Source organism: Paenibacillus hunanensis (assembly GCF_014645615.1).
In the GTDB taxonomy this organism is placed as follows: Bacteria; Bacillota; Bacilli; order Paenibacillales; family Paenibacillaceae; genus Saccharibacillus; species Saccharibacillus hunanensis.
On sequence record NZ_BMMB01000001.1, the window covers coordinates 576714 to 634384 of the forward strand.

The 57671-nt window shown below is 47.3% G+C and carries 41 protein-coding genes, 2 tRNA genes and 1 pseudogene (2 of these 44 cut by a window edge); 34 read left to right on the top strand and 10 right to left on the bottom strand.

What is annotated here, in order from left to right; genetic code table 11:
* Window positions 1–371 carry the 3' portion of a LysE family translocator gene (locus tag IEX62_RS02445; protein WP_188773804.1) on the top strand. Its footprint begins 265 nt before the window's first position, so only the last 371 of its 636 coding nucleotides appear in the window; its start codon lies off the left edge, out of view; its stop codon occupies window positions 369–371.
* A gap of 169 nt (window positions 372–540) precedes the next feature.
* On the opposite strand, the gene IEX62_RS02450 is transcribed toward IEX62_RS02445, so the two are convergent.
* Window positions 541–1506: an alpha/beta fold hydrolase gene (locus IEX62_RS02450; protein WP_188773805.1), complete on the bottom strand. Its 966-nt coding sequence runs from the start codon at window positions 1504–1506 to the stop codon at window positions 541–543.
* Between the two features lie 333 nt (window positions 1507–1839).
* Here IEX62_RS02450 and IEX62_RS02455 point away from each other — a divergent pair, with 333 nt between their 5' ends.
* The gene (locus IEX62_RS02455) at window positions 1840–3009 is read left to right on the top strand and encodes an ATP-grasp domain-containing protein (protein WP_188773806.1); all 1170 of its coding nucleotides are present in this window, start codon (window positions 1840–1842) and stop codon (window positions 3007–3009) included.
* 181 nt (window positions 3010–3190) lie between these two features.
* Window positions 3191–3943: an esterase family protein gene (locus IEX62_RS02460; protein WP_188773807.1), complete on the top strand. Its 753-nt coding sequence runs from the start codon at window positions 3191–3193 to the stop codon at window positions 3941–3943.
* 223 nt (window positions 3944–4166) lie between these two features.
* Here the strand turns inward: IEX62_RS02460 and IEX62_RS02465 are convergent, their stop codons facing one another.
* The 4 genes from IEX62_RS02465 to mnmL form a co-directional block, all read right to left on the bottom strand.
* Window positions 4167–5135, bottom strand: coding sequence for a type I phosphomannose isomerase catalytic subunit (locus IEX62_RS02465; RefSeq protein ID WP_188773808.1), 969 nt, complete (start codon window positions 5133–5135; stop codon window positions 4167–4169).
* Between the two features lie 109 nt (window positions 5136–5244).
* Window positions 5245–5634 carry a VOC family protein gene (locus tag IEX62_RS02470; protein WP_188773809.1) on the bottom strand — a complete coding sequence of 130 codons (390 nt, stop codon included), beginning with the start codon at window positions 5632–5634 and terminating at the stop codon, window positions 5245–5247.
* Between the two features lie 140 nt (window positions 5635–5774).
* The gene (gene mnmM / locus IEX62_RS02475; protein ID WP_188773810.1) at window positions 5775–6380 is read right to left on the bottom strand and encodes a tRNA 5-(aminomethyl)-2-thiouridylate-methyltransferase MnmM; all 606 of its coding nucleotides are present in this window, start codon (window positions 6378–6380) and stop codon (window positions 5775–5777) included.
* Between the two features lies 1 nt (window position 6381).
* Window positions 6382–7332 (bottom strand): tRNA modification radical SAM protein MnmL/YtqA, encoded by a 951-nt coding sequence (gene mnmL, locus IEX62_RS02480; protein WP_188773811.1) that lies wholly within the window; start codon window positions 7330–7332, stop codon window positions 6382–6384.
* A gap of 451 nt (window positions 7333–7783) precedes the next feature.
* Here mnmL and trmB point away from each other — a divergent pair, with 451 nt between their 5' ends.
* Window positions 7784–8491, top strand: a complete 708-nt coding sequence (gene trmB / locus IEX62_RS02485; RefSeq protein ID WP_188773812.1) for a tRNA (guanosine(46)-N7)-methyltransferase TrmB — start codon at window positions 7784–7786, stop codon at window positions 8489–8491.
* 70 nt (window positions 8492–8561) lie between these two features.
* On the opposite strand, the gene IEX62_RS02490 is transcribed toward trmB, so the two are convergent.
* Both IEX62_RS02490 and IEX62_RS02495 read right to left on the bottom strand, forming a co-directional pair.
* Window positions 8562–9692, bottom strand: coding sequence for an MGDG synthase family glycosyltransferase (locus tag IEX62_RS02490; RefSeq protein ID WP_407673691.1), 1131 nt, complete (start codon window positions 9690–9692; stop codon window positions 8562–8564).
* Window positions 9693–9806: 114 nt separating this feature from the next.
* Window positions 9807–10334 carry a phosphatase PAP2 family protein gene (locus IEX62_RS02495; protein WP_188773814.1) on the bottom strand — a complete coding sequence of 176 codons (528 nt, stop codon included), beginning with the start codon at window positions 10332–10334 and terminating at the stop codon, window positions 9807–9809.
* A 907-nt stretch (window positions 10335–11241) separates the two neighbouring features.
* On the opposite strand from IEX62_RS02495, the gene IEX62_RS02500 reads away from it, so the two are divergent.
* From IEX62_RS02500 to IEX62_RS02570, 15 genes are all read left to right on the top strand, one after another.
* On the top strand, window positions 11242–12489 hold the full coding sequence (locus IEX62_RS02500) for a glycosyltransferase family 2 protein (RefSeq protein WP_188774038.1): 1248 nt from the start codon (window positions 11242–11244) through the stop codon (window positions 12487–12489).
* 522 nt (window positions 12490–13011) lie between these two features.
* Window positions 13012–13509 carry a translation initiation factor IF-3 gene (gene infC / locus IEX62_RS02505; protein WP_188773815.1) on the top strand — a complete coding sequence of 166 codons (498 nt, stop codon included), beginning with the start codon at window positions 13012–13014 and terminating at the stop codon, window positions 13507–13509.
* 13 nt (window positions 13510–13522) lie between these two features.
* Window positions 13523–13723 (top strand): 50S ribosomal protein L35, encoded by a 201-nt coding sequence (gene rpmI / locus IEX62_RS02510; protein ID WP_188773816.1) that lies wholly within the window; start codon window positions 13523–13525, stop codon window positions 13721–13723.
* 26 nt (window positions 13724–13749) lie between these two features.
* Complete coding sequence (gene rplT / locus IEX62_RS02515; RefSeq protein WP_188773817.1) at window positions 13750–14109, top strand: 50S ribosomal protein L20; 360 nt, start codon at window positions 13750–13752, stop codon at window positions 14107–14109.
* A 147-nt stretch (window positions 14110–14256) separates the two neighbouring features.
* A complete protein-coding gene (locus IEX62_RS02520) occupies window positions 14257–14727 on the top strand; it encodes a cupredoxin domain-containing protein (protein ID WP_188773818.1) in 471 nt (156 codons plus the stop codon).
* Between the two features lie 422 nt (window positions 14728–15149).
* The gene (locus IEX62_RS02525) at window positions 15150–16190 is read left to right on the top strand and encodes a BMP family lipoprotein (protein ID WP_188773819.1); all 1041 of its coding nucleotides are present in this window, start codon (window positions 15150–15152) and stop codon (window positions 16188–16190) included.
* Between the two features lie 295 nt (window positions 16191–16485).
* Entirely contained in the window at window positions 16486–18024 is a 1539-nt protein-coding gene (locus IEX62_RS02530; RefSeq protein WP_188773820.1) for an ABC transporter ATP-binding protein, read from the top strand.
* On the top strand, window positions 18017–19096 hold the full coding sequence (locus IEX62_RS02535; RefSeq protein ID WP_188773821.1) for an ABC transporter permease: 1080 nt from the start codon (window positions 18017–18019) through the stop codon (window positions 19094–19096). The genes IEX62_RS02530 and IEX62_RS02535 overlap by 8 nt, the downstream gene beginning before the upstream one ends.
* Entirely contained in the window at window positions 19096–20058 is a 963-nt protein-coding gene (locus IEX62_RS02540) for an ABC transporter permease (RefSeq protein ID WP_188773822.1), read from the top strand. The genes IEX62_RS02535 and IEX62_RS02540 overlap by 1 nt, the downstream gene beginning before the upstream one ends.
* A 1379-nt stretch (window positions 20059–21437) precedes the next feature.
* Window positions 21438–23186, top strand: a complete 1749-nt coding sequence (gene ilvB / locus IEX62_RS02545) for a biosynthetic-type acetolactate synthase large subunit (RefSeq protein ID WP_188773823.1) — start codon at window positions 21438–21440, stop codon at window positions 23184–23186.
* The gene (gene ilvN, locus IEX62_RS02550) at window positions 23183–23677 is read left to right on the top strand and encodes an acetolactate synthase small subunit (protein WP_188773824.1); all 495 of its coding nucleotides are present in this window, start codon (window positions 23183–23185) and stop codon (window positions 23675–23677) included. The genes ilvB and ilvN overlap by 4 nt, the downstream gene beginning before the upstream one ends.
* Window positions 23678–24033: 356 nt before the next feature.
* The gene (gene ilvC, locus IEX62_RS02555) at window positions 24034–25026 is read left to right on the top strand and encodes a ketol-acid reductoisomerase (RefSeq protein WP_188773825.1); all 993 of its coding nucleotides are present in this window, start codon (window positions 24034–24036) and stop codon (window positions 25024–25026) included.
* Between the two features lie 342 nt (window positions 25027–25368).
* A complete protein-coding gene (locus IEX62_RS02560) occupies window positions 25369–26910 on the top strand; it encodes a 2-isopropylmalate synthase (protein WP_188773826.1) in 1542 nt (513 codons plus the stop codon).
* A 524-nt stretch (window positions 26911–27434) separates the two neighbouring features.
* The gene (locus IEX62_RS02565) at window positions 27435–28517 is read left to right on the top strand and encodes a hypothetical protein (RefSeq protein ID WP_188773827.1); all 1083 of its coding nucleotides are present in this window, start codon (window positions 27435–27437) and stop codon (window positions 28515–28517) included.
* A 383-nt stretch (window positions 28518–28900) separates the two neighbouring features.
* Window positions 28901–29257: an Imm51 family immunity protein gene (locus IEX62_RS02570; protein WP_229685563.1), complete on the top strand. Its 357-nt coding sequence runs from the start codon at window positions 28901–28903 to the stop codon at window positions 29255–29257.
* A 425-nt stretch (window positions 29258–29682) separates the two neighbouring features.
* Here the strand turns inward: IEX62_RS02570 and IEX62_RS02575 are convergent, their stop codons facing one another.
* A complete protein-coding gene (locus tag IEX62_RS02575) occupies window positions 29683–30672 on the bottom strand; it encodes an aldo/keto reductase (RefSeq protein ID WP_188773828.1) in 990 nt (329 codons plus the stop codon).
* Window positions 30673–31346: 674 nt separating this feature from the next.
* On the opposite strand from IEX62_RS02575, the gene leuB reads away from it, so the two are divergent.
* From leuB to zapA, 13 genes are all read left to right on the top strand, one after another.
* Window positions 31347–32429 (top strand): 3-isopropylmalate dehydrogenase, encoded by a 1083-nt coding sequence (gene leuB / locus IEX62_RS02580; RefSeq protein ID WP_188773829.1) that lies wholly within the window; start codon window positions 31347–31349, stop codon window positions 32427–32429.
* Window positions 32430–32602: 173 nt separating this feature from the next.
* Entirely contained in the window at window positions 32603–33007 is a 405-nt protein-coding gene (locus IEX62_RS02585) for a hypothetical protein (RefSeq protein WP_188773830.1), read from the top strand.
* A gap of 159 nt (window positions 33008–33166) precedes the next feature.
* The gene (locus tag IEX62_RS02590; RefSeq protein ID WP_188773831.1) at window positions 33167–34312 is read left to right on the top strand and encodes an AAA family ATPase; all 1146 of its coding nucleotides are present in this window, start codon (window positions 33167–33169) and stop codon (window positions 34310–34312) included.
* Between the two features lies 1 nt (window position 34313).
* Window positions 34314–35483, top strand: a complete 1170-nt coding sequence (locus tag IEX62_RS02595; protein ID WP_188773832.1) for a DUF58 domain-containing protein — start codon at window positions 34314–34316, stop codon at window positions 35481–35483.
* 339 nt (window positions 35484–35822) lie between these two features.
* Window positions 35823–37190, top strand: a complete 1368-nt coding sequence (locus tag IEX62_RS02600; protein WP_188773833.1) for a DUF4129 domain-containing protein — start codon at window positions 35823–35825, stop codon at window positions 37188–37190.
* A gap of 170 nt (window positions 37191–37360) precedes the next feature.
* Window positions 37361–38332, top strand: coding sequence for an aldolase catalytic domain-containing protein (locus IEX62_RS02605; RefSeq protein WP_188773834.1), 972 nt, complete (start codon window positions 37361–37363; stop codon window positions 38330–38332).
* A gap of 189 nt (window positions 38333–38521) precedes the next feature.
* Window positions 38522–38595, top strand: a tRNA-Pro gene (locus IEX62_RS02610).
* A gap of 10 nt (window positions 38596–38605) precedes the next feature.
* Window positions 38606–38676: transfer RNA gene (locus IEX62_RS02615), tRNA-Gly, on the top strand.
* A 435-nt stretch (window positions 38677–39111) separates the two neighbouring features.
* On the top strand, window positions 39112–40836 hold the full coding sequence (locus IEX62_RS02620) for a hybrid sensor histidine kinase/response regulator (RefSeq protein WP_188773835.1): 1725 nt from the start codon (window positions 39112–39114) through the stop codon (window positions 40834–40836).
* A gap of 591 nt (window positions 40837–41427) precedes the next feature.
* Window positions 41428–43533, top strand: coding sequence for an ABC-F family ATP-binding cassette domain-containing protein (locus tag IEX62_RS02625; protein WP_188773836.1), 2106 nt, complete (start codon window positions 41428–41430; stop codon window positions 43531–43533).
* A gap of 648 nt (window positions 43534–44181) precedes the next feature.
* Window positions 44182–45213 (top strand): phenylalanine--tRNA ligase subunit alpha, encoded by a 1032-nt coding sequence (gene pheS, locus IEX62_RS02630; RefSeq protein WP_308422624.1) that lies wholly within the window; start codon window positions 44182–44184, stop codon window positions 45211–45213.
* A 69-nt stretch (window positions 45214–45282) separates the two neighbouring features.
* Window positions 45283–47724 carry a phenylalanine--tRNA ligase subunit beta gene (gene pheT / locus IEX62_RS02635; RefSeq protein WP_188773837.1) on the top strand — a complete coding sequence of 814 codons (2442 nt, stop codon included), beginning with the start codon at window positions 45283–45285 and terminating at the stop codon, window positions 47722–47724.
* Between the two features lie 595 nt (window positions 47725–48319).
* On the top strand, window positions 48320–52090 hold the full coding sequence (gene zapA, locus IEX62_RS02640; RefSeq protein ID WP_188773838.1) for a cell division protein ZapA: 3771 nt from the start codon (window positions 48320–48322) through the stop codon (window positions 52088–52090).
* Between the two features lie 423 nt (window positions 52091–52513).
* Here zapA and IEX62_RS02645 read toward each other — a convergent pair whose 3' ends face one another.
* Entirely contained in the window at window positions 52514–53914 is a 1401-nt protein-coding gene (locus IEX62_RS02645; RefSeq protein ID WP_188773839.1) for an MFS transporter, read from the bottom strand.
* 247 nt (window positions 53915–54161) lie between these two features.
* On the opposite strand from IEX62_RS02645, the pseudogene IEX62_RS02650 reads away from it, so the two are divergent.
* Window positions 54162–54455 (top strand): annotated as a pseudogene (locus tag IEX62_RS02650) (ArsR/SmtB family transcription factor); the annotation flags it as partial.
* Window positions 54456–54843: 388 nt separating this feature from the next.
* On the opposite strand, the gene IEX62_RS02655 reads toward IEX62_RS02650, so the two are convergent.
* Window positions 54844–55266 carry a cupredoxin domain-containing protein gene (locus IEX62_RS02655; protein ID WP_229685564.1) on the bottom strand — a complete coding sequence of 141 codons (423 nt, stop codon included), beginning with the start codon at window positions 55264–55266 and terminating at the stop codon, window positions 54844–54846.
* Window positions 55267–55771: 505 nt separating this feature from the next.
* Between IEX62_RS02655 and IEX62_RS02660 the strand changes: the two genes are divergently transcribed.
* Window positions 55772–57671, top strand: partial view of an endonuclease MutS2 gene (locus tag IEX62_RS02660; protein WP_188773841.1) — the 5' portion only. Its footprint extends 470 nt past the window's final position; only the first 1900 of its 2370 coding nucleotides appear in the window; the start codon lies at window positions 55772–55774; its stop codon lies off the right edge, out of view.

Below are 57671 nucleotides of genomic sequence, written 5' to 3' on the forward strand. Positions count from 1 at the left end.
TTCGTTCGCTGATGACCCGGCACGAAGCGGGAACAGGGCTTCAGCAGACTTCTGGCCAGTCATTGCGCAAGGTATTTTTTCAAGGAATGCTAACGAATGTACTGAATCCGAAGGTAGCGCTATTCTTCCTTGCCTTTATTCCACAATTTGTTGATCCGACGCAAAGTATGGGCGCGTTGCCATTCTTGCTGCTTGGATTCACCTTTAGTGTGACCGGTCTATGCTGGTGTCTGTTGCTCGTCTTCTTCTCTAGCAAGCTGGCGCATCGACTTCAATCGAGCAGAGTTTCTCGTTATATGAACCGTATTACAGGCAGTGTCTTCGTACTGCTAGGGCTGAATCTGCTACGTACTACACGCACCATGCCGTAATAGCCGGATATAGGATAAGATGTAGCAGCATTAATATCCACAGGCAGAAGAATCGTTTGGAATTGAATGTTATGATCTGTCGATCGTTCTTGATAGGAACGGAAAAGCGCTGTATATAAAAAGAAAAGCCCTGTATGCATCCATTATGGAGCGTACAGGGCTTTTGGGTTTAGCGAGCATACGTAGCAGCTGATGCTACAGCGCAGTGGCGTTCCAGCCAGTGCAGCAGATCAGCTGTAACCTCGTCACGGTTAATATCGTTCAACGTTTCATGTCGTGCACCTGGATATAGCTTCAATTCAACATCCGAAATGTCCAGCTTACGATACTGCTCATACAATCGCTGCACACCTTTGCCATATAAGCCTACCGGATCGCGATCACCGCTGAACAGATAGATTGGCTTCTGCTTCGGAATCCGCTGCATATACTCTGGGCGATGAATTTCCATGAGCAAGCGGAAGAAATGCACATAAAAGCGTACGCTCACCGGCTTCGCGCAGTAAGGATCATTCACATATTGAGCGACCTCCCCCGGATCGCGGGAAAGCCAGTCGAATCGAGTAGCACGCGGACGTGGCAAGCCGCGATTGTACGGGCCAAATACAAGCGCATGCAGTAACGGGCTGCGATACAGCGGTCCACGTAGCCGATGCTCCAGCTCCGCAATACGTGCGCCAGTCGACAATAATCCGCGAGGGCCATTTGAACCCGATAAAATAAAACCATCATACTCCTCAGGATGACGGTACATTAGCTGTTGTACGACAAACGAGCCCATACTGTGCCCGAGCAAAAATAAAGGCAACCCCGGATGCTCCTGCCGAATCAATTGAGATAGCTGGGATAGATTCTGTCCCATCCAGTAAAAGCCATCCTCACCCGGATCGCCTAGCTCCTGTAAAGATGCTGCTGTCTGCCCGTGCCCACGATGATCATTCGCATATACTGCATAGCCCTGTTCAGTAAGTGCAGCCGCAAGACGGGCGTACCGTGCTGCGGTTTCCGACATGCCATGCGACAATTGTATAACCCCACGCAGTCCGGGCTTGCTCTGCATATGATCAGGTAGCCACTCATATACATGAACCGCAACGCCCTGAGGGTCTATCATTCGAAATGTACGTTGTTGCATGAATCGATCGTCCTTTCTATCGGTATCCTATGTGTACGTATATGGAGAATGCATATGACAATATTCCGATACTTCTCTATCCATTAGCTTACTATAAAATACCAGTTTTGAGCGTAATAAAATGCCAACATTATAGGGTTATTAACCCAAATTCAGCGATAGATTTACAGTATTCTTCCATTTTTAAAGGGAGATTTATTTCATAGCTACAGGTTTATGCTACGGTTTGAATAGCGAAGTATGCTGGATGATGTCGTTATTTATAATTCAAATTGACGAACGTTCCATAGACTGCTAAATTAGTTTTAATCTTGTGATGGAGGCGGTATGGTCATGAAATTTGTCTTTTTCTCTCCACATTTTCCTAGTAGTAGTAGTGAGTTTGCCATTCGGCTACATCAAGAGGGCGCGACTGTGCTTGGCATTGGTGATGCAGAGTACACCAGTCTGGAGCCTCGTTTGCAGGCGGCGCTGACGGAATATTACCGTATTGACAGCATGGAACAGCAGGATGATATTTTACGTGCGGTTGGATTTTTTACCCATAAGTATGGCAAGATGGATCGCTTTGAATCGATGAATGAATACTGGCTGGAAAGCGATGCTCAGATGCGAACGGATTTTAACATCGAGGGCACAAAAGCCGATTTTGTAGATAATCTCAAGCAAAAATCAAAAATGAAAGACTTTTTTCAGAAGAGCGGCGTAGATACCGTTCGTTTTCTCAAAAATCCAGATCAGGAAAGTGCAGCTGCATTTATCCAGCAAAATGGCTTTCCAGTGGTCGTGAAGCCTGATCTTGGCTCAGGTGCAAGCATGACGTACAAGCTGAGCGATCAGGAGGAGCTGGACTACTTTTTACATACACGTCCTGAGGATACCGAATTTATTATGGAGGAATTCGTCGATGGTATTATTTTGACCTATGACGGATTGATTGATCGTGATGGAATCATTCGTTTTCAGGCGAGCCACCGCTTTGAGCAGAGCATTATGAAGGTGGTTAGTGATGATGATCATTTGCGTTATTTTTGCTTGAAGGATGTTGATCCTGAGGTGGAGCAGGCAGGACGCAGTATTTTGCAGGCATTTGATATTAAGGAGCGGTTCTTCCATATTGAGCTGTTCAAGTCCAATAAGGATGGCAGATTGATCGCGCTGGAAGTTAATATGCGTCCACCAGGAGCATGGATGACGGATGCGATTAATTATGCGTACGATGTGGATGTCTACTCGCTGTGGGCGCAGATGGTTGTGCACGGTGGCAAAGGCGAACCACCAGCCGGGCATTACTACACTGGCTATGCAAGCCGCAAGGATTGGAAAACATATGCGCATACGCATGAGGATATCGTACAGCAATTTGGAGAAGGCATTGTACGCTACGGAGAGATTGAGGTGATCTTCAGTCGTGCCAGTGGCAATCGTGCCTATCAGTTCCGAGCAGATACATTAGAGCGTGTACGCGAGATGGCTGATTACATTCAGGCGGAGCGTTATTGAGTAGAGCGTTACGCAATAAAGGTATTGAATAGAGCACTAAGCTTATGCAGTAAATGAAGCATGCTATACAAATGGAGTGGCGATCCGTAGATCAGGCGAGATGCTCGCTACGATTGAATGTCTACGTGGTTAGGTCAACAGGGGTCACCTATAGACAAGCAGAAGGGCGGAAGGCGCGAATATGGTAAGTGTACAATACCGCAAAGAATACAGTCCGGCACTTGGCCGTGACATGGAATACAAAATTTACGGGGATCGTGGCAAGCCTATGCTCGTCTTTCCCACATCGCTGGGGCGATTTTACCAGTATGAGGATTCAGGTATGATCGACGAGCTAGCCGATTGGATTCATGCTGGTAAATTGCAAGTCTGGACATGCGATAGCATCGATGAGGAAACCTTCTTCTCCTCACACTGGAACATCGAGAACCGGATCAATCGACATGAGCAATATAATGCGTATATCGTCCATGAGCTGATTCCAAGCATTTTGTATGAGAGTCAGCACAACAATGGCGGTCATGAGCAAAAAATTCTAATCAGCGGCTGCTCCATGGGCGCTTATTATAGCAGCAATTTCTTCTTCCGCCACCCACACTATTTTGATACCTTACTTGCACTAAGTGGCGTCTATTCCGTGCAACACTTTTTCGGCGATTATCGCGATGGCGCCGTATATTATAACTCACCGCTCGATTATCTTCCGAACTTGCACGACGAATTGATAGTCGAGCAATACCGACGTAGCCGAATCGTCATTTGCTGCGGACAGGGCGCATGGGAGGACGAAATGCGCTACGAAACCGGACGCTTGCAGCAAGTACTACAGGAAAAGCACATCCCAGCTCAAATCGAATTCTGGGGTCACGATGTCGACCACGAATGGCACTGGTGGCGCAAGCAGATTCGCTATTATATGAGCGGACTGCTGTAAATGTAAAAGCAACATGATTACAACTTGCCATTCATAAAATAAGTGAAAGAATAGCCTGCATGATGTGCTTAGCACATCATGCAGGCTATTTTTAAGCTGTCGTACGAACGACAATTATTTATCTGCTGCACCTCTGAAGGGCGAAGAATCTGCGAATATACACTAATCATATGATGCATCCAACATCCAGTAGTGTACATATCCAGATCATTCATCCAACTAACTAAGGCAAATACGAACGAATCACCGTACAATTCCCATCCAGCGTATAGCCCCCAAGATTAGCAGGCAGCAAGAAGCACTGACCACCTTTAAGCGGCGTGCTATCTCCATCCCACGAGAGAGTGCCTTCCCCATCTGCAACGACCAGAATCGTAAAGCTGTCCGGTGTGGTAGACAATTTCCATGCCTGCTGAACAATGCCCTTTTCCACAACAAAATAAGGCGAACGAGCCAGCTCCAGCCATTCACCAGCTGCCAGTCCGTCAGTCTTCATCGTTGTTGCGCCAGCGCCTTCATAGGCGATCACATTCAGCGAATCCTCGATATGCAGCTCACGCGGCTTACCATCCAGTCCCAGACGATCATAATCATACAGACGATAGGTCGTATCGGAGTTTTGCTGAATTTCGGCGACCAGTACACCTGCACAGAGAGCATGTACCGTTCCTGCTGGAATATAGAATGTATCACCAGCTTGTACAGGCACTTCTTGCAGCTCGTCCATAATGCGGTTCTCATGAATGGCTGCCGCCAGCGTTTCGCGTGTCACGCCTTCCTTCAGACCATAGATGATCTTCGCACCGGGCTTCGCGTCCAGCACGTACCACATTTCTGTTTTACCAAGCTCGCCCTGAGGCAGACCGGAATAGGAATCCGTCGGATGTACCTGTACCGACAGATCATCATTGCAATCCAGTAGCTTGATCAACAGAGGGAAGCGTCCATTGGTCTCGGATACCCCTTTTGTGCCGAACCAGTCACGTCCGAATTTCTCACGTAGCTGATCCAGCCCCATGCCGTCCAGCTCACCACCGATTACAGCGGTCGTCCCATTCGGGTGGTCAGCGATCATCCAGCCTTCGCCGATGACACCTTCTGGAATGTCCCAGCCGAATTGCTCCAATGCACGTCCACCCCAGACGCGCTCTTTAAATTCAGGTTGAAATTGTAGAGGGTATGGCTTTGTCATGATATTCTCTCCTCACATACATATACGTATTGGTGTACCGCAGTATGTATAGCGGTCCTATCCATCAGAAGCTTATGCTCTGATCTTATGGTGAATGCCTGCATCCATCTTAGCGTGTCGATTGGAAGAATTCCAGGCGCTCTCCGTCTGGCCCATCGAAAAAGAAATAACGGCTTCCATTGGGCAGCGTCGTAATCTCTGCATCCAGACCATTTGGTTCTAAACCACGAATACGCGCAAATTCTTCCTCTACATCATCGACGGAAAACGCCACATGATGCACTCGACCTTCCTGTGGAAGCTGATCGGAATAGCCTTGAACGAGCTCAATCTCTGTGTCCGAATGTCCCGGAAAAGCAAGGAAGGCAAGGCGAATCTGGGCATCAATATGACCAATGGTCTCCAGATGCTGCAAACCGACAACCTGCTCATAAAATGCGATCGATTGTTCAATCGATGAAACCATAATACCGACATGCTCGATTTTGCGTACTGCCATAATGGTTGCACTCCTTTTACGATAATAAATGCCAATCATGCTACAGCCAGGCGTGCAGCATTTAAATTATAAGCGCAGTTCCAGCAAATTGCATCCGTGCCGAAGTCCCTAACTAAGTCGCTACCTGCCAGCGTATTCCATTAAGTCTGAGCCGAAATTTGTCCTTTTTTGCGTTCGATCGCGATCAAATATGGAGCATCCGCACGTTGCAGCTGCCGATAGATGATACACTGTGCCTGCCATACAGGCAGAGCAGCAGCCCACTGCTGGACAAGTTCTGCTTCCTCAGCGCCGCCAGGATGCCCTGGATATAGCACAATCGTTAAAATACCACGGGGAGATAGTAGCTCCAGCGCGATGTCCAGTGCAGGCAAGGTAGAATGGGGTGTAGTAATAATTGAATGGTCACCTGTAGGCAAATAGCCTAGATTGAACATAATCGCTTGTAGCTGACCGTGCAGCTTCGTAGGAATATGTTCCTTCATACGATCATGGCTAGCTAACACGGGTGTTACTGTAGCAAGCGACTCATCCCCATGTCGACTCAAGCGCTCCATCGTATGATCGAGTGCTGCCTGCTGGATATCGAAGCTATAAATATGCCCTTTAGGCCCTGCGGCACGGGCAAGCATCAGTGTATCTGCTCCTGTGCCTGCCGTCGCATCAATAGCCGAAGCGCCTGATACAGATTCCAGACGCTCCGCCGCAAGCTTATGGGCAAAGCTTAATACGGACATAAATCCCATCTTACTTGCCCCTCCAGTATTTGCCCTGCCAGCTATCCCGGCGCGTCAGCTCCGCATCAATCCCGGTTAACACTTCCCATTTATTCAAGCTCCACATCGGTCCAATCAGTAGATGACGCGGCGCATCACCAGTGAGTCGGTGGACGATCATTTCCGGTGGTAGCATCTCCAGCGTATCGGCGATCAGACCGATATATTCATCCTGCTCTAAGAAACGTAGCAGACCCGCTTCATATTGCTTCACCATCGGCGTTTTACGCATCAGATGCAGCAGGTGAATCTTAATGCCCTGTACATCCATGTTAGCAACCGCACGCCCGGTTTCCAGCATCATCTCATGCGTTTCCTGCGGCAAACCGTAAATAATATGCGTACATACTCGAATACCGCGTGCACGCAGCTTGGCAACTGCTTCTTCGTAGCACTGCGTATCATGTGCGCGATTGATGAGCGTCGAGGTGGATTCGTGAATCGTTTGCAGTCCCATTTCCACCCATAGATAGGTGCGCTCGTTTAGTTCAGCCAGATAATCCACCACATCATCAGGCAGACAATCCGGGCGAGTTGCGATCGATAGACCGACTACGCCGGGCTGCTTCAAGATCAGCTCATAGCACTCACGCAGCTCCTCAACCGGAGCGTACGTATTCGTATAGGCTTGAAAATAACCGATATACTGCGCCTGTGGCCATTTACGGTGCTGCCGATCACGAATCGTCTCAAATTGCGTAACCAGATCATCCCGTCGCCAGCCAGCGAAATCGCCTGATCCGCGTGCACTGCAAAATGTACAGCCGCCAGTGGCAATTTTGCCATCACGGTTCGGACAGGTGAAGCCAGCATCCAGCATAACCTTGAATACCTTGCCACCAAATTGCTCTTTCATCTCTGTATTCCAGGTGTGAAACCGTTTATCACTCCATAATAGGGGCTGTTGATGTATCGCTTCCATAAGAACTCCTTTGAGTTAAAAATTTGAGTGTTTAAGTAAATGATCACTATCGTTGCATATAGAGGATTGTAACAAAAATGCACAACCATTGAAAATGATATCCATCGCTGATTCAATAGGTTACTGGCGGGGTACATATATAGTGCTGACTAAAAACGGCGGCTTCATGGTTTATGTATAAGATTCTAATTTGCATTTATACGCAAAAATCGATAGACTATGATTGCCTAAATATCGTTGGACCCCAATTCCAAATATAGAAAAAAGGATTTTCCGCATTCATTTTCGGGTGCTGAGGGTCCTTTTTTCCTTTTTAGTCTTTACATTTCACGGTTTCTTCGTCAAAATAATTCCGTACGAGACAAGCGATAGAGCATATTACCGGGTGAGCCTGCAACCGGAAGGGAATAACACCGGAAGCACGAACTTATTTGAAAATCGGAGGAAGAAGATGCGTTTAAGAGGAAGAAAAGGGATTCGCGAGGATCTGGAGCAGCAGCAGGATCTGGTCGTATTGAGTCCTGAAATGTATAAAGGTAAATGGCGTGAGCGTTTTAACAATGATTATCCGATCCATGTGGAATTCGGAATGGGGAAAGGACGCTTCGTTAGTCAGATGAGCGTACGTAACCCGAAAGTAAACTATATTGGCTTTGACATGTATGATGAGCTGGTTCGCCGTTCGGCGGAGAAGACGCGCATTGCATGGGAAGAAGCAGGTATGGGAACACCAACAAGCATTCAAATGGCACTGGCGAATATCGAGAATATCGAAGATATTTTTGAGCCAGGCGAGATTGAGCGTGTATATTTGAATTTTAGTGATCCATGGCCGAAAAAGAAGCATGGACGTCGTCGTTTGACACATCCACGTTTTCTTGAAAAATATTGCCGTTTGCTGAATGATCGCGGTCAGATTCATTTCAAAACGGACTCAGAGACGCTGTTCGAATTCTCGTTGAACTCATTTGCAGATTATGGCTTGCAAATGACGAATCTGAGCCTGAATCTGCATCGTGATGGCATCAATGAAGATCATGTGATGACCGAGTACGAAGCGAAGTTTATGGGTAAGGGGATGCGCATTCATCGCTGCGAGGTCATCGTAGGTAAGGACGCGCTCGCCGAATATAACAAGGTTCGACTGGATCAGTACTAAGCTCATTCGCATACAGAGTCCATAGCTCTGCAAAGTAAATAACAATAAACAAAGCAAGGTCTTAACCGATTCAGGTTAAGACCTTGCTTTGTTCTACCATATCCATAATGCTACGAGCGCATTCGGTTGGATTATAACGGTCGATTTGTTCTAGCTTGAGCTGGCGCTGCGTCACAACCGCCTCATAATCATGAATTAGCAGATTCATCCACTGATGCACGATACCGGGTGATGTGATCGGCTCACCCCAGCCTTGCTCGGTAAAATATTGCGAATTATGTTCTTCCTGACCAGGTAGCGGATTGTAAAATAACATCGGTATCGCTTTGGCGAGACCTTCCGTACAGGTCATGCCCCCTGGCTTGGTCACAAGCAGATCGGCAACCTCCATCAGCTTGTCGATTTCTTTTGTGTAGCGAATCAAATGAATATGTTCATGATTGAAACGCCTATCCTGTCTTGCACGCTCATATGCTTTTTCATTACTGCCAAAGCAGAACAGAAACTGTACATCATCCGCATAGCCGGTTAACTGGCTGCTGATCGATTCATCTGCCATGCCCCAGCCGCCACCCATCACAAGCACGGTAGGCATATCCTTGAGTCCAAAGCGGCTACGAATCTCCGCTTTACTCGGGTGTTCCCAGAAGTTAGGGTGAACAGGAATGCCAGTCACATGAATGCGCGAGCTATCAATCCCGCGAAGCTGTAATTTGGAGCGAACACCATTCGTCGAGACGAGATAGCGGTTCACTTCTGGAATGACCCATGTTCCATGTGCATCGTAATCCGTAATGACCATACATAGAGGAACACGTAATCCAAGGCGCTTTAATCGGGCGATAACGGCACCTGGAATCGGATGCGTACATACAATCACATCCGGTCGGAGTTGACGAATAACGTTATGTGTATGGGTATAAAAGATACGATGAAGCGCCAGTGTCGCCAGACGATTGATCGACTTCTTATACTGGCTTTTGTACATCATCTGTATCAATTTGGGCTGCGATATAACCGTTTTTTTATAAGCGGTGATAATGAGCGGCGCTACTTTGGGATTAAGGAAACTGCCAAGCTCCAGCACACGTGTCTGGATATTTGGCGAGATTTTACGTAAGCTGCTCGATAGCGCATACGCAGCCTGTGTATGACCTGAACCAAAACCTTCCGACAGAAGCAGCACTCTGTATTTTGTCACGTTCATTTCACCTTTTCTGAAAGGTATTCTCTACATTATTGATCATAGCAAGTCATGTCGTCTAGTGTCTGTAATATACCTGTAACATATTACTGTAATGTTACAATAACCCCTTTAAGGCCATAATGCAAATGTACCGAATGCAACACCTGAACCGATCAGCATACCAACCAGAACATCAGAAGGATAATGCAGTCCAAGATACATTCTGGATATAGCTACCAGTAATGCGATAGGTAGCAGCCATGGAATGGTCGCGGTGTTCGCTAACATAAACGGAACCGTAACCGAGAAGATCGCTGTCGTATGACCTGATGGAAATGAATGGTCAGTCAGCGGATTGCGAAAAGTAATCGTTTCTGGAATCGCCAGATATGGACGTATACGTGGATACAGCTTTTTCGCGATAGCGACAGGGATGTGGCTAATTGCGAGCGCAATCGCTGCTTGTAGACCCGCCAGACTCCATGGCTGTGGTGCCAGTAGCCAGATCGCCAGTGTTGCAATAATCGTGAAGGTGGCTCCGCCCAAATTCGTTAGGTAGTAGAAGAAGAAGTTCAGAAATGAATTATGAAGCCGGGTGTTGAACCATCTAAAAATATATTGCTCCATAGTTTGTAAGCGGATAAGAAACTGACGCATGAGAGACCCCCGTATATATTGCCGTATTTGGCTTAAATTAATCATATTTTTATTCTTTAACCATTTCAAGCATTATAACGTTAAGTAGCGGTTAAATTACCTCTATCCTTCTGTTAAGCAGATTCATTTTGAAATGGAATGAGCGATATACCGCTTTCTTATTCTAAACTTACCCTTTAACCGGAACAGTCATTCATCTTTATGCAGAAGTGCTCTTCTAGTCTGTGTCACGTTCATTGTAAAAAGCAGCAGTCTGAATAGATTACCGCATAAGGGAGGTGTGGAGCAACGAAGGTAGCCAAATAGCAAATGCCTGCTTCATGTTCACCAATTAGATTGATTCAACCGAAATTAAAACGTTTATAGGAATGGCAGACAAGCTAAGCGGAAATGACAGCCGCTAGTTACCCGTCTTCATTTTCCTTCCTACACACACATAACATACAGTTGATTCCCAAATACACAACAATCGAACCAAAAAAATGATGTAAATATGAGACTAAAGATTTAGAAACCGAGCAAAACAGCGATAAATGGCGAGAAACAGATATTCAATTATATTCTGCAACATTCCTGTAATATATTACGTCTATATTACAGAGTTTTCACGAAAGAATGAAAAATACCGCTTTGACAAAAGATTCAAAAGTGTGCAAAATCTTAATGTCCGCATCAATATGTATGATCATTTCAGGAATTTGCAAAATTTGCGGAAGGAACATTCATCCTTCATAATGAAACACGCACACGCTGTAACACAACTGAAATATGAAAATGAAACGGCAGTCTAATTAAGCATACTGCTATCTGACACATTGACTCAAGTGAAAAAAGAATGCTTTATCGTTATTCATTTGTTTTTAAGAGGGTTTACCACTGAAGGGGGTCACACAAACTCATGGGCAATATATTGGACACCATTTTTATTGTATTGCAGATTATACTCGCATTCGTTGCGGTATATCAGTTCGGTTTTTCATTATTCGGTATTTTAAAACGCAAGCGCAGGCCTGACCATGCACCGCAAAAGTCATTTGCGATTCTGGTCGCTGCTCACAACGAGGAGCAGGTTATCGGCGCCTTGATGGAAAACTTGAAGCAAATGGATTATCCGAGAGAGCTATACGACGTATTCGTTATCTGCGATAACTGTACAGATAGCACAGCTGATATCGTTAGAAGTCATGGCATGAACGCATGCGTACGTACCAACCCGAACCAACGTGGTAAAGGTTATGCGATTGAATGGATGCTGCGCGAGCTGTGGAGCATGGAGCGTCAATACGATGGGATCGTAATGTTCGACGCAGACAATCTGGCTGCACCGAACTTCCTGCAAGAAATGAATAACGACATGTGTGAAGGCGCACGCGTTATTCAAGGTTACATTGATACGAAGAATCCTGAGGATTCCTGGATCACTGCGGCATACGGCGTATCGTACTGGTACATCAACCGTCTGTGGCAGCTGTCTCGCCACAACCTGAACATGGCGAACTTCCTTGGCGGTACAGGCATGTGTTTCGAAAATGAACTACTGAAAGAAATCGGCTGGGGAGCAACAAGTCTGGTAGAAGACCTGGAGTTCACTATGCGTTGTGCCGAAAAAGGCATTTACCCAAAATTCAGCTATGATGCCAAAGTATTTGATGAGAAGCCACTGACATTCAAAGCTTCTTCCCGTCAACGTCTGCGCTGGATGCAAGGTCACTTTACCGTTGCTCGTCGTTATTTCTTCCCACTGTTGTGGCAAAGTATCAAGCAATTCAACATCATCAAGTTTGACCTTGCGCTGTATAGCGTCAACGTATACATCGTTCTGGTTACCTTCCTGATGACGGCTGGCGTATGGATCGACACCGCTATTCTGGGTGGTCCACACATCTCGTCCATCTACAACTACCTGCCGTTGTGGGTAGCGTATGTAGCAATTGCTGCGAACGTTGTAACGTTCATCCTGGCTATGGTGCTGGAAAAGGTCAAATCGTGGAAAGTATACCTGTATCTATTGCTGTTCCCAATCTATGGTCTGTCCTGGTGGCCGATTACGTTCTACGCGTTCTTCACACAGAACAACAAACAATGGAGCCACACGCAGCATACACGCGTGGTGCGCATTGAGGACGTACATGGTAGCAAGCAGAGCACGCTGTAATTTAACTGAAGTGGTCTGATCGCCTTTCTAAAGAAAGATGATCGACCAGCTCATATACAAGTGAAAAAGGCGTAGCGCTCTCAAGATTGAGCGCTACGCCTTTTTTTATGGAAAATGACTAGTAACGCTTTATCATCCTATACGGTAGGGTACGATAGTGAGCCATATGCGGGTAGATAACTGCTAAAATAAAGACATCAAATTAAAGCAGTCTAAGTACTTTTGAAAATATAGAGTTGGTTATAAAATAAATAGAATAAAGCTGTTGACACTCGATAGTAGCCATGATATACTAATCAAGTGTTTTTGGAACAACTAAACGAATGAATAAGTAGAAGCCTGTCTTCTCACCTGACCAATAGCTGTTGGCTGGTTCATTGATCTTTACTTTGATGACAATTCGATTGTCATGAATAGATGTAGATGATCAAGGGATGCGGGTGATGAGGCCTGCATCCCTTTTTATTTTGTAATACCGCTGTCTATCACAACGTGGAGGTGGAAGTTATTAGTAAGGAACATATGATCAACGATGAGATCCGGGTAAAGGAAGTGCGCCTGGTAGGTCCTGAAGGTGAGCAAATCGGAATTAAGCCAACTCGCGAAGCGATGCAAATGGCGATCGATCTGAATTTGGATCTCGTTAACGTAGCACCACAAGCGAAGCCGCCTGTATGTCGTATTATGGACTACGGCAAATTCCGTTACGAGCAGCAGAAGAAAGAAAAAGAAGCGCGTAAAAATCAGAAGATTGTTGAACTGAAAGAAATGCGTTTCCATGCGAATACGGAGGAGCACGATTATCAAACTAAACTCCGTAATGTAGTGAAGTTTCTTAACAATGGCGACAAGGTGAAATGCTCGGTCCGCTTCCGCGGTCGCGAGATTGCACATGCAAATATTGGTCAAAGAGTCTTGGAACGCGTAAGAGATGAAGTTGCAGATATCTGTACTGTTGAGCGCCAGCCTAAACTGGAAGGCCGCAGCATGATTATGATCTTGGCGCCGAAAAATAACTAAGGGGGATATTCAAATGCCTAAAATGAAAACTCATAGCAGTTTGAAAGGTCGCTTTAAAATCACAGGAACAGGTAAAGTTAAACGCCACAAAGCGTTCAAAAACCACCTGCTTTCCCACAAATCCAAACGTCAAAAACGCGTACTTGGTACTAGCCCAATGATGGCTGCTGGTGACGTAAGACGCTTGAAACAAGGTCTGGCTAATCTTAAATAATTTAATTTTCCGGGAGGGTTTATAATATGGCACGAGTAAAAGGCGGATTCGTCACACGTCGTAAACATAAGAAATATCTGAAACTTGCAAAAGGTTACTTCGGTTCTAAACACCGTATTTTCAAAACTGCAAAAGAACAGGTTAACAAATCCCTGGTCTACGCATACCGTGACCGTCGTCAAACAAAACGTAACTTCCGCAGACTGTGGATCGTACGTATCAATGCAGCAGCTCGTCTTAACGGTCTGTCTTACAACAAACTGATGCACGGCCTGAAACTGGCTGGTGTTAACATCAACCGTAAAATGCTGGCTGACCTGGCAGTGAACGATGTAACAGCGTTCAACTCCCTGGCATCCGTTGCAAAAGAAAAAATCAACGCTTAAGTTTTTTATAGAATAAACAAACTCACAAGACGTAATAGTCTTGTGAGTTTGTTTGCTTTTGAAGGAAATTAGTTTACAAATAAAGTAATAAAATGATATAATTTAAAAAGCTTCTATACAAATACATATTTTAAGGAGGACAAAGTAATGTTGAAAAAATTAATAGCAACATCTGTAGCTGCTGCAACACTTTTTTCTATAGGAATGAGTTCTACATATGCTGAAGAAAACAATCAAACTCTTCCTGCACAAGAAAATAATTATACATCTTCACTTGCCGCAGAGCAATTACAAGCGGCTAGAGCAACATTAACTTTCAGATGGAGCGGTTTACAAAATCGTGTAGCTTCTAGTTCTTTTAAAACTTCTGGAGGGGATCTACCTATTACAATAGTTCAGTGGACAGATGATCCTGCAGGCAGTCCTGTAATGGGATACCAGTTAGTAAATGACTCTGGATTCGAAATTCCTGGATTCAATCCTATTTTTGTTAATGGCACATTCAAAGCAAATAATACTATAAGAACTTTTACGAATGTTCCTGCTGGAACGTACAGAGTAAGAGTAATTAATTACGGATCGTATGCAGTTAGTGGAAATGGTAATATTGTATACTAAGTAAAAAACAAATCGTATTTGTATAGAGCTAGCCCTTGTATTAAATTTTGATCCCAATGCAAACTTGGATCAAATTAAATACAAGGGTTTTTTATATGAATTTAAAATTGGATATATAAAATAAATGACTATTTTAGGTAAAATGTTGTTTTAAATAACATTTAAAGTTAGTTTATATGACTTATAAATAGAAAAAATGAAAGAAAATTATTAATATTAGTTTATTTTAGTTATTTCGTATAAATTAATTGACCATTTGTTATTAAAATAGTAGATTTTCCTACCACATGATTGTATAATCGGTTCAGTGACTATTGAATCTGCTCGCAAGACGAATTTTACTGTCGTGATTTGGGTAAATTGTTCGGTTTTATAGACAGAAGCAGACATATAGTTGATACTTTTAAGGGGGAACAATGTACATGAAGAAGGTTTATTCACTTTCGCTAATTATGGTACTGGCACTATCTGTATTCTTAGCAGCATGCGGTAACAAAAGCGACTCCACAAACAATGCAAGTAACGGAACATCGGGAAGCGGCGGTTCCAGCGACGTAAAAATCGGTATGGTTACTGATGTAGGCGGCGTGAATGACAAATCTTTTAACCAATCTGCCTGGGAAGCGCTGCAACAAGTGCAAAAGGACGGCGGAGCTAGTGTAAAGTACCTTCAAAGTAAATCCGATCAGGATTATATTCCTAACCTGAATCAATTTGTTAAAGATAATTATTCTTTGACCTGGGGTATCGGCTTCAACTTAGCAGATGCTATCAAAACAGTTGGTGAGCAAAATCCAAAAGCTAATTTGGCTATCATCGATAGTGTTGTAGATTTGCCTAATGTAAAATCTATTACATTTGCAGAGAATGAAGGTTCTTTCCTTGTAGGTGTGATTGCAGGTAAAATGACAAAATCCAATAAAATCGGTTTTGTTGGTGGTGAAAAAAGCCCACTGATTCAACGCTTTGAAGCTGGCTTTAAAGCAGGTATCCAAGCTGTTAATCCAAATGCTCAATTAATGGTAAACTATGCTGGCGCTTTTGATAAGCCTGATGTTGGTAAGTCTGCAGCAGCTACCCTTTACAATGACGGTGTAGATATCATTTTCCATGCAGCTGGTGCAACCGGTAATGGTGTATTCAGTGAAGCTCAATCCCGCGTTAATTCTGGTCAACAAGTATGGGTAATTGGTGTTGATAAGGATCAGTCTTTGATCTATGGCGATAAAGTTACTCTGACTTCCATGATCAAGCGTGTAGACACTGCCGTTGAAAAAGTATCTAAAGAAGTAATCGATGGTACATTCAAAGGTGGTGTAGAAACACTGGGTCTGAAGGACGATGGCGTAGGCGTTGCTGACACTTCTAGCAAAAACGTTCCTGCTGACGTACTGAAGCTGGTTGATGAGTACAAAGAAAAAATCATCAAAGGCGAAGTTAAAGTACCAGATACCGTTCAATAATATAGCTTCACTCAAGCTGCTTTAAAATAGTAGACTCCAACACAAGGCTGGTTCATGACTAGCCTTGTTGTTACGTCTACAGGTTGAATTGTTGATAACTCGTACATCGTCAAACTCGTCAAAATGGATAGTATGAAGTGGACAGATAAAGATTAGCTTCATCGAAAAAGCTAGTCGAAATGCCGAAAAGTATTGCTATACTGGTGGTTGCAGGACTTCCATATGTAATAGTCAGATACCATACAGTGCGAAGTCTTACCAAAGGGATAATCAATTTGCTTATAAGGGTGATTTAATGAATACAGCAACCCCTGTTGTAGAGCTAAAACAAATAACAAAACGTTTCCCTGGAATCGTAGCTAACGATTCGATCAGCTTTAAGCTGTTCAAGGGTGAAATTCATGCCCTGCTGGGTGAGAACGGTGCCGGCAAGTCGACGCTTATGAATGTGGTCTTTGGACTGTATCAGCCTGAAGAAGGTGTAATTGAAGTCAATGGCAAGCCTGTAATGATTGATGGGCCGAACAAAGCGATTGAGCTTGGCATCGGGATGGTTCACCAGCATTTTAAGCTGGTACAGCCATTTACTGTTACCGAGAATATTATTCTGGGCTCCGAGCCGAATAAAGGCGCCCGAATCAACTATAAAAAAGCGACGGAAGACATCCGCAAGCTATCTGAGCAATACGGACTGCGTGTTGATCCGAATGCTAAAATTCACGACATTTCTGTCGGAATGCAGCAACGGGTTGAGATTCTTAAAACGCTGTATCGTGGCGCTGATATTCTGATCTTTGATGAGCCGACTGCGGTGCTGACACCACAGGAGATTTCTGAGCTGATGGAAATTATGCAGCGTCTGATCAAAGAGGGCAAGTCGATCATTTTGATTACGCATAAGCTGAAAGAGATTATGCAGATCGCTGACACGGTAACGATTATTCGTCGGGGTAAAGTTATCGACACACTGAAAAAGACCGAAACGTCGCCACAGGAGCTAGCTGAGAAAATGGTCGGTCGTAACGTTAGCTTTAAGGTCGATAAGATCCCTGCTAACCCGGGTGAAGTCGTGATGGAAATGAAAGAGGTCGTTTCCAAAAACAAAGATGGAATGTCTGTACTGAATCACTTGAGTCTACAGGTGAAGGCAGGCGAGATTCTTGGTATTGCTGGTGTCGATGGTAACGGACAGAGCGAGCTAATTGAAGCGCTCACGGGTCTGCGTCATGTAGATGGTGGCGAGATTACTCTTCATGGCAAGCCAATCACGAATCTGACACCGCGCAAAATTACTGAATCTGGTGTTGCTCACATTCCAGAAGACCGTCATAAGCATGGTCTTGTACTGGACTTCTCCGTTAGTGAAAACATGGTGCTGGAAACGTACTACAAGCAGCCATACAACAAGAATGGCTTCCTGCAGCATGATGAGATCGATAAAAAGGCGCAGCGCCTTGTGGAAGGCTTTGACGTACGTACGCCAAGCATCCACACGATGGCACGCTCTCTGTCCGGTGGTAACCAGCAGAAAGCAATCATTGCACGTGAGATCGACAAAAATCCGGATCTGCTCGTAGCGGCACAGCCAACACGTGGTCTGGACGTAGGTGCGATTGAGTTTGTACAAAAGCAATTGATTGCACAGCGTGATCAGGGTAAAGCAGTTCTGCTCATTTCGTTTGAGCTGGATGAGATTTTGAACGTATCCGACCGGATTGTTGTTATTTATGAAGGTCAAATTGTAGGTGAAGTGCTGCCGGAACAAACCAATGATCAGGAATTGGGCTTAATGATGGCGGGAAGCACCGTAAAGAGAGGTGCAACGCATGAATAAAGTTTTAAAATTATTTACGAAAGATTCAATTACACTTCCGGTCATTGCTATTATTCTAGGTCTGCTTCTTGGTGCTATTGTTATGATGGTTGGAGGATACAATCCTATAGAGGCTTACTCTGCACTAATTGAACGTGTATATGGAAATTCTTATGATTTTGGCGAAGCAATTCGTGAAATGACACCTCTAATTATGACAGGGTTAGCTTTTGCATTTGCTGCTCGTGCTGGTCTTTTTAATATTGGCGGAGAAGGACAGTTCATGATCGGTATGACTGCGGCTTCGATCGTAGGTATCCATCTGCATGGCTTGCCTGCGTTCATTCACGCGCCACTGGCAATTATTGCAGGTGCAGTGTTTGGTGGTTTGTGGGCAGCGCTTGCTGGCTTCCTCAAAGCCACACGTGGTGTAAACGAAGTTATTTCCTGTATTATGCTCAACTGGATTGGTCTGTACCTGTCCAATCTGATTATCAATACCTTCGCGCTCCAGTCCGGCGATACGCGCTCGGTTGATATTCAGCCGTCTGCATCAATCGCAATTAGCTGGCTGTCCGAAATGATGGGCAATGCGCGTGTACACTGGGGCACGCTGATCGCACTGCTGGCTGCGGTATTCTTCTACATTTTCATGTGGAAAACAAAGCAAGGCTTTGAGCTGCGTTCGGTTGGTTTTAACCAGGATGCTTCCAAATATGCGGGTATGAACGTTAACCGCAATATCGTAAAAGCAATGTTCATCAGTGGCGCATTTGCTGGTCTGGGTGGCGCATTTACCGTTCTCGGTGTGTTTGGTTACCAGTCTGTTATGGCAAGCTCGCCAGGAACTGGCTTTGACGGTATCGCGGTGGCGCTGATCGGTATGAATAATCCGTTCGGTGTTGTATTAGGAGCGATTCTGTTCGGTACGCTCACTTACGGTTCGGCAGGTATGAGCTTTAGCGCTGATGTACCACCTGAGATCGTGCGTATCGTTATTGGTGCAATTATATTCTTTATCGCCGCACAGGGTATTGTGCGCTGGTTGCTTAAACCGTTTTATGCCAAGCGCAAGAAAGAGAAGGTGTCATAATGGACGTATTAACAATTATTGGTCAGCTTCTTAATACGACGTTGGTGTTTGCGACAGCACTCATCTTCACTTCTCTCGGCGGTATTTTCTCAGAAAAATCCGGTGTAACCAACCTTGGTTTGGAAGGCTTGATGGTGTTCGGCGCATTTGCAGCCGGTGTATTTGGTCACTATGCACAGGCAGCAGGTCTGGACGGCTTTGCCGCTGCTTCGATCGGTCTGTGTGCAGCGATTGTGCTCGGCATTATCGTATCGCTTATTCACGCAGTCGCTTCGATCACATTCAAAGCGGATCAGGTTATTAGCGGTATCGTAATCAACTTCCTCGCAGCAGGTAGTACGCTGTATATGGTGAAGCTGCTGTTCGATGGCGCTGGTGAAACGGAATTGATCTCCGGCTACAGCCGTATGCCAATTCCAGGCTTGAGCAAAATCCCATTACTGGGTGATGCGTTGTTCAATGCATATCCAACGACATACCTGGCGATTATCCTCGTATTCGTTTCGTATTTTGTACTGTACAAAACACCGTTCGGTCTGCGTCTGCGCTCTGTCGGTGAGCATCCAAGTGCTGCGGATACCGTAGGTATCAAGGTTAATCGTATGCGCTATGTAGGCGTTATGATCAGTGGTGCACTGGCTGCTGTCGGTGGCGCAACGATCACACTGACGACAACAGGCACATTTGCACACAATACGATTTCCGGTCAAGGTTACATCGCGATCGCTGCGATGATCTTTGGTAAATGGAACCCAATCGGCGCATTCGGCGCGGCTGTTTTCTTCGGTCTGGCACAAGCCGTACGTAACTACGTACAGCTCTTCGCCTGGACGCAGAGCATCCCACCCGAAATCATCTACATGCTGCCATACCTGCTCACCATCATCGTCCTGGTAGCCGCTGTCGGACGCTCCAGCGCCCCATCAGCACTCGGCCAACCTTACGATCCGAGCAAACGGTAGATTCATTCAAAACGTTCTACACCCATGCTCGGTGCACACGATGGTTGTAGCATGTAAAAGTAAGAGTGAACGCAAAAGTAGCTTATATGTAAACGCAAAGTCGGTACTTCTTCGGAAGTGCCGACTTTTTTTATAGCTATAATGATCAACAGCAAGAAAAGGGTGATTTTAAATTTAAAAGAAGGCGATCGAGAATAAATAATTTTAAATAAATTGAATTAACAAGTTTCATAGGATATAGATGGCGGTCATTTTGTAGATTGTAGATTGTAGATTGTAGATTGTAGATTGTAGATTGTAGCAATACGCACAGAACGGAGGGAAGGAAATAAGGGGAAAGGACTCCTTATAGTGTTAGCGATTTCCTAACACAGGGTTCAATGAAAAGTGATTTTTGCGAAAGCAAAATATCTTACTGCTTCCGAGGGGCGGGAATCTTCATTCTTTCCCCATTCCAAAAGATTCCCGCGGCTCCACCCGAGTCCGTCCCCTTATTCCTTCCCGGAGTGGTTGCCGCCTAATGTACCATTCTTTAATCCCGAAATATAGCCATTATTTAATTCTCCAACTCAGCATCCAGTTTACCCAATCCACCCAATCATCTCGATCCTCCATAAACCTTCTCACCAACTAAACCATATGTCTTATTCAACAAAATAACATTCCATCACACCCTATCATTTGTGCATAAAGGACAAAACCAAATCACCTGTCCTCCAGTGAATATGCACAGTTTTCTTATAAATATAAAGCTATACTCACAAAGATCACGCTTACACTACATATTTGCTGTATAAATGTCTTCATCCCATTTACGCGAATTGTCCAAAAGTGCAAAAAAAATTAGTGTTGACTCTGTTTCAAATGAATCATATAATGTTTCTAAATCAGCGGCTGACAACAAGTTGAAATGTTGCAGTCGATATTGTGAATATCCATGATCGGCTATGAAGAGGACGAAGTTTTAAGGGCTATTTTGTCCAGAGAGTGAAGCGCACTGCTGAAAGCTTCATCAAAACCCCTTTTATACGAGCTCACCTCGGAGCTGTTTTCCTGAAAGGCACGGATTCATCCGTGATTATTAGGGAAAATCGTACTGTCTACGTTACAGACAATAGGTAAGGCACACTTGTCTTACTTGATGAGGCATACGAGCTGTGAGGCTGTATGCGAATCTGGGTGGTACCACGGAAGATATAACCTTTCGTCCCTCGAACAGAGTTTTTCTGTTTGGGGTGGCGAAAGGTTTTTTTGATTTTATTAGCCTGAGCCAGCAATCTTCAGCAGAGAACTGAGCAAGCAACCTGCTGTAGGATGCGTCGGCCTGTCATACGAATTTTGTGTAAGATTGATGTGAATTTTTGGGAGGAGGAAAAGATATGAGCGCGCAAATACCGAATGTGCAATCAACTGATCAATTACGTGAGAAATGGATGAAGCCAGAAGTCATTACAGGTTCTGAAATGCTTCTCCGCAGCTTGCTGCTGGAAGGTGTAGAATGCGTCTTTGGTTATCCGGGCGGAGCGGTACTGTACATTTACGATGCGATGCACGGATTTGACGACTTCAAGCATTTGCTGACTCGTCACGAGCAAGGCGCGATTCACGCAGCTGATGGCTATGCACGTGCAAGCGGCAAGGTTGGCGTATGTATCGCGACTTCTGGTCCGGGAGCGACGAACCTGGTTACAGGGATCGCAACTGCCTATATGGATTCGGTGCCACTCGTGGTCATCACAGGTAACGTAGCAACAACGCTGATCGGTACAGATGCTTTCCAGGAAGCAGACATTACAGGGATCACGATGCCAATCACGAAGCACAGCTATCTGGTACGGGATGTAGAGGATCTGCCACGTGTGATTCATGAGGCATTCCACATCGCCAATACAGGTCGTAAAGGTCCGGTACTGATCGACATTCCGAAGGATGTATCGGCAGCGAAATCACTGTTCAAGCCGCATACGGAGCCAGTCGTGATGAGAGGCTATAATCCACGTGTCGTAGCGAACAAGCTACAGCTGGATAAGCTGCATCAGGCGATTGTTGAAGCCGAGCGTCCGTTGATTCTGGCAGGTGGCGGTGTTGTTTACTCCGGTGGACATGAGGAACTGCTGAAGTTCGTAACGGCTACAGGGATTCCAATTACAACTACCTTGCTCGGTCTGGGCGGCTTCCCAAGCGGTAACGATCTGTGGATCGGTATGCCGGGTATGCACGGAACGTATGCAGCGAACCAGGCGATTCAGCAGTCAGACTTGCTGATCAGCATCGGTGCACGCTTCGATGACCGTGTAACAGGTAAGCTTGATGGATTTGCGCCTCATGCTCGAATCGCTCATATCGATATCGATCCAGCCGAAATTGGCAAAAACGTGAAAACAGACATCCCAATCGTTGGCGATGTAAAAACAGTACTGGAGCAGCTGAACAGCGATGCAGCTTACAGTGCTAAAGCAGATGCTTGGCGTCAAAAAATCGCTGAGTGGAAGCGCGATAAGCCTTTCCGTTATGACGACTCGGATGAAGTGCTCAAGCCACAATGGGTTGTAGAAATGCTGAACGATACAACTCGCGGTGAAGCGATCGTAACGACAGATGTAGGTCAGCACCAGATGTGGGCAGCACAGTATTATCGCTTTAACAAGCCTCGTTCCTGGGTAACCTCCGGTGGACTCGGTACGATGGGCTTCGGCTTCCCATCCGCAATCGGTGCACAGATGGCAAATCCAGATCGTCTCGTTATTTCTATTAATGGGGATGGCGGCATGCAGATGTGTGCACAGGAGCTGGCAATCTGCGCGATTAACAATATTCCGGTGAAGATCGTAATCTTGAATAACCAGGTACTTGGTATGGTACGTCAGTGGCAGGAATTGATCTATGAGAATCGTTACAGCCATATCGATCTGTCCGGTAGCCCGGACTTTGTAAAATTGGCTGAAGCGTATGGAGTTAAGGGCTTGCGTGCAACGAACAAAGAGGAAGCGCAGGCAGCATGGAAGGAAGCGATGGATACACCGGGACCTGTCGTGGTCGAGTTCATCGTCAACAAGCACGAAAATGTGTATCCGATGGTTCCGCAGGGAGCTACCATTGATCAAATGTTAATGGGGGATAAGGAATGATATCGACAACATACAAACACACCATCGCCGTATTAGTTAACGACCAGCCAGGCGTGCTGCAACGGGTCTCCGGCCTGTTCGGCCGCCGTGGCTTCAATATCGAAAGTATCACTGTCGGTCAATCCGAAGAAGCCGGCCTGTCCCGTATGGTTATCGTGACTACAGGCAACGAAAACACATTGGAGCAGATCGAAAAGCAATTGTACAAAATCATCGATGTGATCAAGGTGATCGACCTGAGCTCTCGTCCGATGGTAGCTCGCGAGCTGGCACTGATCAAAGTTAAAGCAGAGCCATCCGAGCGTCCAGAGATTATGGGTGTTATCGAAACCTTCCGCGCAGCGGTTGTTGATATCGGCCCGAATAGCCTGATGGTACAGGTAGTCGGCGATACAGAAAAGATCGATGCCATGATCGAGCTGCTCAAGCCTTATGGCATCCGCGAGCTGTCCCGTACAGGGGCAACCGCTATGATTCGTGGTAATGTGTAAGCTGATTGATCGCAATTACGGTAACAGGTGAGGCTGGAAGAGCCCGTTTAGTTAAAAACCTGATTCGTGACTCGCTTTTGTAAGCAATATTGCATGAGTAAAAACTGCCCCGCTTGAAAAGACGGGGATTTGAGAGGAAATCAGAAGGCTACAGATAAATGAAAGCTATAGATAAATATAGTATATATTTGTTCTGATTTGTACAGGATCGAGCTGCATGCCTATAATGACAATAAGCCGGTATGGCGATTACGAGCAGTCTGACTTCCTTTGAAATACCCGCTCTTTTCAGGAGGGTTAAAACAACTATCGGCAGTGCCGGTACAACGTTTCATATATTAAAGGAGGAAGAAAAAATGGCAGTAACAACTTACTACGAAAACGATGCAGAATTGAACGTATTGAAAGGTAAAACAATCGCAATTATCGGTTATGGTAGCCAGGGTCATGCTCACGCACAAAACCTGCGTGATAGCGGTCTGTCGGTTGTCATCGGTCTGCGTGAAGGTAAATCGTTTGATAAAGCGAAAAACGATGGCTTTGAAGTACTGTCCGTAGCAGAAGCTACCAAAAAAGCAGATATCGTTCAAATTCTGATGCCAGATGAAACACAAGCTAGCGTCTACAACAGCGAAATCGCTCCAAACCTGAAAGATACAGCTGCTCTGCTGTTCGCACACGGCTTTAACGTTCATTTTGGTCAAATCGTTGCTCCGAAAAGCAATGACGTACTGCTTGTTGCTCCTAAATCTCCTGGTCATATGGTACGTCGTACATATGAAGAGGGATTCGGCGTACCTGGCCTGATCGCGATTCATCAAGATGCTACTGGCAATGCCAAAGAAATCGGTCTGGCGTATGCAAAAGGTATCGGCTGTACACGTGCAGGCGTTATCGAAACTTCCTTCCGCGAAGAAACGGAAACGGATCTGTTCGGTGAGCAAGCTGTACTGTGCGGTGGCGTAAGCGCCCTGGTTAAAGCAGGCTTTGAAACACTGACTGAAGCTGGCTACGCTCCTGAAATGGCTTACTTCGAGTGTCTGCATGAGCTGAAGCTGATCGTTGACCTGATGTACGAAGGTGGTCTGGCAACGATGCGCGATTCCATCAGTAACACTGCGGAGTATGGTGACTATGTAACTGGTCCTCGTATCGTAACTGAAGAAACGAAAAAAGCGATGAAAGAAGTACTGTCCGATATCCAACAGGGTAAATTCGCACGCGACTTCATTCTGGAAAACCAATCCGGTCGTGCATTCCTGACAGCAACACGCCGCAACGAGTCCGAGCATCAGCTTGAGGTTGTTGGTGGTCAATTGCGTGAAATGATGCATTGGATTAAAAAATAATGATTTGAAGGTTTAAATTGCGGGTTGGCTGGTTGAAGCTACTGGCGCTCCGGGGAAAGATTGTTCTTTCGATCGCTGTTAAAGGTTGATTTTTTGAACGACTGCTTGTAGCAGTCAAAATCAACCTTTAAAGGCGAACGCTTCGCTTCTTCAGAACAATTCTTTCCCCTTCGCTAGTGCGTGTTCAATCTGCCTGCTGCAAATTAACTTCTAAACATTGTTTTTTTAATGTTAGGGAAGTAGTGGGAAAGTGAGTTGTGCTTGGCATGACTTTTACTTTTTTAAATGGAACTTTTTAAAAAGTTAGTTATGGCTTTACCTAAACTATAAGGAGGTGCGATTATGCGTAAAATTTATATTTTCGATACGACGCTGAGAGATGGAGAGCAATCGCCTGGGGTTAACTTGAATACGCCGGAGAAAGTTGAGATTGCTCATCAGCTCGAGCGCCTGGGGGTCGATCGTATTGAAGCTGGATTTCCGGCGGCATCGCCTGGTGATCTGGCAGCGGTTAATGCTGTGGCGAACGCTGTAAAAAATGCCAGTGTGATTGGTTTGTCGCGTTCGCGTGAGCAGGACATCGATGCGGTACGCGAGGCGCTGAAGGGGGCGCAAGATCCGTGCCTGCATCTGTTCCTGGCGACTTCACCGATTCACCGCCAGTATAAGCTGCGCATGGACAAGGATCAGGTACGCGATACGGCACGCTCTGCGATTCGATATGCACGTAAATATTTTGATAAGGTTGAATTCTCGCTGGAGGATGCAGGGCGTACGGAGCTGGAATTTATCGCGGAAATGACGAAGATGGCGATTGAAGAAGGCGCGTATGTGGTCAACTTGCCGGATACTGTCGGTTATTTGACACCTTATGAGTACGGTAATATTTTCAAATATGTCAAAGAAAATGTACCTGGTGTAGAAAAGGTACAATTGAGCGCGCATTGTCATGATGATCTGGGCATGGCAACAGCGAATGCTCTGGCAGCGATTTTGAATGGTGCCGATCAGGTTGAAGGTACGATTAACGGTATTGGGGAACGCGCGGGTAACACGGCACTGGAAGAAGTGGCGATGGCGCTGGAAACGCGTCAGGACTTCTACGGCGCAAAGACATCGTTTACGTTGTCTGAAATTGCACGTACGAGCCGTCTCGTCAGCAAGCTGACAGGTATGGTTGTACCGGGTAACAAGGCAATCGTTGGTGCAAATGCATTTGCCCATGAATCCGGTATTCACCAGGATGGTATGCTGAAAGAGAAATCGACGTATGAGATTATGACACCGGAAACGATTGGACTCAAGGAAAGCAAGCTCGTCATGGGCAAGCACTCCGGTCGCCATGCCTTTCGTGAGCATCTGATCGAGCTGGGCTTTGAGCTGGACGAAGAAGCAGTGAATCGCGCATTTGCTAAATTCAAAGTGCTGGCGGACAAAAAGAAGGAAGTTACCGATGATGATCTGTTCGCGCTGCTGGAAGAGCGTCTTGCCGATACACCGGAATTTTTCCAGCTGGATTCGTTGTTCGTCTCGTTTGACAGCGAGAGTGAGCCGACTGCACGCGTACGTCTGAGCACGATCGATGGTGGTGTGCGTGAAGAAGAATCGAGCGGTAACGGGGCAGTCGATTCGATCTACAATGCGATCGATAAGGCTTCACAAGAAGATGTGACCCTATCTGATTATTCGATCAAGGCGGTTACCCAGGGTAAGGATGCACTCGGCGAGGTTCATGTGGCCTTGACGCAAGAGGGCATCACGGCTCAAGGTCGCGGCGTTAGCACCGACATTCTAGAAGCGAGTGCGCGTGCGTATGTGGACTCCTTGAATCGTCTGGTAGAAAAACGCAAAACAGGACGTCGCGATAATATTTCGATGATCTAACTAAAGAAACAGATCGTACGATTGATGTACGATTAACTATCAACTCTAAAGTCTCTGGCTTTGCAGCTGTATCGCCTGGATGTATACAGAATCGTTCCGATCATGGAGCATTCTTACTTACTTCCAGGTGTATACGAAGCTGTACGCTAGAGGCTTTTTTGGCATGGTAATCTGATCGTATCCAGTTGTCTGATGTGTAATATCATGATGGGGCTACGATATGGATTATGGTCGTTCATGCAAAAATAAGTTGTCCATGCTAAAAGGCTACAGAGACGTATCCAACGAATAGAGTATTGTTACATCCGTTTGGTTGGAGACTCTACTTATAATAATCACCAGAAGTTTATTTATTTTCAAAATTATGGTTGTAGAAAGCGGTCTTATTTTTACTTTATAGATGAACCTCGCTTTTCAGTCCCAACTTCTCAGTTTTAACTTTCAGACGAAATCAGCATGAACAGCATCAGAGTGTATACAGTCTGGAGAGCGAGGTCAATCCAACAATCAGGGAGGCAATCATAATGACAAGCAGTGGACGTGATTTGACGATTGAAGCCGTTAATACAACAGGTGTGGTGCAATACGATATCGCTTCAGCTACGCGAGGTGGTACACGACGGTTGATGGTTAGCGATAACCCGGAGACATTGAACGAAACGAATTTTCCAGTGACACACGGTGTGTTGTGGCATGATGTTGTACGTAGTAACGATGGACAGGTGAAGCATCGCATTTTCGGCTGGCACTATAATGTGTTGCCGAATCCGGTAAAAATCGGAATTACGCTGGAAAATCGCGCGAACCACGGTGCATTGCGTCTGGAGGATGTGAAGCGTGAATACCGGATCGGCGGCGATGAGGTGAACTGGATCACAGATATCGGTGGTAACATTTCGCGTGCGGTACTGGCAGGCACAATGGATCAGCGTACAGCGGATCAGCCACTGATCAAGCAGCAGCAATCCGGTCAGATCGAAGCTTTTATCGTACCATCGGGTAAGCTGTTCGGGTTTGTGTATGATTTTACAGTGAAAAGTACAGATAGCGGCGAGATGCTATATACCGTGCGTACAGTCGCATCGCGCGATACTGCGTATGATCTGACATTGATGAAGTCGGAGCCATTGCCACTGGCAGCACAGTCTCATCCGCGTGGGAACTGGACATTTTCAGAAACGAATGCGATTACTCCAGTCTATACCGCAGGTACGGCTCGCGTGATCTATCCAACCGCTGCCAAGCTGAAAAAAGACGGCTCCATTCCAGCGGATCAGCTTTTTACCGCTGCTGCCAGCGAACAGCCGCAAAGCTCGCTGGATAACCGGGCGCAATTTGGTGCGATTTATAATGTGACTGTACCTGTACACAACCCGGGTCCACAACATCGTACCGTGCAAATTTCACTCAATCCGCGTGGTGGTAGCTATGGCGGTGCAGTCAAAATTGGTGAGGATGTATACGGTGTGCCACTGCTGCGTACGAATCAGCAAAAGGCACCCGTATATGTAGCCAGCGTAGCACCGGGTACGAGCAATTATAGCTTTAGCCTGATGATTGCAGGCGCTTCGTCTACGCCGCTTGGCTTGCTGGTGGAGACGCTGTAATCGATTGCCCGTTATGTAACCTGTAACCGTTATGTAGTACAGATCACCGAATAGCTCAAGCAGTAAAAAATAACTGCTCTATGGAAAGAGTTATTGGTCATATCCATACGTGCATACAGGGACTGGTAACACCTGTATCCCAGCTAGCGAGCTGTTGCTGCTGATACAGAGCATAAGGAATTGTGATGAGGAAGACATTCATAATTATGAAATGTGCTCCTATCGATATGCTGGCTTCCAGTTAGTAAGCACTAGAGCAATAGTATATCCATTTGATTCGATTAGATCATGGAGCCGTGTAAAGGGGTATGGTAGAATATAAGCGAACATATGTTTGTTTATAGATTCACCCATACATCCGATAACACAAAGGAGACATGATGATGAGTAAACAGGAAATCAATGAACAGATTGCCCCTTTTAAATGGGTATCGTCGGAATCGAATCCAGGTGCCTCTGTTATTCTGGTCGCTGGCATGTACAAGCAGGACGTATTTGATCAACGAGCAGACGAGGGCTTTGAAGGTGGCGGATATGACTGGGCATCGCTGGCAGCGGTGTATCTGGCTGAGCGTATGCCAGAGCTGGAGTCGATTGTACGCTTTGATCCCGAAGCGGATATGTTCTGCGCGTATTCGAATGATGCCGAAGCGCTGCGCACATTCATTATTGGTTTTCATGAGGCGTGTGAACAGCCAGAAGTGATCGCAGATTTGTTCTCCCGTGCAGAGCTGGATTAACTGACGGCATGCGCGTGCTTGATGCAGCTAGCGTTGCATGGATCGGTATAAGCTGAGAATTTGCCTGGTAGAAATACAGAAGCCAGGGAGAAGCTAGACGAGCCTTGATCGAATGAGTCGTGTTGTATGCTAATTAATTCTTTATGTTTTACATCATCGACTCCGAGAAAAAGCTTCGAAGCTCCACGTTACACTACCGACATTTACCCTACACATCTAAAGCATCACAAGCATATAAGAACGCTATACCAAACCAAAAAAGTCGCAGCGGCTCCATACGTCCGCTGCGACTTTTCATTATTATTCTAGTTCGATTCACGCTTACCTCGCTACATCGAACTCCAAGCCAATCAGCTTGAACGATAGCACAATCTATAATCCAAACAGCCTGACAGTGCAGCTAGGCAATATTAATTACGAGTAGATTACCACGCATACGCCATTGGAGCCGCTTTACCTGGTCCTGGGAAAATCTCATCCAGACGCTTCAATGTCTCTTCATTCAGCTTCACATCCAGAATGCGCAGCGAACCTTCAAATTGCTCGGATGTACGTGGCCCGATAATCGGTGCTGTTACCGCTGGATTCGCCAGTACCCATGCCAGCGCAACCACATCCTGTGGTTCGCCCAGCTCTTTGCATAGCTCGTCAAATTGTTCCAGCTGTGTACGATGCTTCTCCACACGCTCAGCATTGCCGCCACTGCGAGAGCCTTCGATTTGTTTGAGTGCATTGCGACCGAGCAGACCGCCATCGAGCGGACTCCATGGAATAACACCCAGCCCAAGCTCCTTCGAGGCTGGTAGCACTTCCAGCTCAGGCTCACGGCAGAGCAAGCTATATTTATGCTGCTCGGATACAAGTCCGAGGAAATGACGCTTCTCTGCTTCCTTCTGTGCAACTGCAATATTCCATCCAGCAAAGTTACTGGAGCCGACATAGCCGATTTTACCTTGATTCACAGCGACCTCAAATGCACCCCACAGCTCATCCCAACTAATGGCAGGATCAACGTGGTGCATCTGATACAATTCGATATGATCCGTCTGAAGACGCTGTAGCGAGCCTTCCAGATGACGACGGATTTTATACGCAGACAGTCCACCTTCATTGTTCGGGCCGTCTGGTTCGATATTCATTTTGCCATATACCTTGGTTGCAAGAATCGTCTTCTCCCGTCGTCCGCCGCCCTGCTTGAACCAGCGTCCGATGATCTCTTCCGTTGAGCCGGATTGACCCTTGCCGCCAAATCCGCCATACACATTGGCAGTATCAAAAAAGTTAATCCCTGCATCGAGTGCAGCATCCATAATGCGGAACGATTCCTTCTCATCCGTCACGGGTCCAAAATTCATCGTACCCAGGCAAATGCGACTAACCTTCAAGCCCGACTTACCCAAATAAGTGTAATCCATTCATCATCGCACTCCTTCGAAGTTAAAGTAGACGTCTGCACGAGCCCTATGTATGAGCGCACAGGCGCACCAAGCCATTGCTGATGCACAGAGAGTAGTTACGATTGTACACCTGCATACTATTGTAGTCCTTGCTATCGCCTACTTCAAATCCAACCACCCAGTATCTGGTAATCCCAACTAAGATGATATGAGATATAACAATAACGAAAAGAAACGTTCAGTAATGAGTACCGTTGCCATATATTGCTGTGTGAATGTGTACTCTTGAACTCCTCATCCCAACGATTCCGAGGATTCTGTATAAAGTCTGTTTTCTTACTTCTTTTCCAAACTGGTTTACGCGCATACATCAAATAACTATTACAATAAAAAACAAAATCCAACATTCATTCTAATTAAGAGTAGCCATATGAGCACCTAAAGTTATATGCACCCGGGACAAGTCATTCAATTCCCGTACGCTATAAAGAATCGTTTCCTTGCTCTTTATAGGTTCTACCTATAGCTATCATAGTTTGTATATCTTGGATAAGAATCTGATTACGTGTTAAAACTGAATATAGAGTAAATGAGCGAATGCACATCCGAATAGGTACGTAGCGCGATGTACATAAACCTACTGACTATGCAGACCTTGGCCTAAAGCAAGGCTGCCCAAAGGAGAGCTATATATGAGCGAAACGAAAAAGATTGCGGTAATCTCTGGTGATGGAATCGGTCCTGAGGTTGTAGCCGAAGCAGAAAAGGTACTTCGTCGTGCCGAAGAGCTATACGGTTATTCCTTTGAAACCGAGCATGCGTTGTTCGGCGGAATCGCGATCGACGAAAAAGGGACTCCGTTGCCAGAAGAAACGCTGAAAGTATGTAAAAGCGCGGATGCTGTACTGCTCGGTGCAGTAGGCGGACCAAAGTGGGATAACAATTCCAAGGAACTGCGTCCAGAAACAGGATTGCTCGGTATTCGTAAAGAGCTGGGCTTGTTCTCCAACCTGCGTCCCGCTGTCGTGTTCGATTGTCTGAAAGAAGCCTCCACCTTGAAACCAGAAGTGCTGGAAGGCACAGACCTGATGGTCGTGCGTGAGCTGACTGGCGGGATCTATTTCGGTGAGAAGTTCAGACGTGAAACTGAGCATGGCGAAGAAGCGGTGGATACCTGTGCTTACAATGTAGCAGAAGTAGAGCGCATCGTGCGTCAGGCATTCGAGATCGCTCAAGGTCGCCGCAAAAAGCTGGCTTCTGTTGATAAAGCGAACGTGCTGGAAACGTCCCGTCTGTGGCGTGAAACGGTAAACCGCATCGCTCCAGATTATCCAGATGTCGAGCTGGAGCATGTGCTGGTAGATAACTGTGCGATGCAATTGCTGCGTCGTCCTGCTAGCTTTGATGTGATCGTGACAGAGAATATGTTCGGCGATATTTTGAGCGATGAAGCAGCGATGCTGACCGGATCGATCGGAATGCTGGCTTCCGCTTCGCTGGGTGAAGGCAGCTTCGGTCTGTACGAGCCTGTACACGGCTCTGCACCGGACATTGCTGGACAGGGACTGGCGAATCCAATCGCAACGATTCTGTCGCTTGCATTGATGTTCCGTACGACATTTGGCTATGGTGAAGCAGCGGATGCGATTGAGGCAGCTGTAGCGAAGGTACTGGATGAAGGGCATCGTACAGCGGATATCGCAGTCGATAAGAGCAAGGCGTTGTCCACTTCGCAAATGGGCGATCTGATCGTAGCAGCAATCCAAAAGGCCTAACTTTATTTCCAACCCCTTTTCTTTACCAAATTGGCGAAGAAAAGGGGTTTTGTCTTGCCACGAAAAGGTGTAGAATGTACACAAGCTGGTTAATAATCTTTCACAAACATGTATACAATGTTGATGCGAAGTCACTTTGACGATTATAGAATCATGTCTGGAGGGAGAACACGATGAGCTTTTGCTGTGGCGGCAGTATGATTGGAACGAAAGGGACCCTCAAACATTTTAGAACCCAGGTTCACAATGTTCCCCTTCTGGTGTGTCCTGTATGCGAACGCATCGAAGTGCACTATAAGGTTGAGAACGAATATGAGATTCTGGCCGAGTATGCGCATGATGATGGCACACCGGAAATCGACTTTCAGGATTATGTGATGGAAGACGAGGATACCATGTTTGAGAACTGTGTAAACGTTGAAGAGGATGACCCGATGGATATGGTGCAGCGCCAGATCGATATGAGCCTGGATCTGCTCGCAGTAGCCAAAGAGATTGGTGACGAGAAATGGGAGCGCGATCTGAAAAAGCGTCTTGCTGTCATGAGTCTGCGTCGTGCCCGTCTTCAGCACAAATAATTAGAATACCGATCCATCACCATACGGATCATAATCCGAGCGGCAGGAGATATATTCTCCTGTCGTTTGCTGCATATAAAGGGTGCTTTTTTGTTTTGTCCGGTATTCATTGTATGATAGAAGAGAGCGTATACATAAGATGAAGGAGATGACAGCATCATGAATATCAATCACGTTCAGCAAGTCGCAGAACGATTAGAGCAAGAGATTGGACAACGCATTGTAGGCAAATCGCGAGAGGTACGCATGCTGCTGACAGCGCTACTGGCTTCCGGGCATGTGCTGATGGAGGATGTACCGGGTACGGGCAAAACACTGCTGGCTCGTACACTGGCGCAGTCTGTGCAATGTCGATTTCAGCGTATTCAATTTACCCCTGATTTGCTGCCATCCGATCTGACAGGTGGCTATTTTTATAATCAAAAGGAATCAGAGTTTATTTTCCGTCCGGGGCCATTGTTTGCCCATATTGTATTGGCTGATGAGATCAACCGGGCAACGCCGCGTACTCAATCCAGTTTGCTGGAATGTATGGAGGAACGGCAAATTAGTATTGATGGCGAAAGTCATCGCTTAGAGGACCCATTCATGGTTATCGCTACACAAAATCCAGTCGATAATCAGGGAACGTTCCCGTTACCGGAGGCGCAGATGGATCGATTCATGCTCAAGCTGTCACTGGGCTATCCGACGCGCGATGAAGGGGTGGAAGTACTGCGACGTACGCTTGGTGGAGGGCTGGAGCGTTCGGAGTCGGACAGCCTAGTTAATAGCACCAATAACTCATCTGAACGAAACACCCATGCCGATGTGGATCAGCGTAATGATACCGTACAGGCAAATACGGTAGAAAAGGTTACTTCAAGCGAGTGGACGGCAGATCATTTTGCCAATACTGATCGTGCTACATCTCATTCTACGTCTGTCAGCGGCGCTTCTGTTACTCGTCAAGAAATTATGGAAGCACGCCGTATATGTCGCGAGGTAAGAGTGCATGATGATTTGCTTGATTATGTCGTTCGTATTGCCGAGGCGACACGGCTGCATCCAGATACCGCACTTGGTGCCAGCCCCCGCGCTACGCAGGCACTGCTGCGAGCCGCTCAGGCGTATGCAGCGATTCATGGACGCGATTATGTGCTGCCCGACGATGTGCAGGCGCTAGCCGTACCGGTGCTCGCCCACCGAATTGTGTTCCGCAGTCGCCAGCGTGGCGGTAGTGAAGCAGGACGTGAGCTGCTGGAAGCGGTCATTGCTGCCGAGCCTGTACCAGCAGAGCAAACTATTGTGAGCGGAGCACGCTAAGATGGCGTTATTCTGGTTAATGGTGGTCGCTCTGCTAGTCGTTGCAGCACAGGCTATATTATTTGGTAAACGATCGCTGGGCAAGCTATTTTATACCCGGCGCTTATCTGCCAGTCAGTGTCATGTAGGCGAACCATTGGAAATGATTGAGGAGCTGGAAAATCGCAGCTCATTACCCTTACCGTGGTTGCGTCTGGAAGCGATGCTGCCGGTTGCATTTCAGTTTGCCGGGTCAGCTGATCTGGTTATTAGTGAAGGCACCGTGTATCAGAATCATCAAAGTCTATTCAGTCTGGGGCGTCGGGTTCGGATTGTACGACGTCATCCGCTGCTAGCTCGTCAGCGAGGCATGTATCGATTGGACAGCGTGTCGATGGGTGTGGGTGATTTGTTCGGACTGGTGCGCGTGAATCGTCCGATGCCGCTTCAGCTGGATGTGACGATCTATCCTCCTTATTTGCCTTCCCATCATATGCCTGACGCGTATAGCAGCTGGCAGGGGGAAATGGAGATGCGGCGCTGGATTAACGAGGATCCGTTTCTGATCACAGGTGTGCGTGAATATCGTTCGGGCGACCCGATGAATCAGGTACACTGGGCAGCAACCGCCCGTACGGGCGAATTGCAGGTGTATCAGCATGGCTACAGCGCTGATCCCGAGCTACTGGTCGTATTGAATATTGAGCTTAATGAGCAAATGTGGAGCACGGTGACCGAGCCAGCCGCAGCCGAATATGCGATTAGCTGCACGGCAACCATTGTTGATGATTTGCTCGGACGAGGGATGAAGGCAGGCTTTGCCCATAATGCGATTATTCCTTATGAGGATGAGGAGCGTGCTTATATTGCGCCTGGATATGGCATCGAGCAGCTATATTTAATTTTGCAAATGATGGCAGAGCTACAATTGAAAATCCGTCGCCCTTTTTCCCAGCTGATTAAAGGTCTAATTCCAGAGGATGAACAACGTATGCCAACCGATATATTGCTCGTGACGCCGTATGTATCAGAGGCGATCGAAGCGTCCATCGAGGAATTGCGAAATGAAGGGATGCGTGTGGAGGTGCTGTTATTGCCATCCGTTGAGCAGATGAAGCAGAACTACAGCATGCTTATGGAGCAATTCAGGTTAAAAGGTGCACGACCATCATCAATTGGGAAAAGCAGCTGACTGAGTTTAGTAAGTTGAATAAGTTAAATGAGCTGAATGATCTAAATGATCCAAATGATCCAAATGATCCAAATGAGCTAAATAAGCTAAATAAGCGGTTCGGTAAGCTTCTTTAATCTGTCTACATTATGCCAACACCATGCTGAACGAGTGACAAAGCATCTGATTGTAATCAGTCACAACGATCTATCAGCCTATCAACAACAATAGGGCATAGTATTCCATATACGCGAGCCGAGTAGCCTCTCTAATACGATAGGTGTTTCGGTATCGCATAGAATAGAACCCGTGCCTGCGATGCTCACTGTATCGCATCGGTCAGGAAAGGAGAGTGACACCATGAATGAGCAACGATATATAGGTAATCGGGTTGTAGCTGGAATACTTCATATTGCAATGGAGCTAGCGGCGATCTATCCACTGATTGTGCTACTGGATGCCTATTTGCTACAAAACGGGCTGCCGTGGAATTGGATTCCTCTGCTATTTGGCATCGCTGGGATCGGTACATTGCTGCGTCCTGCTGTACGTTTGACTGTATGGACGAATAGTATCTTACTGCTTGTCTATGCTGTACTGATCCTTGCAGGCTGTTATCGCATAGCGGCTACGCAGCCAGCGGTTATAACATGGATTGCAGCAGTGATATTAGGTGTAGTGGCATTACTTCGTGGCGTGATGATTGCACGCAGTGATCGTGATCGATTATTTCCGATTCGCGCGCAGCTCAGTGCACTCGGCTTAACCTGGATCATCTATATTGTCGCTGGAAGCAGCTCATCGATTCATGATGTGCGTGGTAGCTTATATGCGGCAGGTGCATTCACACTGTTCACGCTACTATTTCGATTTACGACGCAGCAGATTGATTACATATCGCTGGATGAAGGCTTTTCGTTTGCATCGCTGCGTGCAGTCATTCAGCGGACGCGGCGCTGGACATGGCTGACGATCGTGCTTATCGCTATTTTAGGTGCGAGCGATCAGCTTACGATCTGGCTGGAACGGGCGTGGCAAGCTCTACTGTCCATGTTAAATAATCAGACAGCGCCACCTCCGTCGATGCCAACCGAGACCTATACACCACCACCGATGGAGCCGCTTCAGCTTCCAGAAACGAGCAATACAGGCGGCGACCCCTTCTGGGTGGAAAAGCTTGCCCAGCTTATTGTTTTGCTGGCGTTATGTGCATTTATCGGTTGGATCGGTTATGTCGTGATCCGTTTGATTCGCCGCTATGCACCAAAACTCTATCGCTGGCTACTGTCATTATGGGAGCCACAGCAGCTACAAGAGCAAGACGTACACGTAGATACGTATACCGATGAAGTGCAGAAGCTTGCCGAGCGTTCGGATCAACCGCGTCGTCTCTTCCAGCGCAATCGTAAGCCTGTACAACCGGATGAACGTGTACGCTACTACTATCGTCAGCTTCTGAATCGTGCGGATAAGCGGGGGATTTCAATTGCAGTGTCAGCGACACCGGAGCATGTGGGGCGTCAGCTTGCACCGGAGCAATATGAGCAAGCGGCGACAATAGCGATAAATAAGGCTGCTTCAGCTATAGTAGAGCATGAATCCATACCCGGAGCAGGCACCAAAGAGCTGATCGCACTGTACAATCGGGTGCGCTACGACGGAGCGCCTGTAGAGGAGCAGGAGCTGGCTCGCTGGGAACAGCAGTGTGAGAGTGGCAGGAAACGGTAAATTTGTCTCTAACCTTGTGTTAGGGCTGGACATCGGGCTTCGTAACGTCTATCATAGAGTGTAAATGGCTGTAATGTATTGATGCGTTAAAGCGTGTGAGGATTTTCCTTTACATTAAACTAGGCGTACAGTATCATGTAGAGAATGAAGAGCCCGAAAGGAGATCAACAATGAAACTCAATCACTGCAAAATTGTAGACTGCACAATTCGCGACGGAGGTCTCGTGAATAACTGGGATTTCAGCGTCGAATTTGTACAGGATTTGTACAATAAACTGAACGAAGCGGGCGTTGATTATATGGAGATTGGTTACAAAAACTCTCCAAAGCTGCTCAAGGGTGCGGAAAGCGCTGGCCCATGGCGTTTCCTTGATGATGAGTTCCTGCGTGAAGTCATCCCGCATAAGGGTCATACGAAGCTGTCTGCACTGGTAGACATCGGACGTGTGGACGAAAATGATATTTTGCCACGTAATGAGAGCATGCTAGATCTGATCCGTGTTGCTTGTTATATCAAGGATGTAGACAAAGCGCTACAACTCGTTGAAACTTTCCATGATCGTGGTTACGAGACAACGATCAACATTATGGCATTGTCCAACGTAATGGAAAACGAGCTGATCGAAGCGTTTGAACTGATCAAGGAGAGCAAGGTTGATGTCGTGTACATCGTAGATAGCTACGGTAGTCTCGATTACAAAGACTTTATCTACCTGGTAGAGAAGTTCAAAACGCATCTGCCAAACAAACGTCTGGGTGTACATACCCATAACAATATGCAGCTTGCTTTCTCGAATACATTGATTGCAGCTGATAACGGTGTAGAGCTGCTCGATGCTTCTGTATACGGCATGGGTCGCGCCGCAGGGAACTGCCCGACAGAATTGCTCGTTACGCATCTGAAAAATACCAAATACACGCTGCGTCCTGTACTGGAAATGATCGACAAGCACATGATCAAGCTGCGTGAAAAAGAAGAGTGGGGCTACATCATTCCTTACATGATAACCGGTACATTGGATGAGCATCCACGCTCCGCAATGGCACTGCGTGCGACAGAAGATAAGGATAACTCGGTTGATTTCTACGACAAGCTGACTACACCAGAAGTGAGCTTTGACAAATCGGGTAAAAACGCATAATAAAGGTAGAACCGGTGCGCGTGAGTTGCACCGGTTTTTATTTTTCGATGTTGCATAAAGAGACAATCACGAAGGAAGCTTTACAATTACCTATCATTCAGGGCTGAATGGTTTGGATAAAAAATGCTTGCAAACTACCCTTCGATGTGATATATTAATCCTTGTCGCTAAGATTGATAACTTGATTAACGGGATGTAGCTCAGCTTGGTAGAGCACCTGGTTTGGGACCAGGGGGTCGCATGTTCAAATCGTGTCATCCCGATACTTAATAGGCGGGTGTAGTTCAATGGTAGAACTCCAGCCTTCCAAGCTGGTAGCGTGGGTTCGATTCCCATCACCCGCTTTCCAAACAAATGAATAAAAACAAGAGCGCCGTAAACGTAGAGACGTTTACGGCGCTCTTGTTTTTGGGTAAAGACTCGTTAGCGGACGGTGTATAGAGCAACCTGTGGCCAAAGGAGCCCGGTTGCATCATTGCTCGCTCTATTGCTGCGAGAGCAGATGCTCGCTATTCCGTGTTGAAATGGTATAAAGTGCAGGGACTGCCTTCATGGATCACGGTGCTAGCTTGCATAGCTTCAAAAGCATGGCTGTTGACCGAATGAATATGTATTAATGAATAATTAAAAATTTAATAATTTATACGGTTAATGGCTGGGTAAATCATATATAATACCATTGGAACTAGGAGAAAAGTCCTTTTCATAGGTTCATTATATAGTTGGCTGTATAAGTAGCATAGAATTTGATTTTTAGATTGCTTGGGGAAAGGTGAGCCATGAGTAAATATTCCTTTTTTAATGATGCGGTTGAAGCAGCAGGGCATGTTACCGATGTGCTCAGTAATCTGCTGAAGGTGAATACGATCTTCGTCGCTAGCAATGATGGAGCGAATAACCGGATTTTGAAAGCATTTAATCGTGAGGAAATGCTGGTTAGTAGTGATCTAGTGCTTCCGCTTCGGGATACGTATTGTAGTCTCGTATCCGGTAAAGCTGTCTATATTCCGCATACGATTGAGCATCCATCCACATGCCAGCTGCCTGTAACGAAAGGGTTGGGTGACCACTCTTTTATCGGATTTCCGATTGTGAAGCAAAATGGTCAATTATTCGGTACAGTATGTGCACTACATGCACCTGGCTATGTATTTTCCAAGTCTGAGATTCAGGCGCTGCATTCGATGGCGATCTTTATGAGCTATGTGGTCGAGCTGGAAAAGCGGATCGATCAGCAAACAGAAATTATCGAATACGAGCAGGAGCGCAACGAAGAGCTAAATCGCGATAAGCAGCAGGTTATGGAGCAGGTCGACGTGCTACAGCAGGTGAAGGAGCAGCTGGACTTGCAGCTTCAGCATAAGTCGGATACGCTCGCTGTGCTTAGCCATGAGATTCGTAATCCGCTCAACGGAATTTCCAGTGTGATTGAATTGCTGGAAACAACGGGATTATCAGCGGAGCAGCACGCCTACATTCAGATCATCAAAAAAAGTAGCCATACGCTAATGGATTTGCTAAATAATGTGCTTGAGCTAAGTCGATTGGAATCGGGCAAAATGACGGTGGAGAGCGAGCTATTCGATCTGCCTACACTGGTGGAGGAAGCGACCTATGTGTTTGCCGCGAAGGCGCTGGAGCGCAATATCGAGCTGATTATGGATATTGAGGAAGAGACACCTTTACTATATGGTGATACACGCAAAATCAGGCAAATCCTGATCAACTTGATCAGTAATGCCGTCAAATTCACCCATGCAGGCGATATTCTGATTCAGGCAACGATCATTTCGGAAAACAACGAGCAACTGGAAGTACCGGGAATCGTAGCCGAGCCTCGTGTATCGTTACAGATCAGTATTACCGATACGGGAATTGGAATGGAGCCGAAGCAACTAGAGCGTCTGTTTGAACGCTATTACCGTGCTGGCTTGCGTGAATCCTCGTACAATGGAACCGGATTAGGTCTGGTTGTATGTAAGCAATTAATCGAGCTAATGGAAGGGCAGATTGAAGTGAAAAGTGTGCCAGGTGAAGGTAGCGTATTTTCATTCACATTGCCCGTGCTACGACATGAACTGACCACACCATCGCTACGTCAACCGCTTCTTCATGGTAAGCAGATTCTGCTCATCGATGATAATGAGAAAATCCAGGGCTGGATTGGACGTTTAGTAGACGATTGGGGCATGCGATTACTGGCTACTAATGATCAGCAGGAAGCACTGGACTGGCTTCAGCAGTATCACTCACTCGATGCGGTACTGGTCGACTATGAGTGGATGAAGCTTCAACCGGAATCGTTGCAGGCGGCACTGCGCGAGCTACAGGAAACAAAAGGCATCGCCGTTATTTTATTAGCATCGCTTGGTACGATGATCGACGATTCCGCGCGTGTCTGGTCGACAGGTGTCGTTGTAAAGCCGATGCGCCGGATGTATTTACTCAATTCACTTATTTTCGCGTTGACCAATCAAGCCGATCCGATGAGCCCGATCGTATAGTATGTATTAGCCAATTTGCAGTTGGCATTTATGGTAGCTTCTGCTACAATGAGGGTGTCTATCGGAGACAAGATAGACGTATTCTGTAGAAAAGAGAGGTAACCATTTGTCTGATGAAGTAAGTATGCGAACGTCCCCATGTACAGAATATGTTGTACAGGCAGTCAGCCATTCGTGGCCGATGCAACGGGATTCGTATGCGCATTTTCATCGATATAACAAATGGGAGCTTTTTAAATGATTTGCAGAATTTCCATGCTAATTACCGTAGAGGACATTAGCTGGCACGTTCTGAACAAGCATAGGTTTGTCATGTAATGGAGTAGCTTTTCCAAAGCGACAAAGGTGTACGCCGCATACGGAATAGATGCGCTGGTAGCATTGTTGCAGGAAATAGCGATATCCATCGACTTACCTGATGCTTTGACAATAGAGATACCGTTAGGAATAGAACCTACCGTCCCTATCTCCCTTTCCCTTTGTGATCGTGTGAAAGCTAGAGCATATCTGAATATCTGTTCATCGACCGCGTGGCTGCTGCCGCGCGGTTTTTTGATATGTCCTGCGGTAGCAGGAAGGAGGACGATAGATATGACAACATTAGCGAGTATACGCAACGTGGCAAAGGATTGGAAAGGGAAGTCTATTTTCGAAGGTGTTCATTTACAGATTGAGAGTGGTGAGCGATTGGCGCTGCTTGGACCGAATGGTAGTGGCAAGACGACGCTAATTCGCATCCTGATGGGAGAAGAACGTCCAACTATAGGTGAGGTAGAGCGCTTCTTGCCATTGGAATACTGGGATTGGATGCGTCAGGAGGAAGGCGAGGTTGCTGCGGATGTGACTGTGCTGGAAATAGCCCGTCAGGGTAAAAGAGAGCTGTGGTCACTGCGTCAGGAGCTTGATCGAATCGAGCGGCAATTGAACAGTGAGCAGGCTGCTACGATGCAGGAGGATGAGATGACTTCCTTGCTGGAGCGATATGGTCGTCTGCTGGAGCAGTATGAGCAGCAGGACGGTTTTCACTGGGAAACCGAGGTAGAGAAGCAGCTAGCACGGTTAGGTATTCATTCGCAGCTATGGTCACGTCCCTATAGGAGTCTGAGCGGTGGGCAGAAGACGCGAGTGCGTCTTGCCGCTGTACTGACGCGAGATACACAGCTGCTTATTTTGGATGAACCGACCAACCATCTCGATGTAGAAACGATGGAATGGCTGGAAGAGCGGCTCAAGCAGTATACCGGAGCTTTACTTTTCGTATCGCATGATCGTGAATTCGTGGATCGCCTGGCAACGGCGGTAGCGGAATTATCTGCTGATGGTATAACGGTGTATAAGGGGGGATACCTTGCGTATCGCGAGCATAAGCAGCGAGAGCTGCGTGCACAGGAAGCCTTATACAAAAAACAGGAGCAGCAAAAGCAAGCATTACAGGAATCGATTCGTCGGTATAGCGAATGGTTCAAGCAAGCACATGCAAGTGCCTCCAAGCAAAATGAGGTGAAGATCACCGCTAGCTTTTACAAGGCAAGGGCGAATAAAAATATATCGCGCTATCATGCGAAGCAGAAGGCACTGGAGCGTCTGGAAGCAGAGCGTGTAGAGCGTCCACGTGAGGCGGATAAGTTGCATTTTGAGCTAGAAGCGAGTGAGTTCCGAGGGAATACATTGCTGGAGCTGGAGCATGTATCTTTTGGTTATGATGCCACAGTATCTGTTATTCCTATGGAAGAGTGTACTTCTAAAATAGAGCTTACCGATCCGAAAAACCAGACGCATGATATGGAATCTGCCAGTCAGGATGATCAGGCAGACCAGACTCATGAGCTGGAACTTATCAGTCATAACGATCAGACAGGAAAAATCGAACCTACCCATCTTAAAGGTCAGACTCCCTGGCTGCTCAACGATGTAAGCTTGCAGCTTCATCGTACCGAGCGTCTTGCAGTTATAGGGCCGAATGGTAGTGGGAAGACGACGCTGCTTCGTCTGCTGCTGGATAAGCTGGAGCCTGTGGAAGGACATATTTATCGTCATCCAGCGCTCAAGGTCGGCTATTTCTCACAGGAGCTGGAAGGCTTGCCGCAGGAGCAGACGCTATTAGATAGCTTGCTACTGTTGCCGGGTATGACACGAACGGAGGCGCAGACGATTCTAGGCTGCTTCCTATTCCGACGCGAAGATGTGCACAAGACGATCGCGCATTTGAGTATGGGCGAGAAATGTCGGGCGGCGCTGATTCGGCTTTATTTTGGCGGCGCGAATGTACTGGTACTGGATGAGCCGACGAACTATCTGGATATCTCCGCTCAGGAGGTGATCGAGTCGGTATTGCAGGATTTTGGCGGTACGATTGTGCTGGTGTCTCATGATCGGATGCTGGTACGGCGACTGGCGAATCGACTGTTGATGCTGGATGGACAGGGTGGCTATGAGCTATTCGATGGCAATATGGACGAGTACGAGCAATTCCGTGCACGCCGACAGCGGCAGGAGCAGTCTGGTGGCAAGCAGGATGACGATCGACGAATGCTGTTGGAGCTACAGCTCGCAAGGTTAATGGCAGCAGCTGAGCAGCAGCCCGGAGTATCCGGTCTAGCTTTGGGTGAGCGTTCCGAGAGTGAACGGCAATTGCAGGCAGAGATTCGGGAGCTACGGCGCGAATTAGAGCCATACAAATTCGGGAACAATCGTTGACGGCACGCAGGGAAGTTTGTACAATAAGGTGTACCTTATAGGGAATTGCATTTCGTGTAAAATGTAATGGAGTTAGGTTGAATCTTCACTGCTGTTGCGATATGTCTTTGTACAGAGCGCAATAGACCACAGTGAAGCACATGGATATCTGCAACGATGGAGATAAGTACACAGCACTGCCTTACAGGGAGAAAATGCCGTAGATTGAGAGCATTTTACAAGGAAAAGGCTGTTGAAATTCACTCCGGAGCAGCTTGTTGAACGATTCGATTCCAGTCGATCAGTCGCTTTGTGTAGAAGAGCTACGGCGTCATAGAACAGGAAGAGAATTCAGTAGGTCAAGCCGGTTAACGATCCGTTATTATCGTTTTGAGCGAGAGACAAGCGTTGTCTATGACTTGCCTGTCACTGTATGGTGATAGCGCTGCTTCGATGATTCGATAAGCTTTGTGCCCCTTTAGGATGGGATCACAGAGTGAGGAGTCGGATACGAAGACAGTCAGAGCAGCATTGTTTCTAACAAGGGTGGTACCACGGTCTTTTCGTCCCTTACGGGAGAGAAGGCCTTTTTTTGTTGGTTTTCTTTACATTTGGAATAGTAAAAAAAGCTGGCAGGATTGTACAAGCACGATGAAAGGGGATTTTATAATGAGCGAAACGGTTCAAATGAAAGAGCAGTTGCTGACGCTAAAAGCAGAAGCACTGGATGTATTGGAAAAAGTCGGTACTCCAAAGGAGCTCGACGAGCTGCGTGTCAAATACTCTGGTAAAAAAAGTGCGTTGACTGAGATTTTACGTGGAATGGGCAAGCTAAGTGCTGAGGAGCGTCCCGTTGTAGGTCAGGTCGCTAACGAAGTACGCGAAGCGATCGAGGAAGTGATCAATCGCAAGCAGGAGCATTTTGTACGTGAAGAGACGAATGCACGTCTGCAAGCGGAGAAGGTCGATGTAACCCTGCCAGGTCGTCCAATGCCACAGGGCGGTATTCATCCGCTGAACAAAGTCATCGAAGAGCTAGAGGATATCTTCCTCGGTATGGGCTACCGTGTAGCAGAAGGCCCTCAGGTAGAGACCGACTATTATAACTTTGAAGCATTGAATCTGCCGCAGAACCATCCTGCGCGTGATATGCAGGATTCGTTCTATCTGACAGAGGATCTGCTGATGCGTACGCAAACCTCTCCGATTCAGATTCGTGCGATGGAAGCGGCCAAAGGTCAGGCGCCGCTGAAGGTTATTTGCCCGGGTGCTGTATATCGCCGTGATGATGACGATGCGACTCACTCCTTCCAGTTCCATCAGATCGAAGGACTGGTCATCGATAAAGGAATTCGCATGAGTGACCTGAAAGGCACATTGCTGCAATTCGCACGTGAGATGTTCGGCGAGCAGACGGAGATTCGTCTGCGTCCAAGCTTCTTCCCATTCACCGAGCCAAGTGTTGAGGTGGACGTAACGTTCACGAAGAAAAATGGCGAGCGCGTCTGGATCGAGATTCTTGGCTGTGGTATGGTGCATCCGAAAGTATTGGAAATGGGCGGCTTTGACCCTGAGGTGTACAGCGGCTTTGCGTTCGGTATGGGTGTAGAGCGTATCGCAATTTTGAAATACGGTATCGATGATATTCGTCATTTCTATAGCAATGACATGCGTTTCTTGAAGCAATTTTCCCGCATCTAAGTAGTGGATGCTATGGCATAGAACAATAACGATTAAGCATATGATTGATGTAAAAGGAGTGGACGGACTGTGAAAGTATCAATGGATTGGCTGTCTCAGTATGTGTCTCTGGAAGGCGTACAGGCTGAAGACCTGGCTGAGCGTATTACACGCGCAGGGATTGAGATCGATAGTGTCGAGTCTCGCAATGCAGGCATTACAACGGTTGTAGTAGGTTATGTAAAAAGCAAGGAAAAGCATCCAGATGCGGACAAGCTGAATGTATGTATCATTGACGCTGGGCAGGGAGAAGACCTGCAAATCGTTTGTGGAGCGAAAAACGTGGATGCCGGACAAAAAGTACCGGTGGCACTCGTAGGTGCGAAGCTACCAGGTGATCTGCATATCAAAAAAGCAAAGCTGCGCGGTGTGCTGTCGCAAGGCATGATCTGCTCCGCCAAAGAGCTGGGCATCAACGATAAGCTGCTGCCAAAGGAACAGCAGGAAGGCATTCTCGTATTGCCTGAGCAAACCGAGATCGGTATGCCGATCGTTGACCTGCTAGGCTTGAACGATCAAATTCTGGACTTCGATCTGACACCAAACCGTTCAGACTGCCTGAGCATGCTGGGTGCAGCCTACGAGGTAGGCGCGATTCTCGGTCGTGATGTGAAGCTGCCAGAAGTGCAGCCGGTTGAAGGTGGCGATGCAGCAAGTAATCACATCTCGGTTACGATTGAAGCGACAGAAGCATGCAGTCACTTTTCCGCACGTTACATTAGCGGGATCAAAGTGGGCACATCTCCGCTCTGGCTGCAAAACCGTCTGATCGCCGCAGGTGTGCGTCCGATCAACAATGTAGTCGATATTACGAACTTCGTCATGCTGGAGTACGGCCAGCCGCTGCACGCTTATGATGCAGACAAGCTGAACAACGGTGCTATCGAAGTCCGCATGGGTCGTGAAGGTGAAGTACTGACGACGCTGGATGATCAGGAGCGCAAGCTGGATGAGCGTATGCTCGTAATCGCTAGTGGTGGCAAAGCGGTGGGTCTGGCTGGTGTAATGGGTGGTGCAGACAGCGAGGTGTCGCAGGGCACGGTGAATATTTTGCTGGAATCGGCACGTTTTGATGGCGGTACTGTACGCAAAACGTCCCGTCGTCTGGGATTGCGTTCTGAAGCAAGTCTTCGTTTTGAAAAAGAAGTGGATGCAGCGGCAGTAGTGCCTGCGCTGAATCGTGCGGCTGAGCTGATCGTGCGTTACGCGCATGGTATGATCCATGAAGGTGTCGTGGAGCAGGTCGTCACTGAACCACAGGAGCAGACATTACAGCTGTCGCTGAGCAAGCTGAACAGCTACCTCGGTACAGAGTTGTCGCTGCTGGAAGTGAAAACGATCTTCGCTCGCCTGCAATTCCCTTGTGGTGATGTGGCACATGATCTGATTGAAGTACGTGTACCAACACGCCGCGGTGATATTACACGTGATGTGGATCTGATCGAAGAAGTAGCACGTCTGTATGGCTATGACAATATTCCAACTACACCAATCGAAGGCGCAACAACGCCAGGCGCACTCACTGCACCACAGCGTCTACGTCGTACGATTCGTCATTTGCTTGTACATGGTGGTTATCAGGAAGTGATCAGCTACTCGTTCACACATCCTGATAAAAACAAGCGTTTCCCGCAGCTTCGTGGTACACATCATGATGTAGCACTGGCGATGCCGATGAGTGAGGAGCGTAGCGTGTTGCGTACCGGACTTGTATCGCAGCTGCTGGAGATCGCTTCGTACAACCGTAATCGTAAGCAGGAAAATCTCGCCTTGTTCGAGATCGGTATGGCATTTTTCAGTGAGGAAGAGAAGCTGACTCGTCAGCCGCATGAAATTCCACTGCTGGGCTTGCTGCTTACCGGTCGTCGTCAGCCAGCACAATGGAATACTTCCGCTGAGCGTGTCGATTTCTTCGATATTAAAGGTGCACTGGAAGGCGTATTCAGCTATCTGGGTATTCAACCGCAGGTAACTTACAAAGCCGATCAGCCAGAAGGCTACCATCCAGGGCGTTCGGCTTCGGTCTATCTGAATACGGGCACGCAGGAGCTGCGCATCGGTACAATCGGACAAATTCATCCAGACATTCAGCGTGAAGTTGATCTGGAGGATACGTATGTAGCTGAGATCGAACTAGCACCGCTGTATGAGCAGGTGAACGGACAGATTACGTATCATGAGCTGCCACGTTATCCTTCGATTCAGCGTGATATCGCTGTCGTCGTTGACGATGCGATTCCATCTGGTGATTTGACAGCTTCCATTCGTGAATCTGCGGGTGAGCTGCTGGAGTCGGTACATGTATTCGACGTATTCAAAGGCGAGCGTCTTGGTGCAGATAAGAAGAGTGTAGCAATCGCACTTGTCTATCGCCATCCGGAGCACACGCTGACAGACGAAGAAGTAACGGCTGTGCATGATGGTGTACTGGCTCGTCTGTCCGAGCAATTCGGCGCTGAGCTGCGTAAGTAACGTATAGAATGTTTTGCTAGAGCGTATCATACCATCTCGTGTACGTATAAGCAGTACGAAATGGAAGAGAATAGGGAAAAGGACGACATAGCATGTTAGCAATTGCCTAGCAAGCGGTTGCCCTCCTTCCTTTTCGAAGTAGGATATGCTGTAGCAAAAAAGCTTACGTATACGACCTGATACTACATTACTTTTTGAATCGTTCCTATAAACTGTATTTATCTGTAAGAGCTGCCTTTGTGTAGTTGCAGATAAAGCAGGAAATGGCAGAAGCCACATCGAATTAATCGTCGATGTGGCTTTTTTGTTCATCCAGCACTAGAATATACTGAAGGACATTTTGTACAATGGAATTATAGACATCAGGATAAACATCATTTCCGCGAATCAGGCTCACATACATGCGCACAAAGATAACATCAATGTGCAATGGAAATAGGATGCGCTGTTCGTCTCTGTTAAAGGGATGGCAGACAGCGATAAGATGCCAAATGTTGATGGGAACGCTGATGCTCCGTCAACATTTTGTGCTTATAAAGGATAGAAACCATTTCGATGACATATAGATAGTATGAATGCAAAGGAGGGCAAGGCTGTGACAACACCCGAACGGATTCGAGTCAGTGTGAATATTTACGGTAGAACATATAAGCTGGTTGGCAGCAGTGCCGACTACATGAAGCGAGTAGCCGAGTATGTGGATGGTCACATGCACGAGATTGCGCAGGCACATGATCATCTAGACACCACGAAGCTTGCCATTTTGTCGGCAGTACATATGGCGGAGGAAGCGATCCAGGCGACGACCGATCGGTCTGAGCTGGATGCAGCGGTGAATGAACGGGATCGTTTGCAGCAGGAGCTGGAACGCTTGCATGAGGTGCAGCTCAAGCAGCAGGAGGTTATTCGTAAGTTACAGGATGATGCCGAGCTGGAGCAGCAGAACAAGCAGCGACTCACAGATGAGTTATCTGTCGCGACCGAGGAGCTACAGCAGGTGCAGGCTGATCTGTCGACTGCACAGCAGCAAAATGAAGTGCTGGAGCAGCAGAGTGCAGATTACCGTGAAACAGGTAGCCAGCTGCAAGATGAGCTGGAAAAAGCGCGTAAGCAGATTCAAGCGCTGAATGATCAGTATCAGAATCTGGAAACAAACACGAAGCAAGCGACTGAAGAGCTACAGATGGAGCTGATGCAGTCGAATGAAAATGAGGAAATGTATCGTCTGCGTAGCGAGGAGCTTGAGGAAAGCATCCATACGCTTCAGCAGGCGCATGATCTGGCACAGCAACGGGTGCAGGAACTGGAGGAAGATAACGATTTTACCCATGCGCAGCTAGACGAGCTACGTGTAAAACAAACAGGGCTGGAGCAGAAACTAACGCAGCTACAGGAAGAAGCGGACACATGGCGCGAGCTATCCGGACAGCAGGAGGAAGAGCAGCAGCGTTTGTCTGCCGAGCTATCTGCTAAAGGTACCGAGCTGGAGCAAGTCCAGCAGCAGCGAGCAGAGCTAGAAGCCCAGCAAGAGCAGCGCCAAGCTCAGCTGGCTGATCTGCAAGCCCAGCAAGAACAGCGTCAGTCGACGCTCGAAGCGCTGGAGCAACGTTATGAACAATTGCAGCAGCAGGCAGAGACCACGCAGTCTGAGCTAGATGAGCGTAGTGGCGAGCTAGAGCTAGCCTTACAGGAAAATGCAACGCTGCATCCGCAGTTATCCGAGCTCAGACAGCAGCATGAACAGCTGCAAGCTCAGCATACGAATGCACTACAGCAAATGGACGAAGTGCGTGGACAATTGCAGCAGGCACAGGATGAAAATGAACATCTGCGTCCTGAGCTAGAGCAGCTACGTGCACAATATGAGGAATTGAATACACTGCATGATCAGACCGAGCAAAAGCTGGCTGAACAAGCGACACGTATGGAAGCACTACGTGAGGAAAATGGGCAGGTATGGACGGAGCTTGGTTCATGGCAGGATCGATATAGCAGTCTGGAAGAACAGTATCGCGAGCTGGAAGTAAGTCTGTCACAGCGAAGCGAAGAGCTGGAGCGTTTGCAAGGGGAAAGTCAGCAATTGCGCGCACAGATTGAAGCCGCCGAGCAGCGTCGTATCGAGCTGGAACAAGAGCAACAGCAGCTTCGCGGACAATTGGAAGAGCGTCAGCATGAACTGGAAAGTCTTCGCAATGAGCATACTCAAGTATGGAGCGAACTAGAAACGTGGCAAGCTCGTCATACACAGCTGGAGCAGCATAGTCAGGAAGAGCAGACGACACTGCAAGCCCAACATGCGGAGCAGATCGGCGAGCTGGAGACACGCTTGAACGAAACACAGCAACAGCGTCAGCAATTAGAGCAAGAGCTGCACGAGACGAGCGAACGTCTTGCCGCAGTGCAGGCAGAGGCAGCACAGGCGAAGGAAGAAGTGACGACATGGGAACAGATGTCGAATGAGCATGAGCAGCAGATGCAGGAGCTGGAAATGCGCTTAGATGAAGCCCTGCAACAACGTCAGCGACTGGAGCATGAGCTCGGTGACATTCAGCAGCAGCGCCAACAACTGGAGCAGAATTTGAATGACACTCGGGAGCAGCTGGCAGGCGTACAGGCAGAAGCGGTACAGGCGAAGGAAGAAGCTAGTACGTGGGAGCAACTGTCGGGCGAGCATGAGCAACAGATGCAGGAGCTGGAGATGCGTTTGAATGAAATGGGTCAACAACGCCAGCAATTGGAGCAAGAGCTGCACGAGACACGTGAGCGTCTAGCAGCAGTGCAGGCAGAAGCCGAGCATGCTAAAGGTGAAGCTGGAACCTGGGAACAGCTATCCAGTGAGCATGAACAGCGCGTGCAGGAGCTTGAATTGCGCCTGAATGAGACAGCCCAGCAACGCCAGCAGCTGGAGCAACAATTAAGTGAAATCGGCGAGCGTCTGGTCGCTGTGCAGTCAGAAGTAGCACAAGCGAAGGAAGAAGCCAGCACCTGGGAGCAGCTGTCAGGTCAACATGAGGGACAGATCCAGGAGCTTGAAGCACGACTAAACGAAATCGAGCAGCACCGTCAACAGCTGGGGCAAGAGCTAAGCGAAACCAGCGAGCGATTAGTAGCCGTGCAGGCTGAAGCTGAACAGGCCAAAGACGAAGCTAATACCTGGGAGCAACTATCCGGACAGCAGGAGCAACAGGTAGCATCACTGCAAGAGCAGCTATCCGCTCTGCATCAGCGTTATGTTCGTCTGGAGCAGGAGCTACAGCAGCGGACGACCGAGCTGGAACAGCAAGTATCCACTCAGAATGAGCAGCTTCAGCAACAACAACGTCAGGTACAGGATGTGCGCGAGGAATCGGACAACTGGCAACGATTGTCGGAGCAGCATAAGGAAGAACTCACTTCATTACAGCTGGAAATGCAGCAGCTAAACGAGCTATATGATGAGCAGCAAGGAGAGATGGAGGAAGCGCTGCGATTGATGACAGCGGAGCGCGACGATCTGACTGCACGTATCGAGCAGTTGCAACAGCAGCTAGAGGAATTGACAGTAGCTGCGGCAAGTGTACGCGAAGAAGCCGATACATGGGAGCAAGTGTCCAGCCAGCGTGAAGCGGACGTGCAGCGCCTGCAAGAGCAGCTGACTGAGCTACAGGCACAGCGTCAGGGCTTGGAGCAGCATACGGGTGAGCTGGAGCAACAGCTGAATTCGCTTCGACATGATCAGGCATCCCTGCAAAATGACCTACAGGAATGGCGTGATCTTGCAAGGCAGCAGGAGCAAGAAGCGGCACAGGCACAGAATGAGGCAGAGCAGCTTCGCAGTGAGCTAGCTACACGTCAGCAGCAGCTATCGGCGCTGGAATCCCAGCAGCGTGAACAGGGGCAGCTACTTGATGAGGCGATGCAGGATATCGATAGCTGGAACGAGCGATATGAACAGCTACAGACGCAGCACCACCATACGCTGCAAAATGAACAGGGATATATGGAAGAGATTGGACGTCTTGAGCAACAGCTTTCTAGCTTACAAGCCGAACTGGAGCAGGGACAAGCCCGATTGCAGGAGCTGGAGCAAGCGCAGCACGAACAGGATGAACAGCTACATCAGCTGGAATCGAGTGAGCGTCAATGGCGCGAGCAATACGAGCAGCTCCATGCTGCTGAGCAGGGACGTAGCGAGGAGTCGCAGGAGATGTTAAACCAGTACGAGATGCTGACGCATCAATTGCGGATTGTGAACATTGAGCGCGATGCACAGATCGCCGAGAAGGAACGCATTCAGCGCGAGCTAGAGCAGCTTCGTGTACAGCACGAGCAGCTGCAAGTCGAGCATAATGAATGGATGGAGCTTATCGAGCAGGATCAGAATTAGGGCTCAGAGCACCTTATTAAAGTGTGAGTAATTCGGTACAAATTCAATATTGCTATCGAATTTATAGAAATCATTTCAGCCATTGAAGTTATAGAAATCGTCTTTTCAACCGAGAGCGGATATCCATTCTATGCTGAAGCGTCTCCATTCTTTTCCATACTAGTGTCTTTTTCATAATAGTGGTTGTAAATATTCAATCTCGTAGCGGAAACATGAATGACGATCTATTACAATAAAAAAGCACCGACAGTCTACTGAACTGCACCGCCAAATGCTCATTAGTGTACCCGAAGGGTTTCTAATGTCCATTTTAAGGAGGGCAGTTCGCACAACTGTCGGTGCTTTTTTTTACAGTTAATATTATTCGATATAGCTAAGTTCATGCTAATCCTTCAAGCTCTAACGCTTACGTATACGCTCCAATCACCCCAGCTGCTTACGAGCATTCAACATCCGCATCGTACGCAGATATACATAAGAGGAAATGAATGCGAGCAACGCCATAATCACCAGTCCCCAGAAAATATTGGAGTAGGCAGCGGATAGCGACAAGCCTTTTTGCCATTCCATCGCACTGGAAGCGAGCGCTACACTAAATGCACCACTGAAAAATTGCATCAATTGGAACAGTCCCATTCCAGAACCTACCTGAGATGCAGGTAAAATACGCGAGATTTCATTGGACACACTACTGGATAGCATCGAGAAGCTCAAGCTGTTCAGCAGGTAGATAAACAGAATCGACAACCACGAATTGCCTGCAAACAGTGCAAACAGCACGATGGCAAGCAATACCATCAGCGGTGCATAACGCAGAATCGATGAGTTTCCATGCTGATCGATGATCGAGCCGATTTTACGAGAAGCGACAATCGTCAGTAGCGAGCCCGGGAAAATAATAAATCCGGCATGACTCGCACTAAAGTCGAACCGATGCACCAGAATTTGCGGAATAAGAAACAGCGTAGCAAAGCTGCACAGATACGACAAAATACCAACTAGCGATAACGTAACATAGGCCGAATTTGCCAGCAGGGCAGGCTGTACAAATGGCTCTGCCGCCAAACGAATACGTACGATGAACAATGCCAGCCCGATCAATCCGATACCAAGCGCTAGCCAGGAATGATTCGTCAGGAATAGTAGAATCCCACTCGTACCTGCGGCGACGAATAATGCGCCAGCCGTATCGAATACACCGCGCTTAGGCATTTCCTTTGGTAAAAATAAATAAAACAGTGGCACCAGCAGTAAGCTGATCGCCGTAATCAGGAACAAAAAGCGCCAGCCCATATAATCGACAATCGCGCCACCTGCAACAGGGCCAAGTCCGAGTCCGAGCGAGACGGCAGACATGATGAATGCCATCGCCTTACCACGCCGTTCCAGCGGGATATAGCGAGTGAACAACACCATCGCCAGCGAGATGACTGCTCCTGCACCGATCGCTTGTAGCACTCGCATCGTCAGTAGCATTGGGAAGCTCGTGCTGAATAGCCCACCAATCGCAGCCAGTCCAAGAATCGCCAGTCCGATCACCAGCAGACGACGCAGAGGTACAAAGTCAGATAATCGGCTATATGTAATAGAAGAAATCGCAAACATGATCGAGTAGCCCGTTACGATCAACGACGAGACCGATTCGGTCAGTTGAAAATAAGCCGTGATTTTGGGTAATGCCAGATTGAACATTGACGTGTTCATAATGGCAATTACAACCGCCAGGCCGAGCAGTACAGTGAGAAGCCCTTCCTTTTGCAATGGATTCGAGTTCACCTCGTTCGTATCGGAAGCAGCAACATATGTTGATGCGGTAGTTGACATTCCATTTCCTCCTGCATGTATAATAGTATAGTTCGAATATCATCGAACAATTGAAATATAGCATGCAATGATTTAAAATTCAATTAGAGATTTGTAAAGGATTGTTAAGCAATGATCATAAGATCAATGTATATATTGTTATAACGACTGTGCTCTACATCGGGTATGGAGTGATCATGCTTTGTTAACGCTTAAATAGTGGCGTTAATGGTAGATGAATCGCTTCCACCATAAAGGAGACCTGTTTATGAAAGTGTTATATCATCCAGATCGTCATGAGATCGAATTGACCTCGGTGCTGTATGCGCTCAGTGATCCGATTCGCCTTCATATTATTTCTCAAATTCTTAGCGAAGGTGAGAGCCCATGTAATGCGTTTCAAGTTCCGGTGGCGAAGTCAACGTTATCCCATCATTTGCGCACGCTTCGTGAGAGCGGAGTGGTATTCACACGCAGTCAGGGTACACAGCGTTTACTCACAGTACGTGTAGAGGATCTGAATGAACGTTTCCCCGGGGTGCTGGATGCTGTACTCGGCGCGTATGATGCCAGTGCTATATCGGTGCTCGCAGTAGATACGCTGGAGACTGACATATCTACAGATGCCAAACACGTATCTATAGCTGCAAAGCATGAAGTTGTTGATGCTGACGATAAGTGACTTGAACGTCAAATTCAGATTACCGTCTAATAGGTAGAGCTATATAAATGACAAAACACGCAGTCCTCTAAGCGACTGCGTGTTTTGTCATACTATTTTCTATTATATAGGCGTGCATGTAGCCTATTCCTGCATAGCTTCTATCCGTTGCTACATCATATCAGCTTACTATAGCTGTACGTATAGCAGTCGGATATCCATTTCTGCATATAGAAATGCACGAATCCCATACGGATTCTTCAAGTAATGGAATTCTCTAGGTGATCGCTTACGCTTCGTCTACGATCAGCTTCGCCACCATCGTGCTATGACCGGAGCCACACATGATCGAGCATGCCATATCGAATTGACCGGCTTGCTCTGGAGTAACGGTCATTGTGGAGTTACTGGAATCCAGCTTCACATTCAGCGCTGGAATAGCAAGGCCGTGATTGCCTTCTTCATTTTGAAATACGATCGTGACCGGCTGTCCCTTTTTCACATGGTATTCCTTCTGGTCAAACGCATAGTTCGTCGCCTTGACAACGAGCTGTTCGCCGCTGGCAGCACCATTTTCCGAAGTCGCTACACCTGTATCTGTTACACCGCTCTGCTGGCTGGAGTTCGTATTGCCTCCACCCTGTCCGCCGCAGGCTGTTGTCAGCACCAGCATAGCAGTAGTCATACCGATAAGAAGATATTTTTTCATCATTATATGCCTCCCTGTTGGTAGTCGTGTCGATTGCAATCCCTTTCATCATATCGTATACTGTCACCTCCTGTCATTCAAACCTTTTGTGAAAATTCGGTCACGGTGTATAATAGAATGGAATTCCGGTGCCATTATGCATTGCGATAGGGCAGCAGTTGACCGGAGATCGTCGTATGGGGACAGCTGTATAGCTGGGATCATTCATTTGAATGTGCTGATTGGAGTATAGATCGTATTCTGTAAGCCATCTACATCTTATGCAAAACTGAGCGGGGAAGCGTAACCCATATTATGCATATGGAGAATGGCTACATTATTTATCATGACGGCTAGGGTACTGATCATCCTAGCAAGTCGAGTTAGATAACTAATGTAGAAAACGAATATACATCCCTATGTCGTGCCATAAAAATGATGATCGAACGATACGACCTACGATTATATTGAACCATTGAACCGGAAGATGCGATCGATTGCAGTTCCGGTATAGAGGAGTGTCATAACGTTGAACGATAAAATATTCCATACGATGCAGTATGGGCATATTCTGGATATGCTGGCTGGTTATGCGGCAACCGCAATCGGAAAGCAGGCAGCACTTTCATTAACGCCAGATACCGATCTGGAATATGTCAAAAAAATGCTGCAATTCACCGATGAGGCGGCGACTGTCGATCGTCTCAAAGGTACGCCGCCCTTTGGTGGTATTGTAGATATTCGTCCGGCAGTAAGCCGGGCACGCATTGGTGGTACGCTCAGCCCGAGCGAACTGCTGGGCATTGCCAATACAATTATGGGTGGTCGTCGTGCCGCACGTCATGTAGAAAGCGTACATGAGGATGAGCCCGTTCCATTGCTGGCGGATCTGATTGAGCTGTTATCTGATCAGCGTCCACTGGAAAAGTCGATTTGTGCTTGTATCGACGAATCTGCACATGTGATGGATTCCGCAAGCAGCGAGCTGGCGACGATTCGCCGTGAGCTACGTTCCGGCGAATCGCGTATTCGCGAGAAGCTGGACGGTATGATTCGTTCACAGACGGTAGCCAAAATGCTACAGGATCAACTGGTGACGATTCGCGGAGATCGCTTTGTCATTCCGGTCAAGGCAGAATATCGCTCGTACTTTGGCGGGATTGTACATGACCAGTCTGGTTCAGGCGCAACGCTGTTTATCGAACCAGAATCCATCGTAGCGATGAACAATAAGCTGCGCGAAACGAAGCTGCGTGAGGAACGCGAGATCGAAGTCATTCTGCAAAAGCTGACCGCACAGGTAGCCGAGCAAGCCGAGTTGATCGGCTACGATGTCGAGACGCTGGCACAGCTTGATTTTGTATTTGCGAAGGCACGTCTGGCACATGCGATGAAAGCAAGCAAGCCGATGATGAACGACCGCGGCTTCCTGAAGCTAAAAAAAGCCCGTCACCCCTTGATCGCGGCAGACCATGTGGTACCGACTGATCTGGAGCTGGGCAATTCGTACACAAGCATTATCATCACCGGACCGAACACAGGTGGTAAAACCGTTTCCTTGAAAACGGTCGGATTGCTCAGTCTGATGGCGATGTCTGGCTTGTTCGTTCCGGCTGAGGATGGCAGTCAGATGTGCGTATTTGATGCCATTTATGCCGATATCGGGGACGAACAAAGTATCGAGCAGAACCTGAGTACATTTTCCAGTCATATGACGAACATCATCTCGATTCTGGGCAAAATGACACCGAAAAGCCTGGTGCTATTTGACGAGCTGGGTGCAGGGACAGACCCGGCAGAAGGCTCAGCGCTGGCGATTGCGATTTTGGAGCATATTCATAGTCAGGGCTGTCGCATGATTGCAACGACACACTATAGCGAGCTGAAAGCCTATGCGTATGATCGTAAGGGTGTCATCAATGCGAGCATGGAGTTTGATGTGAACACGCTGAGTCCAACGTATCGTCTGTTGATCGGTGTACCAGGACGCAGTAATGCATTTGCCATTGCAGAGCGTCTGGGCTTGCCATCGAACATTCTGGATCATGCACGCGGTGAAGTGAGCGAGGAAGATCAGCGGATCGAGCATATGATTGCTTCACTGGAAAGTAATCGTCTGGGTGCTGAGGCAGAACGTGAGGAAGCTGAGCGTCTGCGTAAGGAGCTGGAAGAGCTACGTGCGAAGTATGAGCGCGACTTGAACCGTCTGGAAGAGCAGCGCGATAAGCGTCTGGAAAAAGCCGAGGATGAGGCGCGTGCTATTCTGGAAAAAGCACGCACCGAAGCAGACGAGGTGATTAGCTCCTTGCGGAAAATGGCGCAGGAGGAAGGCGCTTCGGTGAAGGAGCATCGTCTGATTGCGGCACGTCGTCAATTGGATGAAGCAGCCCCTGCTCAGCGCCAGAAGAAAAAGGCACCTGCGGCAGCTG

What these genes read in the sequence shown, in the direction of transcription:
- IEX62_RS02450 (WP_188773805.1), bottom strand. Translation starts at nt 1,506, where the DNA reads ATGCAACAACGTACATTTCGAATGATAGACCCTCAGGGCGTTGCGGTT.
- IEX62_RS02455 (WP_188773806.1), top strand. Translation starts at nt 1,840, where the DNA reads ATGAAATTTGTCTTTTTCTCTCCACATTTTCCTAGTAGTAGTAGTGAG.
- IEX62_RS02460 (WP_188773807.1), top strand. Translation starts at nt 3,191, where the DNA reads ATGGTAAGTGTACAATACCGCAAAGAATACAGTCCGGCACTTGGCCGT.
- IEX62_RS02465 (WP_188773808.1), bottom strand. Translation starts at nt 5,135, where the DNA reads ATGACAAAGCCATACCCTCTACAATTTCAACCTGAATTTAAAGAGCGC.
- IEX62_RS02470 (WP_188773809.1), bottom strand. Translation starts at nt 5,634, where the DNA reads ATGGCAGTACGCAAAATCGAGCATGTCGGTATTATGGTTTCATCGATT.
- mnmM (WP_188773810.1), bottom strand. Translation starts at nt 6,380, where the DNA reads ATGGGATTTATGTCCGTATTAAGCTTTGCCCATAAGCTTGCGGCGGAG.
- mnmL (WP_188773811.1), bottom strand. Translation starts at nt 7,332, where the DNA reads ATGGAAGCGATACATCAACAGCCCCTATTATGGAGTGATAAACGGTTT.
- trmB (WP_188773812.1), top strand. Translation starts at nt 7,784, where the DNA reads ATGCGTTTAAGAGGAAGAAAAGGGATTCGCGAGGATCTGGAGCAGCAG.
- IEX62_RS02495 (WP_188773814.1), bottom strand. Translation starts at nt 10,334, where the DNA reads ATGCGTCAGTTTCTTATCCGCTTACAAACTATGGAGCAATATATTTTT.
- infC (WP_188773815.1), top strand. Translation starts at nt 13,012, where the DNA reads ATGATCAACGATGAGATCCGGGTAAAGGAAGTGCGCCTGGTAGGTCCT.
- rpmI (WP_188773816.1), top strand. Translation starts at nt 13,523, where the DNA reads ATGCCTAAAATGAAAACTCATAGCAGTTTGAAAGGTCGCTTTAAAATC.
- rplT (WP_188773817.1), top strand. Translation starts at nt 13,750, where the DNA reads ATGGCACGAGTAAAAGGCGGATTCGTCACACGTCGTAAACATAAGAAA.
- IEX62_RS02520 (WP_188773818.1), top strand. Translation starts at nt 14,257, where the DNA reads ATGTTGAAAAAATTAATAGCAACATCTGTAGCTGCTGCAACACTTTTT.
- IEX62_RS02525 (WP_188773819.1), top strand. Translation starts at nt 15,150, where the DNA reads ATGAAGAAGGTTTATTCACTTTCGCTAATTATGGTACTGGCACTATCT.
- IEX62_RS02530 (WP_188773820.1), top strand. Translation starts at nt 16,486, where the DNA reads ATGAATACAGCAACCCCTGTTGTAGAGCTAAAACAAATAACAAAACGT.
- IEX62_RS02535 (WP_188773821.1), top strand. Translation starts at nt 18,017, where the DNA reads ATGAATAAAGTTTTAAAATTATTTACGAAAGATTCAATTACACTTCCG.
- IEX62_RS02540 (WP_188773822.1), top strand. Translation starts at nt 19,096, where the DNA reads ATGGACGTATTAACAATTATTGGTCAGCTTCTTAATACGACGTTGGTG.
- ilvB (WP_188773823.1), top strand. Translation starts at nt 21,438, where the DNA reads ATGAGCGCGCAAATACCGAATGTGCAATCAACTGATCAATTACGTGAG.
- ilvN (WP_188773824.1), top strand. Translation starts at nt 23,183, where the DNA reads ATGATATCGACAACATACAAACACACCATCGCCGTATTAGTTAACGAC.
- ilvC (WP_188773825.1), top strand. Translation starts at nt 24,034, where the DNA reads ATGGCAGTAACAACTTACTACGAAAACGATGCAGAATTGAACGTATTG.
- IEX62_RS02560 (WP_188773826.1), top strand. Translation starts at nt 25,369, where the DNA reads ATGCGTAAAATTTATATTTTCGATACGACGCTGAGAGATGGAGAGCAA.
- IEX62_RS02565 (WP_188773827.1), top strand. Translation starts at nt 27,435, where the DNA reads ATGACAAGCAGTGGACGTGATTTGACGATTGAAGCCGTTAATACAACA.
- IEX62_RS02570 (WP_229685563.1), top strand. Translation starts at nt 28,901, where the DNA reads ATGAGTAAACAGGAAATCAATGAACAGATTGCCCCTTTTAAATGGGTA.
- IEX62_RS02575 (WP_188773828.1), bottom strand. Translation starts at nt 30,672, where the DNA reads ATGGATTACACTTATTTGGGTAAGTCGGGCTTGAAGGTTAGTCGCATT.
- leuB (WP_188773829.1), top strand. Translation starts at nt 31,347, where the DNA reads ATGAGCGAAACGAAAAAGATTGCGGTAATCTCTGGTGATGGAATCGGT.
- IEX62_RS02585 (WP_188773830.1), top strand. Translation starts at nt 32,603, where the DNA reads ATGAGCTTTTGCTGTGGCGGCAGTATGATTGGAACGAAAGGGACCCTC.
- IEX62_RS02590 (WP_188773831.1), top strand. Translation starts at nt 33,167, where the DNA reads ATGAATATCAATCACGTTCAGCAAGTCGCAGAACGATTAGAGCAAGAG.
- IEX62_RS02595 (WP_188773832.1), top strand. Translation starts at nt 34,314, where the DNA reads ATGGCGTTATTCTGGTTAATGGTGGTCGCTCTGCTAGTCGTTGCAGCA.
- IEX62_RS02600 (WP_188773833.1), top strand. Translation starts at nt 35,823, where the DNA reads ATGAATGAGCAACGATATATAGGTAATCGGGTTGTAGCTGGAATACTT.
- IEX62_RS02605 (WP_188773834.1), top strand. Translation starts at nt 37,361, where the DNA reads ATGAAACTCAATCACTGCAAAATTGTAGACTGCACAATTCGCGACGGA.
- IEX62_RS02620 (WP_188773835.1), top strand. Translation starts at nt 39,112, where the DNA reads ATGAGTAAATATTCCTTTTTTAATGATGCGGTTGAAGCAGCAGGGCAT.
- IEX62_RS02625 (WP_188773836.1), top strand. Translation starts at nt 41,428, where the DNA reads ATGACAACATTAGCGAGTATACGCAACGTGGCAAAGGATTGGAAAGGG.
- pheS (WP_308422624.1), top strand. Translation starts at nt 44,182, where the DNA reads ATGAGCGAAACGGTTCAAATGAAAGAGCAGTTGCTGACGCTAAAAGCA.
- IEX62_RS02645 (WP_188773839.1), bottom strand. Translation starts at nt 53,914, where the DNA reads ATGTCAACTACCGCATCAACATATGTTGCTGCTTCCGATACGAACGAG.
- IEX62_RS02655 (WP_229685564.1), bottom strand. Translation starts at nt 55,266, where the DNA reads ATGATGAAAAAATATCTTCTTATCGGTATGACTACTGCTATGCTGGTG.